The organism is Ruegeria sp. CDSC079, from assembly GCF_059610505.1.
The window spans coordinates 335,678-390,832 of the sequence record NZ_JBXWNT010000004.1; the positions used below are offsets into that span (position 1 = coordinate 335,678).

57 protein-coding genes (2 of these 57 only partly in view) are annotated in these 55,155 nt (G+C 57.5%); 29 read left to right on the forward strand and 28 right to left on the reverse strand.

The window, feature by feature from the left end; translation table 11 throughout:
- The 3 genes in view from AC2FIC_RS09770 to lptG are tightly spaced (each overlapping or abutting the next) and all read right to left on the reverse strand, a layout consistent with a single transcriptional unit that may run on beyond the window.
- Positions 1-546, reverse strand: the 5' portion of a protein-coding gene (locus tag AC2FIC_RS09770; protein WP_281971985.1) for a peptidylprolyl isomerase. The gene continues 708 nt to the left of window position 1, outside the view; the window shows 546 of its 1,254 coding nt (coding positions 1-546); its start codon is at positions 544-546; its stop codon lies off the left edge, out of view.
- Positions 537-2,699: an LPS-assembly protein LptD gene (locus AC2FIC_RS09775; protein ID WP_496691124.1), complete on the reverse strand. Its 2,163-nt coding sequence runs from the start codon at positions 2,697-2,699 to the stop codon at positions 537-539. Before AC2FIC_RS09775 ends, AC2FIC_RS09770 begins: the two co-directional genes overlap by 10 nt.
- On the reverse strand, positions 2,699-3,799 hold the full coding sequence (gene lptG, locus AC2FIC_RS09780) for an LPS export ABC transporter permease LptG (protein ID WP_496691125.1): 1,101 nt from the start codon (positions 3,797-3,799) through the stop codon (positions 2,699-2,701). The genes AC2FIC_RS09775 and lptG overlap by 1 nt, the downstream gene beginning before the upstream one ends.
- A 246-nt stretch (positions 3,800-4,045) precedes the next feature.
- Between lptG and AC2FIC_RS09785 the strand changes: the two genes are divergently transcribed.
- Genes AC2FIC_RS09785 through AC2FIC_RS09795 form a run of 3 tightly spaced genes read left to right on the forward strand, consistent with a single transcriptional unit; the run spans position 4,046 to position 7,051 of the window.
- The gene (locus AC2FIC_RS09785) at positions 4,046-5,512 is read left to right on the forward strand and encodes a leucyl aminopeptidase (protein WP_496691126.1); all 1,467 of its coding nucleotides are present in this window, start codon (positions 4,046-4,048) and stop codon (positions 5,510-5,512) included.
- Positions 5,513-5,516: 4 nt separating this feature from the next.
- Positions 5,517-5,975 (forward strand): DNA polymerase III subunit chi, encoded by a 459-nt coding sequence (locus AC2FIC_RS09790; RefSeq protein ID WP_496691127.1) that lies wholly within the window; start codon positions 5,517-5,519, stop codon positions 5,973-5,975.
- Between the two features lie 29 nt (positions 5,976-6,004).
- Positions 6,005-7,051, forward strand: coding sequence for an aldo/keto reductase (locus AC2FIC_RS09795; RefSeq protein WP_496691128.1), 1,047 nt, complete (start codon positions 6,005-6,007; stop codon positions 7,049-7,051).
- Between the two features lie 69 nt (positions 7,052-7,120).
- Here the strand turns inward: AC2FIC_RS09795 and AC2FIC_RS09800 are convergent, their stop codons facing one another.
- Positions 7,121-8,107 (reverse strand): GlxA family transcriptional regulator, encoded by a 987-nt coding sequence (locus tag AC2FIC_RS09800; RefSeq protein ID WP_496691129.1) that lies wholly within the window; start codon positions 8,105-8,107, stop codon positions 7,121-7,123.
- A gap of 131 nt (positions 8,108-8,238) precedes the next feature.
- Here AC2FIC_RS09800 and bcoG point away from each other — a divergent pair, with 131 nt between their 5' ends.
- The 4 genes from bcoG to AC2FIC_RS09820 are packed head-to-tail and all read left to right on the forward strand — an operon-like array spanning position 8,239 to position 11,936.
- Entirely contained in the window at positions 8,239-9,153 is a 915-nt protein-coding gene (gene bcoG / locus AC2FIC_RS09805) for a 3-dehydrocarnitine:acetyl-CoA trimethylamine transferase BcoG (RefSeq protein ID WP_496691130.1), read from the forward strand.
- A gap of 7 nt (positions 9,154-9,160) precedes the next feature.
- Positions 9,161-9,715, forward strand: coding sequence for a lipocalin/fatty acid-binding family protein (locus AC2FIC_RS09810; protein WP_281994519.1), 555 nt, complete (start codon positions 9,161-9,163; stop codon positions 9,713-9,715).
- Complete coding sequence (locus tag AC2FIC_RS09815; RefSeq protein ID WP_496691131.1) at positions 9,715-11,181, forward strand: carnitine 3-dehydrogenase; 1,467 nt, start codon at positions 9,715-9,717, stop codon at positions 11,179-11,181. The genes AC2FIC_RS09810 and AC2FIC_RS09815 overlap by 1 nt, the downstream gene beginning before the upstream one ends.
- A complete protein-coding gene (locus AC2FIC_RS09820; RefSeq protein WP_496691132.1) occupies positions 11,178-11,936 on the forward strand; it encodes an SDR family oxidoreductase in 759 nt (252 codons plus the stop codon). The genes AC2FIC_RS09815 and AC2FIC_RS09820 overlap by 4 nt, the downstream gene beginning before the upstream one ends.
- Position 11,937: 1 nt before the next feature.
- Here the strand turns inward: AC2FIC_RS09820 and AC2FIC_RS09825 are convergent, their stop codons facing one another.
- Both AC2FIC_RS09825 and AC2FIC_RS09830 read right to left on the reverse strand, forming a co-directional pair.
- Positions 11,938-12,120, reverse strand: a complete 183-nt coding sequence (locus tag AC2FIC_RS09825; protein WP_142633436.1) for a hypothetical protein — start codon at positions 12,118-12,120, stop codon at positions 11,938-11,940.
- A gap of 79 nt (positions 12,121-12,199) precedes the next feature.
- Positions 12,200-13,069 (reverse strand): helix-turn-helix domain-containing protein, encoded by an 870-nt coding sequence (locus tag AC2FIC_RS09830; protein ID WP_496691133.1) that lies wholly within the window; start codon positions 13,067-13,069, stop codon positions 12,200-12,202.
- Between the two features lie 107 nt (positions 13,070-13,176).
- On the opposite strand from AC2FIC_RS09830, the gene AC2FIC_RS09835 reads away from it, so the two are divergent.
- The 3 genes from AC2FIC_RS09835 to AC2FIC_RS09845 are packed head-to-tail and all read left to right on the forward strand — an operon-like array spanning position 13,177 to position 15,181.
- Positions 13,177-13,380 (forward strand): DUF2061 domain-containing protein, encoded by a 204-nt coding sequence (locus AC2FIC_RS09835; protein ID WP_142635106.1) that lies wholly within the window; start codon positions 13,177-13,179, stop codon positions 13,378-13,380.
- Positions 13,373-14,257 (forward strand): fatty acid desaturase, encoded by an 885-nt coding sequence (locus AC2FIC_RS09840; RefSeq protein ID WP_496691134.1) that lies wholly within the window; start codon positions 13,373-13,375, stop codon positions 14,255-14,257. Before AC2FIC_RS09835 ends, AC2FIC_RS09840 begins: the two co-directional genes overlap by 8 nt.
- Before the next feature lie 21 nt (positions 14,258-14,278).
- On the forward strand, positions 14,279-15,181 hold the full coding sequence (locus AC2FIC_RS09845; protein WP_142633442.1) for an EamA family transporter: 903 nt from the start codon (positions 14,279-14,281) through the stop codon (positions 15,179-15,181).
- On the opposite strand, the gene AC2FIC_RS09850 is transcribed toward AC2FIC_RS09845, so the two are convergent.
- The 3 genes from AC2FIC_RS09850 to AC2FIC_RS09860 all read right to left on the reverse strand — a co-directional run bounded on the left by AC2FIC_RS09850 (position 15,178) and on the right by AC2FIC_RS09860 (position 19,303).
- Entirely contained in the window at positions 15,178-16,551 is a 1,374-nt protein-coding gene (locus tag AC2FIC_RS09850; protein WP_496691135.1) for a DEAD/DEAH box helicase, read from the reverse strand. The two genes, AC2FIC_RS09845 and AC2FIC_RS09850, sit on opposite strands and share 4 nt — an antisense overlap.
- Positions 16,552-16,735: 184 nt before the next feature.
- Positions 16,736-17,677, reverse strand: a complete 942-nt coding sequence (locus tag AC2FIC_RS09855) for a glycosyltransferase family 2 protein (RefSeq protein ID WP_496691136.1) — start codon at positions 17,675-17,677, stop codon at positions 16,736-16,738.
- Between the two features lie 18 nt (positions 17,678-17,695).
- Positions 17,696-19,303 carry a peptide chain release factor 3 gene (locus AC2FIC_RS09860; protein ID WP_281994525.1) on the reverse strand — a complete coding sequence of 536 codons (1,608 nt, stop codon included), beginning with the start codon at positions 19,301-19,303 and terminating at the stop codon, positions 17,696-17,698.
- A 109-nt stretch (positions 19,304-19,412) separates the two neighbouring features.
- Here AC2FIC_RS09860 and AC2FIC_RS09865 point away from each other — a divergent pair, with 109 nt between their 5' ends.
- The 8 genes from AC2FIC_RS09865 (at position 19,413) to AC2FIC_RS09900 (ending at position 26,813) form a co-directional block, all read left to right on the forward strand.
- Positions 19,413-19,775 (forward strand): nuclear transport factor 2 family protein, encoded by a 363-nt coding sequence (locus AC2FIC_RS09865; protein ID WP_142633450.1) that lies wholly within the window; start codon positions 19,413-19,415, stop codon positions 19,773-19,775.
- 74 nt (positions 19,776-19,849) lie between these two features.
- Positions 19,850-20,629 carry an SDR family oxidoreductase gene (locus AC2FIC_RS09870; RefSeq protein WP_496691343.1) on the forward strand — a complete coding sequence of 260 codons (780 nt, stop codon included), beginning with the start codon at positions 19,850-19,852 and terminating at the stop codon, positions 20,627-20,629.
- A 2-nt stretch (positions 20,630-20,631) separates the two neighbouring features.
- Positions 20,632-21,744 carry a YhaZ family DNA alkylation repair protein gene (locus tag AC2FIC_RS09875; protein ID WP_496691137.1) on the forward strand — a complete coding sequence of 371 codons (1,113 nt, stop codon included), beginning with the start codon at positions 20,632-20,634 and terminating at the stop codon, positions 21,742-21,744.
- A gap of 90 nt (positions 21,745-21,834) precedes the next feature.
- Positions 21,835-22,881 (forward strand): methyltransferase domain-containing protein, encoded by a 1,047-nt coding sequence (locus tag AC2FIC_RS09880; RefSeq protein ID WP_496691138.1) that lies wholly within the window; start codon positions 21,835-21,837, stop codon positions 22,879-22,881.
- A gap of 62 nt (positions 22,882-22,943) precedes the next feature.
- Positions 22,944-24,047: an ABC transporter ATP-binding protein gene (locus tag AC2FIC_RS09885; RefSeq protein ID WP_496691139.1), complete on the forward strand. Its 1,104-nt coding sequence runs from the start codon at positions 22,944-22,946 to the stop codon at positions 24,045-24,047.
- Between the two features lie 121 nt (positions 24,048-24,168).
- Positions 24,169-24,951, forward strand: coding sequence for a 5'/3'-nucleotidase SurE (surE, locus tag AC2FIC_RS09890; RefSeq protein WP_271947395.1), 783 nt, complete (start codon positions 24,169-24,171; stop codon positions 24,949-24,951).
- On the forward strand, positions 24,948-25,598 hold the full coding sequence (locus tag AC2FIC_RS09895; protein ID WP_142633458.1) for a protein-L-isoaspartate(D-aspartate) O-methyltransferase: 651 nt from the start codon (positions 24,948-24,950) through the stop codon (positions 25,596-25,598). Before surE ends, AC2FIC_RS09895 begins: the two co-directional genes overlap by 4 nt.
- 63 nt (positions 25,599-25,661) lie before the next feature.
- Complete coding sequence (locus tag AC2FIC_RS09900) at positions 25,662-26,813, forward strand: peptidoglycan DD-metalloendopeptidase family protein (protein ID WP_496691140.1); 1,152 nt, start codon at positions 25,662-25,664, stop codon at positions 26,811-26,813.
- A 63-nt stretch (positions 26,814-26,876) separates the two neighbouring features.
- Here the strand turns inward: AC2FIC_RS09900 and AC2FIC_RS09905 are convergent, their stop codons facing one another.
- Positions 26,877-27,548: a helix-turn-helix transcriptional regulator gene (locus AC2FIC_RS09905; protein WP_496870156.1), complete on the reverse strand. Its 672-nt coding sequence runs from the start codon at positions 27,546-27,548 to the stop codon at positions 26,877-26,879.
- A gap of 21 nt (positions 27,549-27,569) precedes the next feature.
- Positions 27,570-27,875 (reverse strand): hypothetical protein, encoded by a 306-nt coding sequence (locus tag AC2FIC_RS09910; protein ID WP_142633465.1) that lies wholly within the window; start codon positions 27,873-27,875, stop codon positions 27,570-27,572.
- 219 nt (positions 27,876-28,094) lie between these two features.
- On the opposite strand from AC2FIC_RS09910, the gene AC2FIC_RS09915 reads away from it, so the two are divergent.
- The 4 genes from AC2FIC_RS09915 to AC2FIC_RS09930 all read left to right on the forward strand — a co-directional run bounded on the left by AC2FIC_RS09915 (position 28,095) and on the right by AC2FIC_RS09930 (position 30,649).
- Positions 28,095-28,310, forward strand: coding sequence for a twin-arginine translocase TatA/TatE family subunit (locus AC2FIC_RS09915; protein WP_142633467.1), 216 nt, complete (start codon positions 28,095-28,097; stop codon positions 28,308-28,310).
- A gap of 6 nt (positions 28,311-28,316) precedes the next feature.
- The gene (tatB, locus tag AC2FIC_RS09920) at positions 28,317-28,775 is read left to right on the forward strand and encodes a Sec-independent protein translocase protein TatB (RefSeq protein WP_496691142.1); all 459 of its coding nucleotides are present in this window, start codon (positions 28,317-28,319) and stop codon (positions 28,773-28,775) included.
- Positions 28,772-29,689, forward strand: a complete 918-nt coding sequence (tatC, locus tag AC2FIC_RS09925) for a twin-arginine translocase subunit TatC (RefSeq protein WP_281971999.1) — start codon at positions 28,772-28,774, stop codon at positions 29,687-29,689. Before tatB ends, tatC begins: the two co-directional genes overlap by 4 nt.
- A 117-nt stretch (positions 29,690-29,806) precedes the next feature.
- Complete coding sequence (locus tag AC2FIC_RS09930; protein WP_281972000.1) at positions 29,807-30,649, forward strand: ATP-binding protein; 843 nt, start codon at positions 29,807-29,809, stop codon at positions 30,647-30,649.
- Positions 30,650-30,709: 60 nt separating this feature from the next.
- On the opposite strand, the gene AC2FIC_RS09935 is transcribed toward AC2FIC_RS09930, so the two are convergent.
- The 7 genes from AC2FIC_RS09935 to AC2FIC_RS09965 all read right to left on the reverse strand — a co-directional run bounded on the left by AC2FIC_RS09935 (position 30,710) and on the right by AC2FIC_RS09965 (position 37,530).
- Positions 30,710-31,354: an SDR family NAD(P)-dependent oxidoreductase gene (locus AC2FIC_RS09935; RefSeq protein ID WP_496688285.1), complete on the reverse strand. Its 645-nt coding sequence runs from the start codon at positions 31,352-31,354 to the stop codon at positions 30,710-30,712.
- Between the two features lie 42 nt (positions 31,355-31,396).
- Positions 31,397-31,645 (reverse strand): hypothetical protein, encoded by a 249-nt coding sequence (locus AC2FIC_RS09940; protein WP_496691143.1) that lies wholly within the window; start codon positions 31,643-31,645, stop codon positions 31,397-31,399.
- A gap of 252 nt (positions 31,646-31,897) precedes the next feature.
- Entirely contained in the window at positions 31,898-33,421 is a 1,524-nt protein-coding gene (gene purF / locus AC2FIC_RS09945; protein WP_496691144.1) for an amidophosphoribosyltransferase, read from the reverse strand.
- A gap of 616 nt (positions 33,422-34,037) precedes the next feature.
- On the reverse strand, positions 34,038-34,625 hold the full coding sequence (locus AC2FIC_RS09950) for a CvpA family protein (RefSeq protein ID WP_496691145.1): 588 nt from the start codon (positions 34,623-34,625) through the stop codon (positions 34,038-34,040).
- A gap of 41 nt (positions 34,626-34,666) precedes the next feature.
- On the reverse strand, positions 34,667-36,028 hold the full coding sequence (gene radA, locus AC2FIC_RS09955) for a DNA repair protein RadA (protein WP_142633484.1): 1,362 nt from the start codon (positions 36,026-36,028) through the stop codon (positions 34,667-34,669).
- Positions 36,029-36,149: 121 nt separating this feature from the next.
- The gene (locus tag AC2FIC_RS09960) at positions 36,150-36,929 is read right to left on the reverse strand and encodes a DNA repair protein (protein ID WP_142633486.1); all 780 of its coding nucleotides are present in this window, start codon (positions 36,927-36,929) and stop codon (positions 36,150-36,152) included.
- Between the two features lie 148 nt (positions 36,930-37,077).
- Positions 37,078-37,530, reverse strand: coding sequence for a paraquat-inducible protein A (locus AC2FIC_RS09965; RefSeq protein WP_271947376.1), 453 nt, complete (start codon positions 37,528-37,530; stop codon positions 37,078-37,080).
- A gap of 118 nt (positions 37,531-37,648) precedes the next feature.
- On the opposite strand from AC2FIC_RS09965, the gene AC2FIC_RS09970 reads away from it, so the two are divergent.
- Positions 37,649-38,059 (forward strand): hypothetical protein, encoded by a 411-nt coding sequence (locus tag AC2FIC_RS09970; RefSeq protein ID WP_281994537.1) that lies wholly within the window; start codon positions 37,649-37,651, stop codon positions 38,057-38,059.
- Here the strand turns inward: AC2FIC_RS09970 and AC2FIC_RS09975 are convergent.
- From AC2FIC_RS09975 to alr, 3 genes are read right to left on the reverse strand one after another with little or no spacing between them, the layout of a single operon-like run.
- Entirely contained in the window at positions 38,056-38,802 is a 747-nt protein-coding gene (locus AC2FIC_RS09975) for an ABC transporter ATP-binding protein (protein ID WP_496691146.1), read from the reverse strand. The two genes, AC2FIC_RS09970 and AC2FIC_RS09975, sit on opposite strands and share 4 nt — an antisense overlap.
- Entirely contained in the window at positions 38,799-39,581 is a 783-nt protein-coding gene (locus AC2FIC_RS09980; RefSeq protein ID WP_496691147.1) for an MlaE family ABC transporter permease, read from the reverse strand. Before AC2FIC_RS09980 ends, AC2FIC_RS09975 begins: the two co-directional genes overlap by 4 nt.
- A complete protein-coding gene (alr, locus tag AC2FIC_RS09985) occupies positions 39,578-40,612 on the reverse strand; it encodes an alanine racemase (protein ID WP_496691148.1) in 1,035 nt (344 codons plus the stop codon). The genes AC2FIC_RS09980 and alr overlap by 4 nt, the downstream gene beginning before the upstream one ends.
- Positions 40,613-40,844: 232 nt before the next feature.
- On the opposite strand from alr, the gene AC2FIC_RS09990 reads away from it, so the two are divergent.
- Complete coding sequence (locus AC2FIC_RS09990; RefSeq protein ID WP_496691149.1) at positions 40,845-41,387, forward strand: GNAT family N-acetyltransferase; 543 nt, start codon at positions 40,845-40,847, stop codon at positions 41,385-41,387.
- A 3-nt stretch (positions 41,388-41,390) separates the two neighbouring features.
- Here AC2FIC_RS09990 and AC2FIC_RS09995 read toward each other — a convergent pair whose 3' ends face one another.
- The 6 genes from AC2FIC_RS09995 to AC2FIC_RS10020 form a co-directional block, all read right to left on the reverse strand.
- On the reverse strand, positions 41,391-42,881 hold the full coding sequence (locus AC2FIC_RS09995) for a replicative DNA helicase (RefSeq protein ID WP_142633499.1): 1,491 nt from the start codon (positions 42,879-42,881) through the stop codon (positions 41,391-41,393).
- Positions 42,882-43,106: 225 nt separating this feature from the next.
- Entirely contained in the window at positions 43,107-43,787 is a 681-nt protein-coding gene (locus AC2FIC_RS10000; protein WP_142633501.1) for an orotate phosphoribosyltransferase, read from the reverse strand.
- A 127-nt stretch (positions 43,788-43,914) separates the two neighbouring features.
- Positions 43,915-45,096 (reverse strand): ammonium transporter, encoded by a 1,182-nt coding sequence (locus AC2FIC_RS10005; protein WP_496870157.1) that lies wholly within the window; start codon positions 45,094-45,096, stop codon positions 43,915-43,917.
- A 148-nt stretch (positions 45,097-45,244) separates the two neighbouring features.
- Positions 45,245-45,724: a CinA family protein gene (locus tag AC2FIC_RS10010; RefSeq protein WP_282021914.1), complete on the reverse strand. Its 480-nt coding sequence runs from the start codon at positions 45,722-45,724 to the stop codon at positions 45,245-45,247.
- Entirely contained in the window at positions 45,721-46,218 is a 498-nt protein-coding gene (locus AC2FIC_RS10015; protein ID WP_496691151.1) for a phosphatidylglycerophosphatase A family protein, read from the reverse strand. Before AC2FIC_RS10015 ends, AC2FIC_RS10010 begins: the two co-directional genes overlap by 4 nt.
- Positions 46,215-47,345, reverse strand: a complete 1,131-nt coding sequence (locus tag AC2FIC_RS10020; RefSeq protein WP_496691152.1) for a bifunctional 2-C-methyl-D-erythritol 4-phosphate cytidylyltransferase/2-C-methyl-D-erythritol 2,4-cyclodiphosphate synthase — start codon at positions 47,343-47,345, stop codon at positions 46,215-46,217. The genes AC2FIC_RS10015 and AC2FIC_RS10020 overlap by 4 nt, the downstream gene beginning before the upstream one ends.
- 184 nt (positions 47,346-47,529) lie before the next feature.
- Here AC2FIC_RS10020 and dusB point away from each other — a divergent pair, with 184 nt between their 5' ends.
- From dusB to ntrX, 5 genes are all read left to right on the forward strand, one after another.
- Positions 47,530-48,513: a tRNA dihydrouridine synthase DusB gene (dusB, locus tag AC2FIC_RS10025; RefSeq protein WP_282021917.1), complete on the forward strand. Its 984-nt coding sequence runs from the start codon at positions 47,530-47,532 to the stop codon at positions 48,511-48,513.
- Positions 48,510-49,577, forward strand: a complete 1,068-nt coding sequence (locus AC2FIC_RS10030) for a two-component system sensor histidine kinase NtrB (RefSeq protein ID WP_496691153.1) — start codon at positions 48,510-48,512, stop codon at positions 49,575-49,577. Before dusB ends, AC2FIC_RS10030 begins: the two co-directional genes overlap by 4 nt.
- A 42-nt stretch (positions 49,578-49,619) precedes the next feature.
- Complete coding sequence (locus tag AC2FIC_RS10035) at positions 49,620-50,987, forward strand: response regulator (RefSeq protein WP_496691154.1); 1,368 nt, start codon at positions 49,620-49,622, stop codon at positions 50,985-50,987.
- Between the two features lie 99 nt (positions 50,988-51,086).
- Positions 51,087-53,375 (forward strand): sensor histidine kinase NtrY-like, encoded by a 2,289-nt coding sequence (locus AC2FIC_RS10040; protein WP_496691155.1) that lies wholly within the window; start codon positions 51,087-51,089, stop codon positions 53,373-53,375.
- Complete coding sequence (ntrX, locus tag AC2FIC_RS10045; protein WP_142633520.1) at positions 53,372-54,781, forward strand: nitrogen assimilation response regulator NtrX; 1,410 nt, start codon at positions 53,372-53,374, stop codon at positions 54,779-54,781. Before AC2FIC_RS10040 ends, ntrX begins: the two co-directional genes overlap by 4 nt.
- Positions 54,782-54,791: 10 nt before the next feature.
- On the opposite strand, the gene AC2FIC_RS10050 is transcribed toward ntrX, so the two are convergent.
- Positions 54,792-55,155, reverse strand: the 3' portion of a protein-coding gene (locus AC2FIC_RS10050; RefSeq protein WP_496691156.1) for a hypothetical protein. It continues 116 nt past the right edge of the window; only the last 364 of its 480 coding nucleotides appear in the window; its start codon lies beyond the right edge, outside the window; it ends in the stop codon at positions 54,792-54,794.

Here is a 55,155-nt window from a genome sequence, read left to right on the forward strand (position 1 = left end):
TTCCGAAAGAAGGACTTGCAGGCCGCCACTTCCAGATTGTCCAAGTGCGCGATTGATCTCGTCTTCCGATGGTCTCGCCTGCGACAGAAAACGCGCGCTGACGAATTCACGCCAGGAAATCTGATCCTTGATGAAATCCCGAACCGTCTCACGGTCAACACCGGCATCCGCCAGAAGCTGCAGGAATTCGTCGCTCGAAAGCTGACCGCGGGCTGCAAATTGGTCAATTCCAACCTGAACGTCTTCGGGGGCGACCACGATTCCAGCGTCGCGCATCGCCTGTTTGCGCAGGCGGTCGTCTATCAGAGCTTTGCGCACGTCTTCCTCGGTTGCGCCGGGAACACCCAGAATCGAGAGGAATTGCAGGCGCTGTTCCAGCTCATACCAGGTCACGATGTCTTGATTGACCTTTATGGCAGGCGAGAACAGGTTCTGTGCCACTGCCTTTACAGGTGCTATGGCAATCGAAACTGCAACCAGTGCCGGAGCAACCAGCCCGATATGGCTGGAACGAAAGAAACGTGAAAAACCTGTTATCAACTGCATCTTCTCTTGTACTGTTTGCCGCCACCTTCGACAGAATATCCTGTCAGAGCTACGGTAAAGCCGAATTCGGTCGAAGGCTCAATACTTGATGACGAGGTATAGCGCCTGCTGACCGACATGTTAACCTGAACACACTCGTTCCGGTACGTGATACCCAACCCATATCTGATCGGTTCAGATTCGCTCAGGTCATACCGCGCCTGAGCACGGGTTTGCCAGTTCTGATCGATGTCGTACCGCCCGCGCAACCAGATCTCAGAAATCTCATCGTCGACATTTTCTGCGGGATCTGGTTCTTGCCAGACATAGCTTCCGCTGAGAGCCGTTGTTTCCTTTTGCCATGCTGCACGCAGCTCGGCCTTGGCAAAGCTGAAATCTCCGTTCACCAAACCTCGCCCGGCCAGAGACCACCCATTGGGCGTTTCAAGTTGTCCGGCGATCAACACATCGGACGATGTGCCCTGAAGGCCCGAAGTAAGGTTAAAGTCGGGATCAGCATCCGCACGAAAGACCTGACCGATCGTGGCACGCGCTTGCCAGCCCCTGGAGCCATAACGCGCCCAATTCACCCCAACAACGCCGCTGACCCCATCTTCGCGCCTGTCCTCGGCAGGGAATCGGGACAGGGATAACAGGTTACCCTGGTCAAACTCCTGAAACGTACTTTCGTCGATAGGAACATCATTGTCGGAGACATGCGTCCACCCGATCTGCGCGATGGGTTCCAGCAACTGGGTTGCGCCCGACGCCTCGCGGCGGGTCATTGGCAGGCGCAGCGTCAGTGCGGCGCGCGGGGTCGTGCGGGTCACCTGATCGGGATAGGCGCTGTCGTGGCGGATATTGAACGTATCGATTGACGCGCCTACTTGGGCATCTGCACGCAGCCCCCAGCCCAGTATCCAGCTGCGCAGCCATTCGGTATCGAAGGTCGCTCGGGCAACATCGCGCCCGATAACGTCCTCATTGCTCGTTCTTTCATGGGCATGGCCGATGAAAGCCATCCGCACCTCTCCTCCGACAGCTGCCGGGAAGAAGCGTTTGCGATAGTTCAGGTCGAAGATGCGAGAAGGAATCTGATCCTGATCCTCGCTATCTCGCAAGGTTTTATAGTGGTTTAGGCTGGTCCGGAAAGCGGTATCGCGCTTGATCCTTTCCAGGGCAATTTCGCTGCGCAGACGGTCAAAGTCGGGCAGGCCGTAATCAGCCAGATAGGAATCGTCGGACGTGGTTCGAATGTTGAAGGTCAGGCGATAGTCGTCCGGCAGATCAAACCAGCCGTTGGTAAAGAAATATCCGCGCGCCTCATCCCGTTGAAGGTCATCGCGAGTATGCGCGCCTTCGATTTTGATCCGTCCGTTCTTAAAGGCCTGACGATAGCGATAGCCCAGAGTTCTGGTCTTACCGGAAAGGTAAGGTGTCAGCGTGAGGTCCTTGTGATCTCCAAGCTTGAAGAAATAGGGAACCTTTATGCCTGTGCCCAACTGCGAGGTGGTGCGGACCGATGGGACCAGAAAACCAGTCGCCCGGTCCAGCGTTGGGTCAGGGAGACGCAGGTAAGGGAAATAGAAGACCGGCACATCCAGCACCCGGAATTGCGCACCTTCGAAATAGAGCTGTCGTTCCAACTGATCATGGGTCACCTTGCGGGCACGGATTTGCCAGAGCGGTGGCCGCCCATCCGTGCAGACATGGCAAGACGTCGCCGAGACTTTGCTGAACTGGGTGTATCTGCCACCAGCACGTGTCGCCTGCACCGAGGCAATTTGCACCTGTTGGTCGAACACCATTCGGGCGCCGATCAAAAGGCCGTTGAGCAAACCCCGGTCAAGTTCTGCGGAATCCGCCAGAACTGTCGTTCGATTGCCCTGATCAATCCGGATCGGTCCTTCCAGTGTAAGCTCACCGCTTTCGCGGTCGTACAAAATCCGGCTGGCCGTCATTTTGACGTCACCCTGAAACGCTTCGACATTGCCTTCTGCGATCAGCACACGCTCTGGGGTAATGAAAATCTTGTCGGCGACAAGCAGGGCTGGTGGCTCTTGCTGGGACGCGTTCGTCGTTTGATCCTGTTCCGGCAAAGTCTGGGCCATGACATCCGAAGGCAAAGACAATGCAACCGCACCCGAGAGCAATAGCAGAGCAAATTTGCGCATCAGCCATCCTCCGCATGCAACAGCAGGCCAAGAGAAAGAAGGATGGCCGCAAATGGCGGGGCCCAGGCTGCAACGAAGATAGGCAACTGACCGTTTTCTCCCAATATTTGCGCGAAATTACGGACGAAATAGATGGCGAAGCCCAGCAACACGGCCGTCAGCACCGCTATTCCGGTGCCGCCGAACCGGACATGTCGCATGGTAAAGGCCGCGCCAATCAAGACCATTGCGACCAGAAACAGAGGCCTCGCCAACTGGACCTGAAACCAGACCTCGTACTGCTTTGTCGAAAATCCGGCTTCGCGCAGGTCTCGGATCAACTGGGGCAAATCGTAGACAGACATCGAATCCTGTTTGCCCAACCTGTCCAGAATGCGCTGACGCGTCAGGGTGGTCGGAATCTCCAGACGATCATGCTCTTTCGAGCCAGCTTCGGGATTGATGCCGTTCATAAGCGGCCAGATCTTGGCATCCTGTAAAACCCAATAACCGTCTTCCAACTCGGCCTGTTTGGCAGAGATTTGGCGTGTCGGCTGACCAATCGCGTCGAATGTTATTATGGTGACGTCCTTCAACAGCAAGGTGTCGCCGTTTGACGTTCTGCGCGCGTGGACAACCGATTGACCCTCTTCTGTAGCTTGCCGTAACCACAAACCCTCACTGCTGATCGAAAGAGCTGAGCTGGTGCGGTTACGGTAGGAATCGGAAAGCCGTTGGAATTCTTCGGAAGTTGCGGCAGCAAACGGATTAAGCACCGCAACTGCCAAGGCTCCGATCAACAGGGCCAGAGTTACAGGTGCAAGCAGGACGCGAATTCCAGACCGCCCGATCGAGCGCGTCACCACCAATTCCGAGCTGCGCGCCAATCCGATGAACAACGCAATCGTGGACAGGATGATCAGCAGGGGCAGCATTTCACCGATGGCGGCGGGCGTATTCAATAGGGTCAGATACAAAAGCCGGCCAAATGACAGATCGACCTCATCAAAGCGCCGTACCTGTTCAATCAGATCGATCAGAATCATCAGCGTCAAAAAGATACAGCCAATGACCAGAAAGCTCTGGGTGAACCGGCGGGCAAAATATCGATCCAGGATCACCGATGCGCCCTCGGCATCACTGCGTTGCCTGCAGCGGGGGCCTTGAAGTCAAGAGAATCAGCGGTACATGCGCCAGCGCGCAACGGCCTATGCCTGCCCCGATTTGCCAATTCGCCCTCCCGCTCTCCGACCCTGCCGGAACTTTTTCCGCGACTGTAATGCAAATGCCCGGCGGGGAAAACTGCTATCTGGTCAATGCGGTCGCCGCGGGCTAGGTCTTGGGAAACAGATTTTCAGGAGTTCCCAATGAGCAGTCTTGTTCCAATTCAGTTTAAGGCTTTTGACGTGGACGTGATGGCGCAGACCAAAGGGCGCGTCGTGATTATTGTCTCGGATGAAGGCAAGATGAACCCAGCCGCACGCCGCGCCAACCGTCTGACCCGGGGCGCAGTCGCGCGACTTGTCGAAAGCGACCGGTTCGAAAAGGTGAAATCCGGCGATGTAGTCTCTCTTGCCTGGCCAGGCGGAATGGCCGCTGAAGCGCTTGATATACTCGTGCTGTCGCGCCGTGCCGATGCTGCAGAGGCACGCAAGGCCGGGGCGAAGCTGGCCAAATTGTCTGATCACCAGCCCTTGTTGGTCATGGCCGGAAATCAAGCCCGGACCGAAGAACTGGCATTGGGAATCGTTTTGCGCAGCTATGATTTCGATGCCCATAAAACCCGAGATTCGGATGAAGCCGGATCAGTAACAATCAGTCATCAGAAACATGATGAGGTCGAAGCCGCATTCGCACCGCTGTATGCAATTGCCGATGGCGTTCGGATGACACGGGACCTGACCAATGAACCCGCCAATGTGCTGACAACGACCGAATTCGCGGATCGTTTGTCCGAAATGAAGGCGCTTGGCCTGGACGTCGAAGTGCTCGACGAAGACAAGCTGGCCGAATTGGGTATGCGCACCTTGTTAAGCGTCGGGCAGGGTTCGGTCAGCCCGTCCAAGGTTGTGGTGATGCAGTGGAATGGAGGCGACAAGGATGATGCGCCGCTGGCGCTGGTGGGTAAGGGCGTCGTGTTTGACACCGGCGGCATTTCCTTGAAACCCGCTGCAGGCATGGAAGACATGACTATGGACATGGGTGGGGCAGGTGTGGTCGCCGGCACCATGCGGGCGCTGGCCAAGCGCAAGGCCAAAGCCAATGTCGTGGGCCTTGTCGGGCTAGTGGAAAACATGCCTTCGGGCAATGCCACGCGCCCCGGCGATGTCGTCAAGTCGATGAAGGGCGACACGGTCGAGGTCATCAATACCGACGCCGAGGGCCGTTTGGTCCTGTGTGATGTGATGTGGTACGCGCAAGAGCGGTTTGCCCCCGTGGGCATGATCGACCTGGCAACATTGACCGGCGCGATCATCATTGGGCTTGGGCATGAGAATGCCGGTGTCTTTTCGAACAATGACACGTTCTGCAACGCCTTCCTAAAGGCTGCCGGGGCCGAGGATGAGGGCGCATGGCGGATGCCGCTGGGCAAAGCCTATGACGAGCAGCTGAAATCGCGCATCGCCGATATGAAGAATGTCGGTGGACGACCTGCCGGGTCCATCACTGCTGCGCAGTTCCTGCAGCGGTTCGTGAAGGACGAAACCCCCTGGATCCATCTGGACATTGCTGGGGTGGCTTCGATTGCAACCGAGACATCCTATGCGCCCAAAGGGGCCACCGGTTGGGGTGTCCGCACACTGAGCCGGTTCGTGCAGGACAATTTCGAATAATCCAATGGGCGCCGTTTATTTCTATCACCTGACCCGCCAACCGCTGGAAAACACCTTGCCCGTGTTGCTGGACAAGGCGCGGCAGGCCGGGTGGAAGATAGCTGTGCGGGGAACTGATCCCGCACGGATGGATTGGTTGGACGAAAAGCTGTGGCAGGGCTCCGAGGAAGGGTTCCTGCCACATGGCCGCACCGGGGGGGCGCATGACAGGGACCAGCCCATATTGCTGACGACAGGGGCCGAGGCCACAAATGATCCGGCTTGCGTGATGGCTGTTGATGGTGCCTCGGTTGAACCCGAGGAAGTGAACGCGCTGGAACGCGTGTGCATCCTGTTCGATGGGAATGATGATCAGGCTCTCCAACATGCCCGCGGGCAATGGAAAACACTGACCGGGGCGGGCTGTTCGGCGCAATATTGGTCCGAGGAATCGGGCCGGTGGGAAAAAAAGGCCGAGGCATAGGGCCTCCGCAGATTTCAGGAGAATGAGCGATGGAAACGAAGCCCCTGGGCCGGACTGGAATCATGGTGACAGACCTGTGTCTGGGTACGATGACATTTGGTACGCAGACATCCGAGACCGACGCGCATACTCAGATGGACATGGCACTTGATGGGGGCATTAATTTCGTCGATGCCGCCGAGATGTATCCGGTGAATCCCATCTCGAAAGAGACGGTGGGCCGGACCGAAGAAATTCTGGGCAACTGGAACGCCGCCAACCCGTCACGGCGTGGTGATTATGTTCTGGCAACCAAGCATTCTGGGGCAGGGTTCGCACATGCGCGCGATGGCGCACCGATTTCACCGCAGACAATCCCCGAGGCGGTCGAAGGTTCCTTGCGCCGCCTGCAAACGGATTGCATCGACCTTTATCAGTTTCACTGGCCGAACCGCGGCAGCTATATGTTCCGGCAAAACTGGACCTATGCGCCTTCAGGGCACAATACCGATGAGGTTCTGGACAATATGCACGAGTGCCTTGTTGCCCTGAAGGAACAGGTCAACAAAGGAAATATCCGAGCGTTTGGCCTTTCGAACGAAAGCGCTTGGGGCACCGCTCAGTGGTTGCAGATCGCCGAAGCCACCGGCACGCCCCGCGTGGCATCGGTTCAGAATGAGTATTCTTTGATGTGCCGGCATTTCGACACCGATATGGCCGAGCTGAGCGCGCATGAGGATGTGGGGCTGATGGCCTTTTCACCGCTTGCCGCCGGATTTTTGACCGGGAAATACCAAAACGGCATGGTGCCCGAGGGTTCGCGGATGTCATTGGTGCCTGAGGTGGGAGGACGTCATCGCAGACGGGCATTTGAGGCGGTTGCGGCCTATCTAGAGATCGCTGACCGCCACGATCTGGACCCGGTCCATATGGCGCTGGCCTGGTGCCGGACGCGGCCCTTCATGATGTCGGCCATTTTCGGCGCGACAACGGTGGCGCAGCTTGGGCATATTCTCGACGGTAAGGAACTTCGCCTTTCTGGGGAAATTCTGACTGAAATCACCGAAGCGCATCGCGCGCATCCTATGCCGTTTTAGGGGCGCTGCCCTCGTCTCCGCAGGCGGAGCCTCCACCGAGGTATTTTCAGCCAGATGAAGCGGATCCGATTAGTGATGTGTGGGTTGTGTCCTGTCTTGCCTCATGTCCCGGGCCGAAAGGCCGTGCGCTGTGCGAAAGGCGCGGGCAAAGCTGGATTGCGAGGCGAAACCCGTCGCCAGAGCCACATCCATCAGTGACATATCGGTGTCCGTCACCAATCTGCGCGCCTCGGCCAGTCGTAGCTGCAGGTAATGGTCCTGTGGCGTGGTGTTCAGGCGCAGGCGGAATTGCTGTTGCAGGGTGCGTGAACTGGTGCCCAGGGTTTCGGCGATATCTGCCAATGGCATAGGGTCGTCCAGTGCGGATTGCATCAGCGTATTGGCTTTGGCGGTCAAAGCTGTGTGGCGGTGCGGCGCACCGGTGCGGCTTTGTGGTTTTGTGGGATCAGGCGCACCGTCATAGAGGAACAGACCCGAGACGCGGGCGGCAAATCCGGCGCCATGGCGGGCGGCGATGATATGCAGCATCATCTCGACTGCTGGGATTGCCCCGCCCGAGGTCAGGCGGCCTTCAGAAACGGTAAACCGGTCAGGGCGCACGTCCACTTCGGGGAAGCGGGCAGAGAAATTCTCCAAATCTTCCCAATGGGTGGTGGCGGCGTGGCCGTTCAGCAGGCCTGCCTCGGCCAGCAGCCAGGGACCGCCATCAATACCTGCCATTGTGGCGCCGGTCTTGGCGATGCGGCGTAGGCCGGCCAGCAGGCTGGGTGTGGCATGGCGGGCCAGTTGGAACCCGGCAACGACAATCATCAGATCGCAGGATTGCAGCCGGGCCAAAGGTACACCCGGAACCGAAAGCGCACTGGTCAGCATGGCCGGTTCAGCGGTGGCTGTCACATAATCCCAGTCAAAGGCCGGACGATCCGCCAACCGGTTGGCGGCGCGCATTGGATCAACGGCCGACGCAAAGCTGAGCGTGTTGCATTCGTCCAGCACCAGCACAGCCGTTTTCAGGGCACGATGTTCGGGCTGCAATATGTTTTTTGCGGATTTCATCAAGTTCGATTCGCATTCTGACAAGTGTTTGACCAAAGCTGCGCCAAACTCAGGGGCGAAAGCAAATCGGAATCCGTGGAGAAGCCTGGGGAAAACTCAGGGTTAACCGGGTATAAGCTGGGGAGAACGCCATGCCTTTGGCAATGAACCGCGAAGTCTTCATTACGTGCGCCGTCACAGGATCGGGTGGGACGCAGGATCGCAGCCCGCATGTGCCGCGTTCGCCAAAGCAGATCGCCGACAGCGCGATAGCTGCAGCCAAGGCAGGGGCGGCGGTAGTGCATTGCCATGTGCGCGACCCTGAGACCGGAGCGCCTTCGCGTGATCTGGCACTGTATCGTGAGGTCACAGATCGCATTCGCGATGCCGAGGTCGACGCCGTGCTGAACCTGACTGCTGGCATGGGTGGCGACATGGTGTTTGGCGGTATCGAAAACCCGCTGCCGCTGGCCGAGGCGGGAACTGATTTGGTTGGCGCGACCGAGCGTGTGGCCCATGTGGCCGAATGCCTGCCGGAAATCTGCACCCTCGACTGCGGCACCATGAATTTTGCCGAGGCCGATTATGTGATGACCAACACGCCGGGTGCGTTGCGCGCGATGGGCCAGATGATGACCGATCTGGGGGTAAAGCCCGAGATTGAGGCCTTTGATACCGGTCATCTGTGGTTCGCCAAGCAGTTGGTGAAAGAGGGCGTTCTGGAACCGAACGCTCTGGTTCAGCTGTGCATGGGCGTTCCATGGGGTGCGCCGGATGATCTGAACACCTTCATGGCGATGGTGAACAACGTGCCGGATGACTGGACCTTCAGCGCGTTCTCATTGGGCCGGAATGAGATGGCCTATGTGGCCGCTGCGGTTCTGGCGGGCGGCAACGTGCGCGTCGGGCTGGAGGACAACCTGTGGCTGGACAAAGGCGTGCTGGCCGAGAATTGGCAACTGGTAGAACGCGCGGGTAGCATCATCGAGAATATGGGTGCACGGGTGATCGGGCCGCAGGAGGTCCGCGAGAAGCTTGGGTTGGTGAAGCGGGCGCCGAAAAGCTAGGCGGGCCATGTTCCGCCGAGTTATTTCATGGGTAGTCGGATGTTTGCTCGTTGGATTGGTTCCAGCGTGTGGCTTGGTCGGAAATGAAGGCTTTCGAGCGCGTCAATTTGCTATTCAACCTGTCGAAGCGGTGAATTGGTCGATCTTTGACGAGCCGTATTTCGAAGTGGCTGCGTTCAGACGCAAAAGCAAGAACACGCAACGGCTTTTTGTGAGGCTTGAGGGACAGCCATACCCTAGCTATCAATTGCGTGACCCGGACCGGACTGAATGTTTTGGGTACATCGCAGGAGCAAGTGATTGCTTTGAAAACCACCTGAGCGTGCCTACCCGGCGATCCGAGTCTGCACTTGAATATGACATCACTGCCGCAAGCCCCACAAAGTTTCACATCATCTACGTGGGTGACGGGGAGCAGATGGTTGTATTGGCCCGCCCAGATAGGTCGTTTGCAGTTGTACTGAGCAGAGATTTAACGATCACACAAAATCAACTGACGATTGCGCGTGACGTACTGAGCGAAAATGGGTTTGACCCTCAAGAGTTGAAAGTAGTGAAGTGATGACAAAAACAGCAGCAATCATTGGCGGCGGAGTTATCGGCGGCGGATGGGCCGCGCGGTTCCTGCTGAACGGTTGGAACGTTCGGGTATTCGACCCGGACCCGGAAGCCGAGCGTAAGATCGGAGAAGTTTTGGACAATGCGCGCCGCTCGCTACCGGGGCTGAGCGACGTCCCGTTGCCGCCTGAAGGTGCGTTGTCATTCCATGATGATATAGTCGATGTGGTACAGGGTGCCGAGTGGATTCAGGAAAGTGTGCCGGAACGGCTGGACCTGAAGCTGAAAGTTTACAAGGGCTTGCAAGAGGCTTGTGATCCGGGTGCGATCATCGGCTCCTCGACTAGTGGGTTCAAGCCGTCTGAATTGCAGGACGGCGCGCTGCGCCCCGAACAGATCGTGGTGACGCATCCGTTCAACCCGGTATACCTTCTGCCGCTGATCGAATTGGTGCCAACTGGCGCGAATCCGCCCGAGATGATCGAACGGGCGCAAGACCTCCTGAAATCGGTCGGATTCTTCCCGCTGCACGTGAAGAAAGAGATCGACGCGCATATCGCCGATCGGTTCCTTGAGGCCGTCTGGCGCGAGGCGCTGTGGCTGGTCAAGGACGGCGTCGCCACGACCGAGGAAATCGACGAGGCGATCCGTATGGGGTTTGGCATCCGCTGGGGGCAGATGGGTCTGTTCGAAACCTATCGTGTCGCCGGCGGCGAGGCTGGGATGCGGCATTTTATGGCGCAGTTCGGCCCGGCACTGAAATGGCCCTGGACCAAGCTGATGGATGTGCCCGAATTCACTGACGAGCTTGTGGATCTGATTGCGGATCAGTCGGATGCGCAATCAGGCATGCATTCGATCCGCGAGCTGGAGCGTATCCGCGACAACAACCTCGTGGGGATGATGCGCGCGCTCAAGGCGCAGAACTGGGGCGCGGGGGCGGTGCTGAACCAGCATGATGCTCTGCTGAAACCGGGTGCGCTGCCATCATTGGAGCAAGCGGATCTGAGCCAACCGATCCTGACTCTGTCCCGTGCCGTGCCTTTGGATTGGACCGATTACAACGGTCATATGAACGAAGCTAAATACCTTGAGGCCTTCGCCGCCGCCACCGACCGGTTCATGGAGATCATCGGCTGCGATATGGAATATATCTCGTCCGGGGGCAGCTATTTCACCGCGGAAAACCACATTCGTTACATGAATGAGGTCCATGCGGGCGCAAAGATCGAGGTGCGCACCCAGATGCTGTTGGGGCAGGGCAAGAAACTGCACGTGTTCCACAGCATGTATAGCGATGAGACGCTGCTGGCGACCGGGGAGAGCTTTTTGCTGCATGTCAGCCTGGAAACACGCCGCCCCAGCCCGCCATCGCCCAGCATTGAGGCCGCTATGGCCCGCATCGCCGAAGCGCAGGCCGGATTGCCTTATCCCGAAGGGGCCGGGGTTGCGATCAGGAAACCCTCATGACCTGCCGGGTGTTGGTGACGGCTGGCGCTTCGGGTGTTGGTCGGGCTATGGCAGAGGCGTTTGATGCGGCCGGGTATGATGTCTGGATCACAGATATTGATCGGGCGGCGCTAGATGGCGTGCCGGGTCATTGGACAGCCCACCATGCTGACGTGGCGGACGAGGGCGATATGCGCGCCGTCTTCGCCGCGATTTCAGATGTGGGTGGTCTGGATTCGCTCTGCGCCAATGCGGGGATTGCCGGGCCGACCAGCGCAATCGAGGATATTGACCTCAAGGACTGGCGGGGGTGCGTTGCGGTCAATCTGGAGGGGGCGTTTCTGGCGGCCAAATACGCCGCGCCGCTGATGAAATCCGCCCGGGCGGGCAGCATCATCCTGACCTCATCCACTGCGGGGCAATATGGCTATCCCTTTCGTGCACCCTATGCCGCGGCCAAATGGGCGGTGATCGGATTGATGAAAACACTGGCGATGGAGCTTGGCCCTCACGGCGTCCGCGCCAATGCGATTTGTCCCGGCGCGGTGGAGGGCCCAAGGATGGAAGGCGTTCTGGCACGCGAGGCGGCGACCAAGGGCATGAGCCGGGACGAGGTCTATCAGGGCTATGCCTCGGGCACGTCCATGGGTCGTTTCGTCGAAGCGCAGGACATCGCCAATATGGCTGTTTTTCTGGCCTCTGGCGCGGCGCGGTTGGTGTCGGGTCAGGTGATCGCGGTGGATGGTCACACGGTCAATCCCGACCCGAAACTGTAACCTAGCCCTGGTTGGGGCCTCGGATCTGGCGGATGGTCTGACGAACGGCTTGCCAATCGCGGGCTTGCTGAGCGTTTCCGGCAGCCTCGCATTCGCGCATTTTCATTGCGGCTTCTGCCTCGGCCTGGTCACCGTGCGCCGTGTATAAAGCCCGTGCATATTGGGCTGTTTTTAGTGCGTCCATTCCTGTGGTCCTCCGTCTGTGGTCGGAATGCCCGAAAGTTCGCGCCCGGCGACGATACCACAGGTTGTACGGGGATGCATCATATGTCGCGGGAAATCGCTGCTCTGAGCTGTTGCAGGTGCTCTGGAAAGTCCCGCGCGGTCACGACCGCCTCGCGAACCAGAGTGTCGAAATGGCGGCTGAAAATTTCAATCCGGTCGCGATCGCGAAAGGCCATGTAATGGCTTCCTGCGTAAAACACGCAAAGAAGGGGACCGAAAATCGTTACGGGAGCCGAATACAGCCGTTTGGCATCGAACAGGTAGATACGCAGCCGTGGGTAGAGCTGTTCACACAACTCCAAAAGGTGGTCAATCTGATCCAGCCGCTTGCGAAGGCTAAGGCCTTGATAATAGCCGGTTGCATGCGCAAAGCTGTCGATTTCGTACATCGGCATTGCGATCTCATAATCGGACTGGGCGCTGCGCATCCAGGTCAGTCGATCTTCGGACGCACCTATGGCCTGATCTGCCGTGCGCCCCAGATGCGGTGCGTATTCCCATTCCAGAACGGTGCGGGTCTTGAGCATGTCGGGCAAGGTCGCAGGAACATATCTGATTTTGTAACCCGCTGCCTCTTGGTGCCACTCGAATATGCGCTCATCTACCAGGGCGCGGGGGGCCTCAGTCATGCTCAGCGACAAAGCCAGCAACTCGGCCGCGCTTTCCGGCCGGTCAGACAGGCTCAGCAACCAGTCCGCCGAAACACCCAATGCCGTCGCGCAGCTTCCGACAACATGGGCATTCGGCAACCGTGCCCCGTGATCGGTCAACAGTTGCGATACGGTTGAGCGGTCAACACCGATCTGGCGCGCGAAGGCGCTTCGGCTGATTTGGCGTTCTTCCATTGCGCGGGCCAGGCGCAAACGGAATTGAGCGGCGCGGTCGCGTTTGTCGATTTTATCCTGCATGTGGTGATAAATATCACGTTTGATGAGTTTTGTTAATCATATTCAGAATGTTCAACCTAAGCGGCGGGCCGTATTTCTTAAGCCATAACAATATTATGGGTGACGGAATGGAAACACGACGCAGATCGGTCGTGAAGGCGGTTTTGTGGAACGTGATGGGCCTGATCATCATGTCGGTGGTTGGGCTGGTTGCGACAGGGTCCGCCGCGATTGGCGGAACTCTGGCCGTAGTAAACACGGCGATCGGGCTGACACTCTATGTGGTTTATGAGAGGGTCTGGGCGGGCATTTCGTGGGGGCGCAATGTCTGAGCGCCCGGGTCCGGAATGGGGCACTTTCACGCTGATGCTGGCCTGTTATGCTGCCTGGTTGGCCGTGATCTTCTTCCTGCCCATCTGGTTAGCGGTTCCAGTGATGGGCGCGGTGGCCGCGTTACATTCATCATTGACGCATGAAGCACTGCACGGGCATCCTTTTCGCGCCAGATGGCTGAACGAGGCGCTGATGGCGCTGCCCTTGACCTTATTCATCCCATATCAGCGGTTCCGAGACCTACATCTGGCCCATCATCGGGATGCAACGCTGACCGATCCCTATGATGATCCTGAATCAAACTATCTGGACCCAAAAGTTTGGTCGGGGCTAGGCCATTGGCACAGGCGGTTGTTATCGGTGAACAATACTCTGCTGGGGCGGATCGTTTTGGGCCCTGCAATCGGACAGGTTGCCTTTGTCAGGGACGAGTTGCGAGGGGCCGCGCGTGGCGAATGGGACATATTGCGCGCATGGGCTTTGCATATGGCGGGCGTGGTTGCGGTTATCTGGATCGTGACCTTGTCGCCCATGCCGGTCGGGGTCTATGTCCTGTCCGCGTATTTGGGGCTTGGCCTTGTCAAAATACGCACTTTTCTGGAACACCGTGCGCATGAAGATGTGGGGGCAAGAACCGTTATCATCGAAGATCGCGGGATACTGTCTTTTCTGTTTTTGAACAACAATTTACATGTAGTTCATCATCTGAACCCGCGTACCCCCTGGTATCAACTTCCGAAGATCTACCAGCAGGGTAAAGAGGGCTATCTGGCCACGAATAAGGCCTATGTATACCCTTCATATGCCGATGTTTTCCGGGCGTATTTCTGGAAGGTAAAAGACCCGGTGGCGCATCCGCTCTGGCCAAAGGGTTGATTTGCGGCCACAAAAGGCGGCATGAGCCTCTGGATACCTGTCACTATCGCCGCCGCAACGTTTCAGACGGTGCGGTTCATGCTGCAAAAATCGCTGAGCAGTGTAAAGCTGACGGCCGCCGGGGCGACATTTGCCCGGTTTGCCTATTCAATCCCGCTGGTTCTAATCGCTCTGATCGCGGCGCTGCAGTTGACGGGGTATTCCTTGCCGCCGCTGACCGCCCGGTTCTGGGTGTTTGCCACCATTGGAGGAACGGCTCAGATCCTTGCCACGATCTGTGTCGTCGCCTTGTTCAAACAGCGCAATTTTGCTGTCGGCATAACTTTTAAGAAAACCGAAGTAATCCAGACCGCCATCGTTGGTTTTCTGGTCCTGGGCGATCAGGTCTCGTTCTGGGCGCTTGGTGCGATCTTTCTGGGGCTGACGGCTGTGTTGCTGCTGTCGAAAAGTCCCGGAGGAGACGGGGCGTGGTGGCGACATCTGACGAACCGGGCCTCGCGGCTTGGCCTGGGATCAGGTGTGCTGTTTGCGTTTTCCTCGGTCAGTTATCGGGGTGCCTCGCTTGAATTGGGCGAAATTGATGCGTGGTTTCGGGCACTTGTGACGCTGGCAGTCGTTGTCTCGCTCCAGTTCGTCAGCATGGGCCTGTGGCTGTTGTGGCGAGACAGGGCCGAGCTGCGCGCCGTGTGGCAGACACGCCGAACGGGCGTATTTGTCGGACTGACCAGCCTGTGCGGATCGTTCTGCTGGTTCTTGGCATTCACCTTGCAAAACGCCGCCTACGTCAAGGCTCTGGGGCAGGTCGAGCTGATCCTCAGCTTGTTCGCGTCGATCTTGTTTTTCCGCGAAACCATCACCCGGCGCGAGATCGCCGGGATGACGTTATTGGGCGCATCAATTCTGGCGCTGGTTTTGTCTATTTAACCCGTGCGGCGTTCGTCGAAGCTGAGCGCGATAAAGCTGGGCAGGTGATCGCCCATTCCCACGACTGAAGGACCGTTGTCAGCGCGCCGTCCACGGCCTCTGACTTCTTTATCCTTCTTGCGATCTTCTCTTTTATCGTCGCGTTTGGGGGCCTCTGTTGGTCGGACCTCAGTTGGCCGGGCCTTTTTCTCGGGTTTTGGCCTCTCGGGTTTCGGCTCTTCCTTTACCGGATTGTCCAAGCGAGGAATTTCTTTTTGAATCAGCTTCTCGATCGCGGCCAGCGCTTTTTCATCGCGACCCGAACAGATAGTGATCGCTTTGCCTTCGCGTCCGGCGCGACCTGTACGACCGATCCGGTGCACATAATCCTCGGGGTGGCCGGGGACGTCGAAATTGATTACATGACTGACCGAGGGCACATCCAATCCGCGCGCGGCAACGTCCGAGGCGACAAGCAGACGTAGTGTTCCGTCACGGAAACCGTCCAGTGTTTTCGTCCGTTGTGACTGATCGAGATCGCCATGGATCGCGGCAGCATCATAGCCGTATTTCTTCAGCGATTTCGCACAGATATCCACATCGGTCTTACGATTGCAGAAGATGATCGCGTTGGTGCATTTTTCGCCCTCGGAGTCGATCAGCGAACGCAGGACCTGGCGCTTGGCGCTGGCCTCGCGGTCACGGCGACCACCTTTGAACATAACCACACTTTGCTCGATGGTTTCCGAGGCCGTCGCCTGACGGGCAACTTCGATCCGGGTTGGGGCCGACAGGAATGTATCGGTGATCCGCTCAATCTCGGGCGCCATGGTGGCTGAGAAGAACAGCGTTTGGCGTGTGAACGGCGTCAGCGAAAAAATGCGTTCGATATCGGGGATAAAGCCCATATCCAGCATTCGGTCGGCCTCATCCACCACCATGATCTGGACGCCGGTCAACAACAGTTTGCCGCGTTCGAAATGATCCAGCAGGCGACCTGGTGTGGCGATCAGAACGTCGACGCCACGGTCGATCAGCGCATCTTGTTCCTTAAAGCTGACGCCGCCGATCAACAGCGCTTTGGTCAGCTTTACATTTTTGGCATAGGTGTCGAAATTCTCGGCCACCTGCGCGGCCAGTTCCCGTGTCGGGCACAGCACCAGCGACCGCGGCATGCGCGCACGTGCGCGGCCACGGGCCAGCAACGTGATCATCGGTAGCGTGAAGCTGGCGGTTTTGCCTGTACCGGTCTGGGCGATACCCAGAACGTCCTTGCCCTCAAGCGCGGGTGGGATTGCGCCTTCCTGGATCGGTGTTGGCGTTTCGTATCCGGCTTCCTCAATGGCTTTGAGGACCTTCGGGTTCAGGTTCAGTTCGTTAAACTTTGTCATGTATGTCCGGTTGTTGCGGACACTAAAACCTGGCCCGCGCGTAAAGAATGTGCCGGGCCCGGATGGCCATGCGATGTTTTGTGCATTTCGGCTTGGCGGGACATAACAAAATCACGGGGCAGGGTCAAATGAAGTCACTTTTATGCTGCGACACCGGCTGACCATGCGGATTTATCGCAACAATTCAGGTACTTCCGGGGAAATGTTTCGCGACTTTTCCATCCAAATCCAGCGGACGGTGCTTAATCAGCCCAAACTTTTCTAGGCGGGTGCGAACTTCTTGGTCGGCGCCACTGATTTCATCATAGAAAGCCCGCAGGCCTTGAGCCCCATCTTCTTCTTCGATCCAGCTCAGCAATTCATTCATGTTCATCCCGCCTTGTTCGCGCGGAACATTGGGTGACATGCCTGGCTGATACGAGCCCTTTTCGAACCGGAACCGATAATGGGCTAGCCAATGATCCCAGTCAGGTGCATGACGGTGGCATAGATCAACCTGGGGCAGCTCGACCTTGGTCGGGAGGATTTCGCCATCCTGAAACAGATTGTGAATCCGGAAATTGATCTTAGGTAAGCCTTTGCGAACAAACAGTTTACCCTGAACATGGCTGAGGAATCCAGCAAGAACAAATCCGCCAAAATTCGGATATAGTGCCTGAACGATCCCATCACGGCCCTGACCAGCGGGGATATAGGCTTTGTACAGGTCTTCGGTTCCGCCTACGGGCTCGATCGGACGAACGCGCACCGCTGGGATATGTTGCGGAATCTCCGCTAATATCGCGCCAAGGTCGGATTGCGGCCAGAGGAACTCGTCCAGATCAATATGGGCGAGCCAGTCGACCTCAGCCTTTCTGTAAGTAAAGCTGGCATTTGCGGTTTGCCGGACCTGATGTTTGTCGGGCCTCTCGCGCTTTCGGTTCGACCAGTACCCCTCGTCGCAGTTGCGTATTTCGATCTGTGGGTGGCGGTTCAAGGCGTTGAACGCAGCCGGGCAGGGCTCGTCCAGATACAGATACATCCGGTCGGCCCCGAGATCGAGGTGATAGGCCGCAAACCGAAGTATGTCCGGGGCCGAGCCCCGGATCGTTGATACAATGCCCCAGCTTGGGACATTATCCGGCATATGAAGCTCGTGACCCTGTCACGCCATCATCTCTTTGGTGGCGGTCAGGTTCAGGTCGGGATAGTCCCGCACGACCCGGTCGATGTCCCACTGCAGGCGAGTCAAATAGACGATGTCGCCGTCATGATCATGAGCGATGTGCTGCTTGTTGGCATTGACGAATTTCTCGACCTCAACCTTTTCACCACTGACCCAGCGGGCGGAGGTGAACTGAGACGCCTCGAACCGTACCGGCAGGCCGTATTCCATCTCAATCCGGCTGGCCAGAACCTCGAATTGCAGCGCGCCAACGACGCCAACGATAAAGCCCGATCCGATCGACGGTTTGAACACCTTGGCCGCGCCTTCCTCGGCGAATTGCATCAGGGCTTTTTCCAGATGCTTGGCTTTCATTGGATCGCCTGGTCTCACGGTCTGCAGCAGTTCCGGCGCAAAGGAAGGGATGCCGGTTACCCGGATCGCTTCGCCCTCGGTCAGCGTATCGCCGATGCGCAGCTGGCCGTGGTTTGGGATGCCGATGATGTCTCCGGCCCAGGCCTCTTCGGCCAGTTCCCGGTCGGATGCAAGAAACAGCACAGGGTTCGAGATTGCCATCGGCTTTTTCGATCGAACATGGGTCAGCTTCATGCCGCGTTTGAAATGGCCCGAGGCCATGCGCACAAATGCCACCCGGTCGCGGTGCTTGGGGTCCATGTTTGCCTGAACCTTGAAGACAAATCCGGACACTTTCTTTTCTTCCGGTGCGATCTGGCGGGGTTCCGCGGACTGTACCTGTGGCTGTGGACCATAGGCGCCGATGCCTTCCATCAGTTCCTTGACGCCGAACGAGTTGATCGCCGAGCCGAACCAGATCGGGGTCATGTGGCCTTCCAATACCGCTTGGGGGTCAAGCGCGGGCAGCAATTCGCGTGCCATCTCAACCTCTTCCAGCAGCTTCTCAAGCAGGTGCTCGGGCACATGTTCAGCCAGCTTGGGGTCGTCCAACCCGTTGATCTGGATGCTTTCGGCCACTTTGTTACGGTCAGCGCGGTCCATCAGCTCCAGCCGGTCGCGAAGCATGTCGTAACAGCCGATAAAGTCGCGGCCGACTCCAATCGGCCAGGCAGCGGGCGTGACGTCGATGGCCAGCATTTCCTGAATTTCGTCGATGATCTCGAACGTATCGCGGCTTTCGCGGTCCATCTTGTTACAGAAGGTCAGGATCGGCAGGTCGCGCAGGCGGCAGACCTCAAACAGTTTCTGGGTCTGGCTTTCCACACCTTTCGCGCCGTCGATCACCATCACGGCCGCGTCCACTGCGGTCAGAGTGCGATAAGTATCTTCCGAGAAATCGCTGTGGCCGGGCGTGTCCACCAGATTGAACCGGAAGTTTCCATAGTCGAAGGACATGGCCGAGGCCGAGACCGAGATCCCGCGATCCTTCTCCATCTGCATGAAATCCGAACGTGTCCGCCGTGCCTCACCCTTGGCGCGTACCTGACCGGCCATCTGGATGGCGCCGCCATACAGCAGGAACTTTTCCGTCAGGGTCGTCTTGCCCGCATCCGGGTGCGAGATGATGGCAAATGTCCGGCGCCGGGCGATCTCGGGCGGCAAGGTGGGTTGGTTCGTGGCGGTATCAAGCATAGTCGCGCGTATAGGCGGGGAATTCTGCCGAAGCAAGACAAAGAGGCTGGTTCGAATCGTCTGCTTGTGGCAATAAGAACATATAGTGAACAAATAATGGAGAGGATCAATGAATTTGAAAGAAATCGCCGATGAGCTGGTGGCGGGATGCCGGGAAAACCGGGCCAAGGCCAATCTGGATAAGCTGTATGCGGCAGATGCCGTTTCGGTTGAGGCCGTCGATGCATCCGGTATGGGACGCGAGGCGCATGGGCGCGACGCGATCCGTGGCAAGCACGATTGGTGGGAGAGTTCGACCGAAGTGACGGGCGGAAACGTCAGTGACCCGATGGTGCATGGCGAAGACCGTTTTGCCGTGATTTTTGAGGTGCAGGGCAAGTTCAAGGAAAGCGGTGAGAGCTTCGATATGCGCGAAGTTGCGCTGTATCACGTCGCGGATGGCAAGATCGTCCGGGAAGAGTTCTTCTACTAACCCCTTGTCATCAATCTGTCTTCCCTGTCTGCTGGGTGAAAGACATGCGGATAATCACAGATGGGGAGGAACAGATGGATCTGGGAATAGGTGGAAAGCGCGCGCTGGTCTGTGCCAGCAGTAAAGGTTTGGGTCTGGGCTGCGCCGAGGCTCTGGCGGCGGCTGGTGTGAATCTGGTGATGAACGCGCGAGGGGCCGACGCGTTAGAGGCTGAAGCCGCGCGTTTGCGCTCGGAATTTGGTGTCGATGTGCAGAGTGTTGCGTGTGATGTGACCTCGGAGGAGGGGCAGGCGCAAGTGATTGCTGCCGCGCAGGGCGTTGATATTCTTGTGACAAATGCTGGCGGTCCGCCTCCGGGCCTGTGGTCAGATTGGCAGCGCGAGGACTTCATCAAGGCGTTGGATGCCAACATGCTGACCCCGATTTCCTTCATGAAGGCCCTGTTGCCCGGCATGATGGATAAGGGCTGGGGCCGGGTGGTTAACATCACCTCGCAATCCGTACGGGCGCCGATTGCCGTTCTTGGCCTGTCTAATGCGGCACGGACCGGGCTAACCGGATATGTGGCCGGAACGTCCAGGCAGGTCGCGCCGCATGGTGTGACAATCAATAACCTGTTGCCGGGGATACATGCGACGGATCGAGCGGATTCTCTGGACGGTGGTGTGGCTGCGCAGCAAGGCATTTCCGTTGACGAGGCACGCGCGCAGCGTGAGGCAACCATCCCCACGCGCCGCTATGGCTCGCGGCAGGAGTTCGGGGCAACCTGCGCGTTTCTGTGTTCGCAGCATGCGGGCTTTATCGTCGGCCAGAACATCCTGTTGGATGGTGGCGCGACCAATCTGACGATGTGACCATGGCTCAAGGGTTTTCACTTAAGGATCAGTTGTTTAATGCGGAAAAGACCGGCTTTCTGGCTGGGCTTTTTGCCGAGGCTGATCCGGGGTTCGATGCGCAGGCGTTTCAAACGCAGGTGATGTCGCGCCTTTTGGAGCTTGAGTTGAAAGAGCGGATGGCCTGGATCGCCGAATGCCTGCAACATCAGGTTCCGGGAGAGCTGCCGACTATCGCTCCGACCCTGCTGCGGGCCTTGCCGCCCCCGCTGGACCGGAACAAAACTGATGATGATTTCGGTGATTTCATCTTTGCGCCTCTGGGGGACTGGGTCGTCAATGTCGGCCTTGATCACCCCGACCTCGCGCTGGATGTTCTGGCTGAACTGACGCAGAGGTTTTCGATGGAATGGGCCATTCGCCCGTTTCTCAATTGCCACGCTGATCTTGTGATGGCGCGGCTGGAGGATTGGTGCGGGCATGACAGCTATCATGTGCGGCGTCTGGTGTCCGAAGGAACCCGCCCGCGTTTGCCTTGGGGGCAGGCGGTGGGGTTGGAATTAACCGACCCGCTGCCTTTGCTGGATCGGCTGCATGAGGATCAAACGCGCTATGTGACGCGGTCGGTGGCCAACCATCTGAACGACATCTCCAAAAAAGACCCGGATATGGTGCTGGACCGCCTGCAGGGCTGGTCTCGTTCACAGCGTCAAGACGCTGACGAGATGCGGTGGATGACCTCTCATACCCTGCGCGGTCTGGTTAAGGCCGGGCACCCACGCGCGATGAAGATGCTGGGATATAACCCTGATGCCGATATACAGGTCTCGGTCACGGTAAATGGGCCCGCAAAGATTGGCGGCGCGCTTGAGTTTGATGTTTCATTGGCTGGTGAGGTGAACCAACCCGTTTTGATTGATTATATCATCCATTTTCAAAGACCTGGCGGCAAAAAATCGGCCAAAGTTCACAAGCTGAAACAGGCCGCGCTAAGGAATGGAAACCTGACCTTGAGCAAAAAGCACAAGCTCAAAGGCGATGCGACCACGTTCAGGCTTGTTCCCGGCGCACATCTTCTGGAGATTCAGGTGAATGGCCGGGTGCGCGCGGATCTGGATTTTGAGCTGCTGGGCTAGCTCAACCTTTCGTCAGATTGCTCGGCTTTTTATTGCACGGTGCGCGGTGCTGGGTTAGCTCAACATCAGTCAGATCAGGGGATGACAGCGATGAAGCATGAATCGGTGCAGAACTACTATGGCGAGGTCCTGCAAAGTAGCGCGGACCTGCAGACCAATGCGTGCTGTACGCCCGACGATATGCCGGATCATCTGAAAAAGATCCTCGCCAAGGTCCATGATGACGTGCTGACCCGCTATTACGGCTGCGGGCTGATCGCGCCGCTGGATCTGGAAGGGATGAGCATCCTTGATCTGGGCTGTGGTGCCGGTCGGGATGTATACGCCCTGTCTGCCATGGTGGGCGAGAAAGGGCGCGTGGTCGGCGTGGATATGACGCCCGAGCAGCTGGATGTCGCTCGTGCGCATCAGGAATATCACGCCGAAACCTTTGGATATGCCCAAAGCAACGTGGAATTTCATCACGGCTACATCGAAAAGCTGGATGAACTGGACTTAAAGGCGGGGTCTTTCGATATCATCGTTTCGAACTGCGTGATCAACCTGGCCACCGATAAGGAGGCCGTTCTGCGCGGCGCGCATCGCCTGCTTAAGGACGGCGGAGAGATGTATTTCTCGGACGTTTATGCGGATCGTCGCGTACCGCAGGCAATGGCCGAGGATGAGGTTCTGTATGGCGAGTGTCTGTCCGGTGCGCTGTACTGGAATGACTTTCTGTCGATGTCTCGCAAAGCCGGTTTCGGCGACCCGCGTCGAGTCACGCACCGCCCCTTGACCATCGAAAACCCGGTTCTTGAGGACCGCGTGGCACCGCTCAAATTCCTGTCAGCCACCTATCGTCTGTTCAAGTTACCTGCGTTGGAACCCGCCTGTGAAGATTATGGTCAGGCCGTGATCTATAAGGGCACTGTCCCCATTGCGGCGCACATGTTTGAGCTGGATGACCACCACGCAATCGCCGCGGGTAAAGTATTTCCGGTGTGCGGCAACACATGGATGATGCTCAAAGACACCCGGTTTGCACGGCATTTCGAGTTCATCGGTGATTTCTCAACCCATTACGGCATCTTCGAAGGCTGCGGTGGTGAAAGCCCATTTGAGGCGACCGGGCAGGCCGAAACGGGCGGCTGCTGCTGATCCCTTGCACCCAAAGGGAGGGGTTGCTATCCCCGCCCAAGCCCGATTGATTTGATCGGGTAATGCTACGGGGTCCATCGGTGACAGTAAACGCAACTCCTCCGCGTCTGGAAATTCGCAATCTGGTCGCCCGGTACGAAGGTCGGGTGGTGGTTGATGACGTCTCGCTGACCGTGCAAGCGGGGCAGGTGACATGCCTGTTGGGGCCGTCAGGGTGCGGCAAGTCGACGACGCTGCGGATGATTGCCGGTGTCGAGATGCAAGAGACAGGCCAGATCTATGTCGATGGCAAGCTGATCTGCGATACGGTGTTCCGTGTCCCGCCTGAGCGGCGCGAGATTGGCCTGATGTTTCAGGACTTTGCCCTGTTCCCGCATCTTAGCGTAGCTGACAATGTTGCCTTTGGCCTGAAGGGTAGCAAAGATGAAAAACGCGCACGCGTGGATGAGTTGCTGGCCAAAGTCGACCTGATGCGTTTCGCAGACAGCTTTCCACATCACTTGTCGGGCGGTGAGCAACAGCGGGTGGCTCTGGCGCGCGCATTGGCCCCACGCCCCCGGATCATGTTGATGGATGAGCCGTTTTCGGGGCTCGATAACCGGTTACGCGATGGAATTCGGGACGAAACTCTGGCGATCCTCAAGGAAGAGGACGCCGCAGTCCTGTTGGTTACCCATGAACCCGAAGAGGCAATGCGTATGGCCGATGAGATCGCCCTGATGCGCCGTGGCAGAATCGTTCAACAGGGTGCGCCTTACAACGTCTACACCCGTCCTGCGGACAAAGCTGCAGTTGCATTCTTTAGCGATATAAATGTGTTAGGCGCGCAAGTTAACGGAGCTTTGGCCGATACGCCATTTGGTCAGTTTCTTGCTCCGGGTGTGCCGGATGGAACGAATGTTGAGATTGTATTTCGGCCTCAGCACGTCCGTTTGGATTTTGATCGCAATGGCAAAGGTCCACTGCCGACACCGACGGACGGGGTAGCCGCGCGTGGTGTGGTCGAACGGGCGCGTTTTCTGGGCAACGAAAGTTTGATTGAATTCCGTATGGACTATGATGATTCAATCTTGAAAGCGACCGTTCCCAACGTGTTTGTCCCGCAAGCGGGGCGGGTCATGTGGCTGACCATTCGCCGCGATCGGTGCTTTGTATTCCCCAAATAGGGTCTAAAACTGCAGTTTAGGCGCAAGTGGTGCGTGAAAGCCTCAGATTGCGCCTGCGGGTTGCTTGCCGCAGTGCGGGGCTGGGTCTATCAAGGAAAAAACGCTGCGGTGGATGGGGCATATGCGTATTCTTCTAACCAATGATGACGGGATCAATGCGCCGGGGCTTATCGCACTCGAGGCGATTGCTGCCGATCTGGCCGGACCGGATGGTGAAGTCTGGGTCGTTGCGCCCGCTTTCGAGCAATCCGGCGTGGGGCATTGCATCAGCTACACGCACCCGATGATGGTTGCCAAGCTGGGAGAACGCCGTTTTGCTGCGGAAGGATCACCAGCTGATTGTGTCTTGGCCGGTTTGCACGATGTGATGAAGGACGCGCCACCCGACCTGGTATTATCTGGTGTGAACCGTGGGAACAACTCGGCCGAGAATACACTGTATTCTGGCACAGTCGGGGGCGCGATGGAGGCGGCCCTGCAGGGGGTTCCGGCTATTGCCCTGTCTCAATATTTCGGTCCGCGCAATTTGGGGCTGGATGACCCGTTCGAATCCGCGACCCGATTTGGTGCCGAGCTGGTTCGTAAGATACTGGGGGCGACGCCGGCAGAACAAGGCGATTACCGTTTGTTTTACAACGTCAATTTCCCCCCAGTGCCTGCGGATGAAGTACTGGGCACCCGGATCGCCCCTCAGGGTTATCGGCGTGACACACATTTCTCGGTCGAGCCGCACAGCTCACCTTCGGGGCGGCGGTTTCTGTGGATCAAGGGCGGGTATCAACACAACCCGACTGCACCTGGGACGGATGCTGCCGTCAATCTGGCAGGCTATATCTCGGTCACACCAATGCGTGCGGATCTGACGGCGCATGACGCGCTGGAAGCGTTAAAGTCGATCGAATGAGCGGACTGGACCCTGAAACAACCATGCAGTTCCTGTTTGCCCTGCGCTCGCGCGGAGTGACGGATGCTCGCGTGCTGGCAGCAATGGAGCAGATAGATCGCGGCAGATTTGTCAAAGGCCTGTTTGCAGAACGCGCCTATGAGGATACGCCGCTGCCGATTGCGTGCGGCCAGACGATCAGCCAACCGTCTGTCGTTGGGCTGATGACGCAGGCGCTGGAAGTACGTCCGCGTGATACCGTGCTCGAGATCGGGACCGGATCGGGCTATCAGGCCGCGATCCTGTCGAAACTGGCACGCCGGGTATACACGGTCGAGCGTCATAAGCGACTTGTGCGCGAAACCGGCCAGTTGTTCCGTGATTTGGGGCTGACAAATGTGACGGCAATGTTGTCGGATGGTTCGTTTGGTCTGCCCGAGCAAGCCCCGTTTGATCGTATCATCGTGACTGCAGCTGCCGAGGACCCGCCCGGGCCGCTCTTGGCGCAGCTCAAAATCGGCGGTATCATGGTTTTGCCGGTGGGGCAGTCGGATACGGTCCAGACTTTGATCAGGGTCCGACGCACCGAATCCGGTTTGGACTATGACGAATTGTTGCCTGTCCGTTTTGTGCCCTTGTTAGAAGGGCTTGGGAAGGATGGAGCTTAAAGGAATATTCTGCAAAATGCGCCGGAACCCCGATGAACAGGGGCAGGTGTCGAGGACAATAAAATGAGAGCAGTTTCCAAATCAGCAATGCGCCGCTGTGCGTTAGGAGTGGCTAGCCTTGCAATCCTGGCTGGGTGCGAAGGGCCGCTGGACTATGATCTTCGCGGACAGGTAGGCGGTTTTTCCACCGCCGAAGCAGCACAGTCGGCGACGACCAACCGACCCGCACCGGATGCCAGGGGTGTCATCACATATCCGACCTATCAAGTGGCGATTGCTCGCCGCGGTGACACTGTCAGAGACTTGGCCGCAAGGGTTGGTTTGCCTGAAGGAGAGCTTGCGCGTTTCAATGGTCTAATGCCTACCGATTCCCTGCGCGAGGGCGAAGTTGTGGCACTGCCCCAGACGGTCGGTTCCGCAAGCTCTGTCGATATTGCGACGATAGCTGGTACGGCAATCGACGAAGTCCCCGCAAATGGCTCGGTCCGTACATCAACGCTTAAACCCGCAAAACCTGCGGCGGCACCGGCACCAACCGGTCCCGAACCGATCCGCCACAAGGTGAAACGTGGTGAAACGGCATTTACAATTTCACGCCTCTATGACGTTCCCGTTGAGGCGCTGTCAGACTGGAATGGATTGGATTCCGATTTTACCGTCCGCGAAGGCCAGTTCCTTCTGATCCCGGTGAAAAGCCAATCCGCACCGCGCAAAGCTGCTGTGCCTGCAACGAATGTGACACAGCCCGGCCAGGGGTCTCCGACACCGACGCCGCCCAGTGCTACGCAGCCCTTGCCTGACGAAACCATTTCCCCGGCCACTCCGGCGCCTGATGTGACCGCCGAGGCACCAACAAACCAAAGCAATTCGGCGCTTGGGCTTCCTGTGAACGGTACGATTATCCGCACCTATCAAAAGGGAAAAAACGAGGGGATCGACATCGCAGCGGCCGCAGGATCGCCTGTAATGGCGGCAGAGGCGGGAACTGTTGCGGCGATCACTGCTGATGCAGATCAGGTTCCGATCATCGTTGTTAAACACAACAGTGATCTGCTGACCGTCTATGCCAATGTGGCAGATATCACGGTCAAGAAAGGGGATCGCGTGCGACGAGGGCAGAAGATTGCCTCGCTGCGGAGCGGGGACAACGCCTATGTCCATTTCGAAGTGCGCAAAGGCTTCGAATCTGTAGATCCAGAGCCCTATCTGAAATGATAAGAATGGCCCCGTCAGGGCCATGCCGCTGGCAGGGATAATCCCAACCCGATGACGGCAGGGTTAAGCGTATGGGTCGTAATCGCTCAGACGCTTTCCCGGCTCGTCTGCAAAAATCTCGGGCAGGGGAAGGACGGTTTCGATCAGGTCAATTCGGAAGACCCGGAAACCATCGCGGAGTTCACACCAGGAAGTCAGCGTCCAGACTCGTCCCCAATACTCCATATGCAATGGCCGAATGGTGCGCTCGGTCAGCACGCCGTCGATCCTGCGGTAACTCAGACGTAATTTTTGTCGTGATTTGATGGCGGCGCGGATCGGGGCCATATGCGCCAGCCCGCGTGCGGCATCGGCAAAGGGGTATACCGCAAATTTCCAGCTGTCAGCCTCGGAAATCACCTGTGTCGGCAGCACGGCGTCGATCTTTTCAGCCAAAGACTCGGCGGCGGTTTTCAAGTCGGGGTCGGCGGCCTCGGCCACGATTGCCATGCCAAGGTTCAGCGCTTCCAGTTCGGCCGGGGTCAGATTCAGCGGGGGCAGGGTGATCTGCTCACGCACCATATAGCCCACGCCGCGCTCACCTTCGACCGGAACGCCCGAGGCGGCCAGCGTATCCATGTCGCGATAGATCGTGCGGACCGACACCTCAAGCCGGTCCGCAATGTCCTGCGCGCGATGCAGTTTACCGTCGCGCAGGATCTGGATGATATCGAACAGCCGGTCACTGCGGCGCATGACACGCCGCTCTGACCGGGGTTATGCGGTCATGTTCCATAGCACGTTCTCGTGGCGCATCTGCATGCCTTCGGGGTTGATCGCTGCGATCAGTGCGGGCGCAAAACCCTGCTGCGGGAACTGCGCAGCTGCGTCCTGTGCGGCCTTCATATCGGTCCAGATCACGTAGTCAGTCCAGCGCCCGTCTTCGCCTTGACTGAGTTGACGATGGGCAAACCCCGGAGCTGCGCGTACAAAGGCTTCGGACGCTTGGCTGAGTTTTACAAACTCTTCCGGGGTTGTCCCGTTGGCGAGGGTGAAGGTGACGATTTCTGCAACATGGGTCATGTGAATCTCCGTTGACCAGGTTTCGATACCGCCTACCTAGCCCCTATCAACTGACACAAACCTGTCAGTTGATCAATCCGAGGCCGTAAAAAACATCGGATCGGATCAAATTTGAACGCAGATTTGAACCAACTCACTTTTGCAGGCGGGCCAGCGGGCGTAGACACGGACCCAGATCACATTTCCGGCGTACGGCGCCGATGTTATAGGAGAAGAGAGATGCTCAACAATATTGGCCTTCCCGGCATTCTGCTGATCGCAGTTGTGGTTCTGGTGCTATTCGGCCGTGGCAAAATCAGCTCGTTGATGGGCGAAGTGGGCAAAGGCATTACGTCATTCAAGAAGGGCGTCAAAGAAGGCGCAGAGGAACTGGATCAGGATGCATCCGAGCTGGCCAAGGACGTCACGCCCGAGACCGACAAAGACAAGGTCTGATCCGGTATGTTTGATCTGGGCATGACCGAGCTTCTGGTCATCGGCGTTGTCGCCCTGATCGTTGTGGGGCCAAAAGACCTGCCGGTGCTGTTTCGCAATGTTGGCCGCTGGGTCGGCAAGGCCCGTGGCATGGCGCGCGAATTCAGTAGTGCCATGAACGAGGCGGCGGATCAGGCCGGTGTGAATGACATCAAAAAAGGTCTCAACGCGGCCACCAACCCTGTAGGCAGCGCCATGGATGGTGTGAAAGAAGCCGCGCAGGACCTGGCCAAAAGTATCGACCCCACCAAGTTTGACCCCGATAGCGAGACCGGTAAGCTGGCCGCCGAACGGGCCGAACAGGCCAAGAAAATCCAGGCCTCGACCGCACGCGCTGCGGCCGAGCGGAAGGCGAAAGAAGCCGCCGACGCGCTGGCCAAGGCTGAAGAGGCCGAAGCCGCGCTGAAAACCGAAGGCAAATCATGACCGACACAGACGAGATCGAAGACAGCTCGGCCCCATTGATCGAGCATCTGGCGGAACTGCGCACGCGGTTGATCCGCGCGGTCATTGCCTTTGTAATTGGCATTGTCCTGGCCTTTACGGTCGCGGAACCTATCCTGCAATTCCTGGTCCAACCAATCGAGGCAACGCTGCGCGATCTGGGCGATCCGTCTCCGACTTTGCAATATACCTCGCCACAGGAATATCTGTTTACGCTGTTCCGAATTTCGATGGTCTTTGGCTTCGCGCTGGCCTTCCCGGTGATTTCCTATCAGCTGTGGCGCTTTGTGGCACCTGGTCTGTACCGGTCTGAGAAGGGCGCTTTCCTGCCATTCCTGGTCGCCTCACCGTTCATGTTCCTGCTGGGGGCATCTTTTGCACAATTCGTGGTAACGCCGCTGGCCATGCAGTTCTTTTTGGGCTTTGCGGATGTCAGTTCGATTTTTGCCAATCTGTTGTCGGCGACTACCGGAGATGTTCCGGAAGAGATCGTGGTTGTGCCCGAAACCACCGAGGGCGTGAAGATCACGTTCTTCGGCAAGGTGAATGAATCGCTGGATATCACGCTGAAATTCATCCTTGCCTTTGGTCTGTGTTTCCAACTGCCTGTGCTGCTGACCTTGATGGGTAAGGCCGGACTTGTCAGCGCCGAGGGTTTGGGCAGTGTCCGAAAATACGCCATGGTAGGTATTCTGGTGCTTGCTGCCCTTGTGACACCGCCAGACGTGATCACTCAGATCATCCTGTTTGTCGTGGTCTATGGCCTCTATGAGGTGTCGATCTTCCTTGTCGCCCGAGTTGAGAGAAAGCGCGAGGCCGAGTTGCGCGCAGAAGGATACTATGACGGCGAAGAAGAGGCGGATGCCGATATCATCCACGAAGAAGACGGCAAATAAAGCTGCGATCAAGCAATGAACAGGCGCGCCCAGCCCGGCGCGCCTTTTTCATGCGCCGCTCTTGTCGCGCCGGGCGGAACATGGTTTGAGACCCTGCAGACACGACCGGAGGCCCCAATGGATGACCAAGCTCTGAACCGTATTGCCGACGCGCTGGATCGCATGGCCCCGGCGCCTCTGGCCGCGCCCGATTTTGCCGCAGCTCCGGCTTTTGTCTGGCATGTCGAACCCGACCGCCTGGAACCGGTTAAGCAGGTCAATCGGGTCGATTTGGATCTCTTGGTGGGTATCAACCGGTCTCGCGATACACTATTGGACAATACACGCCGCTTTGCCGCTGGATTTAAGGCCAACAATGCGCTGCTCTGGGGCGCGCGTGGTATGGGCAAATCCAGCCTTGTCAAAGCGGTCCACGGCACCTTGCAGAACGAACATCCTGATCTGAAACTGGTTGAGCTGCAGCGCGAGGATATGGGCTCGGTCGCGCGGCTGCTGAACCATCTACGTGCAGCGCCGCATCGGTTCATCCTGTACTGTGATGACCTGTCCTTCAGCCACGATGATCAGCACTACAAATCGCTCAAGGCAGTGCTGGACGGTGGCATCGAAGGTCGCCCGGAAAATGTGGTGTTCTACGCCACCTCAAACCGCCGCCACCTGATGCCGCGGGATATGATCGAAAATGAACGTTCCAGCGCCATCAACCCGTCTGAGGCCGTAGAAGAGAAGGTCTCACTGTCGGACCGGTTCGGGCTATGGCTGGGTTTCCATCCTTGCGATCAGGACGAATACCTTGCCATGATCGACCGCTATTGTGCTTCTTACGGCGTATCGGTCGACGCAAACACCCTGCGCGCCGAAGCGATCGAATGGCAGGCCACACGTGGCGCGCGCTCGGGACGTGTGGCATGGCAATTCTTCGTCGATCTGGCCGGAAGAAACGGTGTTCACATCGCGTAATTCGCCGGCTTCATCTGGCTAAAAATACCTCCGCCGGAGGCATAGCCCTATGGGCCATTCCTATAACAGAGCCAGAATACGCGCCGCTTCATCTGCGGTGCTGGTCAATGCCTCCCGATCCTCACCGGGATGAAACCGGGCACGCACGGCAGTTGGCATGGCAGCCGGTTCCACGATGCTCACACGCGGCCCGGTGCGCTCAGTTTCCAGCGCCCAGCTACGGGCCAGAGCCATCTGCGCCGCCTTGGTGGCACCGTAGATGCCATAGAATTTCTCACCCGCCTTCGGATCATCGAAAAACACCGCATGGCCGGCCTCACCCAGCAAAGGCGCAACATAGGGGATCAGGACCGACGTGGCGGTTGCGTTGGTGTTAATGGCTTTGGTCCATTCCTTGGGGTCAATGAAATGGGTCGGCGTCAGGGCCGAAGTGTGAACCGCAGTATGCAGCCACAGGTCCACCTTGCCCCAGCGATCATGGATGCCACGACACAGAGTGGCCATCGCATTCGGGTCGGCAATGTCCATAGGGGCCAGGGTGGCTGAACCGCCCTTTGCTTTGATGCGGTCGTCCAGTTCTTCCAACCCGCCGGTGGTGCGGGCGACAGCGACGATGTGGTACTCTGGTGCCAGCGCCTCGGCCAGGGCAGCGCCCAGCCCGCGAGAGGCCCCGGTGATGAGGGCGATTTTAGTCTGATCGGTCATGACTGCGGTTTGAACCCAAGCGCGCAGCGCGTCAAGACAGGATTAGCTGCCCGGGATCGCTATGCGCGTCGTCTGACCGCTTTGTCGCAGCATGATGCCCTCGGCATCAATGGCCACAATAGTACCCGAAGACACACGGCTGCCCAGCTTGACCTCTTTGACCCGGCCAGAAGACATCCGCATCAGCGCGCGCATATCGGCTTTTGGCCCAAACACCCCAAGCAGGGTGACAGAGTTCTTGCTAAGCGCGCCCTGTTGCGTGGCCGCGATTGTAACGGTTTTGTTTGACATAGAGTGCGGTTGCGGCACGCGGCCCCAACCCCTTTTGATGAGTGGTTGGAGCCGGACTATCAAACGCAACAAGGGAACAAAAGGTCCGGTGAATTGTCCGTTCCGTCACTTTCAAAAGGTAGTCGGTGAACCCATTGCGATTGCATTTCCTTCGCCAAAAAGTTGTGCGCGGAAACTAAGCGAATTTACACCGATGCAGGTCGGAAACCGCCCGGCTTGAACCGGGCAGAGAGCTACCGATTCGCCGGGAACTTATCCCGAAGCCAGCTTGGCCGCGTTCCAGGATCCGCCGGGCACCTGCATGTCTTCACGTTTCTTACTAACGCGTGAACTGCTCTCGAGCGTATCCAGATAGTCTTTGCTGACGCTTCCGGTGATGTATTTTCCGTCAAAACACGAACAGTCGAACGCTTCGATTTCTGGATTTCCTTCCTTGGCGGCCCAGATCAGATCGTCCAGATGCTGATAGATCAGGGCGTCTGCACCCAGCTCCTGCCGGATTTCCTCGACCTCTTTGCCATGGGCAATCAGCTCATGTTTGGTGGGCATGTCGATGCCATAGACATTCGGGTATTTCACCGGCGGTGAGGCGCTGGCAATGTAGACCTTCGTGGCTCCAGCCTCGCGGCACATTTGCACAATCTTCTTGATCGTGTTCCCGCGGACGATGGAATCGTCGATCAACAGAACATTGTGGCCGTCAAACTCTAGCGGAACCGCATTCAGTTTGCGGCGCACGGATTTCTGACGTTCGGCCTGACCGGGCATGATGAACGTTCGTCCGACATAGCGGTTCTTTACCAGTCCTTCGCGATAGGGGATGCCGGTGATCTTGGCCGCCTCAAGCGCGACGGGGCGGGCGCTGTCTGGGACCGGGATGATCCGATCAATCTCAAGCCCTGATTCCTGGATCTGTTTGGCCAGCGTCTGCCCCATACGCATCTGCGTTTTATAGACAGAGACGCCGTCCAAGAGAGAATCCGGACGCGCGAGATAGACATATTCAAAGATACAGGGTGTCAGCTTGCCTTCGACCGCCTGGAATTCGTGCATGTTGCCGTCCAGGTCGATCAGGATCGCTTCACCAGGGCGCAGGTCGCGCATCTTGTTGAAGCCGTTGATGCCAAAGGCCACATCTTCCGAGGCAAACGCAAAGTCGTCGCCACCGCTTTCGGTTTCGCGGATGGCCACCGAGAGCGGGCGAATTCCGTGCGGGTCGCGGAAGGCCAGCATTCCGACACCTGCAATCAGGCAGATCACCGAATAGGCGCCCTGTACCCGTTCCATCGTCATCTTCACACCGGCAAAGATATTGCGAATGGGCTCGGCGTTGCCATTGACCTTGATTGCGTCAGCGACCTTGTCCGCCAGAACGTTCAACAGAATTTCCGAATCTGACGTTGTGCGCAGGTGGCGGCTGTATTTTCCAGTGACCTTCTCACGCTGTGCGGCAGTGTTGGTGATATTGCCGTTATGAACCAGGTAGATGCCATACGGGGCATTCACGAAGAACGGCTGCGCCTCGGCCGCGCTGAGCGACCCGGCGGTCGGATAGCGCACATGGCCAATGCCGACCTTTCCAAGCAGGGTATCGGCGTCCTGAGCGTTAAACACGTCCTTGACCAGCCCGTTGGCCTTCTTTTCGCGGAAGAACTCTCCGGTATACGTGACGATACCCGATGCATCCTGACCCCGGTGCTGTAGCATCAGAAGCCCGTCATAGATTTCCGCAAACACATCATGTGTTCTGCTTGCGATCCCCAAAATCCCACACATGTACGGGCTCCAAATTACTATGACGATTTAAGTTGTGGCGGTGTTCGGAACATCAGCATGGCGGTGTCTTTGCCTGATACTTCCCATAGATCTTGGGATGCAGACGCGCCCTGGCCGCAAGCGGCAGGCGCGAAAGAAAACAGATACAGCAAGATCGGCAGCTCCGATTCCATGTCAGTTCGGACTTCACATAAAGCCTTACGGAGGCTGTGTCATCAAAGGATCACATTTGCGATTTGACGCAGGTGGAATTTGCCACAATGGCCGAACAAAAGGTGACAGATTTCGCAGCTTGTGCTGTCATAGAGGAAACAATCCGAAACAATAGTTTCTTCAAGCCAAGCGGATTTCAGACATGTGGCAAAACAATCAAGGTCAGAAAAAGCAAGAACCGGTAAAACGCCGGTGCCACCGATGCCGTGGAATGGGGCGCGCACCCTGTCAGATTTGCGGAGGCGCAGGTGAAGTGATCAAAAGTCGGGACATTTTTGGCAAGCCCGTCATGTCCCGTTGCGAAGGGTGCTTTGGTCTGAAAAACATCAGATGCACTGTTTGCGCCGGAGAAGGGTTTGTCTAAGCCGAATTGAAAAAGCCCGGCTTTGACCGGGCTTTTGCTTTATTCCGTTGCAGGTGCGTCGGATGGATCGGCGCTTTCACCACAGCTGGCTACCAGTTCTTCATATTGGGATGTTACCCACCCCAGCGCGGCTTCGGGGTTTTGCTCTTCGATTTTGTCGCTGAATTGTTCAAACACTTTGGCTGACCGGCTTTCGTCGACGATGGTGTAGGATTGGCCCGTCATGACTGTGTCATAGACGAAGAAGGCAATCGCCACCAAAAGGATGCCGCGCGCGATTCCAAAGAAAAACCCAAGTGCCTGATCCAAGCCGCCCAGCGCAGACCGTTGCACAAGAGATGAGAACAGTGGGGTAAATATACTAACCACGATCAGGGCAATGGCAAACACGCCAGCGAACCCGGTGATAACCGACAATTCACAACTGTCGCGCAGGAAATCTCCGACAACGGGGATTTCTTTGACCAGTGGAACGGCCTGTGGTGCGAAAATGAATGCCAAAACTGCCGCCGCAACCCATCCCGCGATCGCGAGAATTTCCCGCAACAGGCCACGGGAATAGGCCAGCAGACCCGATATAACGATGATCAGGGCAACTACCCCGTCAATTATTGTAAAACCTTCCATGGCCCTCGCCCGTAATTTTTTCTGCCCCTCAAGGCGTTACCTTAACCTGCTCCGAAGGTTTCGCCAACAAACCCTACCAAATCAGAGGGCCGGGTGAGTGTCAGACCTGCCACAGTACCGGTTTTCCCGCCTGCCGGAGCTATGGCGGATGTGAAACCAAGTTTTTGGGCTTCTTTCAACCTGTTTTCTGTCTGAGGGGCCGGTCTAAGTGCCCCGGACAACGAGATTTCTCCGAAAACGACGGTGTCCGTTGGCAGGGCTGTGTCCTCGCGCGCGCTGAGTAGCGCGGCAGCAACGGCAAGGTCCGCGGCTGGCTCCGTGATTTTAAGCCCGCCTGCGACGTTGAGATAGACATCAAGCCCGGCAAAGGGGATGCCGCAGCGGGCTTCGAGCACGGCAAGGATCATTGCCAGCCGTCCGCTGTCCCAGCCGACGACGGTTCGGCGAGGCTGAGAGTGGGGGGATGGGGCAACCAGCGCCTGAAGCTCGACCAGAACCGGCCGTGTCCCTTCGATACCAGCAAATACGGCCGATCCGGGGCTGGGCTTGCCGCGTTCAGATAGAAACAGGGCCGACGGGTTTGTGACTTGTGCCAGACCCTTGCCTGTCATCTCGAACACGCCAATCTCATCGGCTGGACCAAACCGGTTCTTGACCGCGCGCAGAATGCGGAACTGATGCCCGCGTTCGCCTTCGAAATAAAGAACGGTATCAACCATGTGTTCAACCACGCGGGGGCCAGCGATCTGACCATCTTTAGTGACATGGCCAACCATGATGATTGAAACTCCGTGTCGTTTCGCAAACGTGGTCAATTCATGTGCTGCGGCGCGGACTTGTGACACTGAACCCGGTGCGCTGTCGACGTTGTCGGCCCACATGGTTTGAATTGAGTCGATGATTGCGAGACCGGGTTTCTCGGCTTCCAGCGTGGTGAGGATGTTACGCAGGTTGGTTTCGGCGGCCAGTTGCACGGGCGCATCTTCAAGCCCTAACCGGCGCGCGCGCATCCTAACCTGCGCGCTGGCTTCCTCGCCCGAGACGTAAATGGTTTTCACACCTGCACGCGAGAACCGGGCCGCGGCCTGCAGCAAAAGGGTGGATTTGCCGATGCCCGGATCCCCACCTACCAGCAAGGCCGAGGCGGGGACGAGTCCGCCTCCCAGCACGCGATCCAGCTCCTCGACCCCGCAGAGTGTGCGGGGTGGGGGCGTTTCCTCGGTCGACAGGTCCGTGAGTGTGATAGACTGGCCGCGCTTACCACCGAGGGATTTTTTGGCCGGGCCAGCCGAAAGGGGTACGTCTTGCGTGATGGAATTCCATTCACCGCAACCGTCACAGCGCCCGGACCACCGTGAATGAGTGGCACCGCAGGCCGAGCATGAAAAAGTTGTCTTTGCCATGGCGCCCTTGGTGCCCGAGGAATGGCGGTTCTTCAAGCCCTCGTGGGCCTTCATCTCCACCGGTAGCGCGCCATATCCTCAGGCCCGTTTGGGCCATCGTCCATGGCGGGCGCTGTCGCGCCTATTCGGCCGCGCGAGGTGGCGACATAGCTATGACGCTCGACGGCTTCGATGCACCGTCCTTGGGCTGCTGCAGTTGCGCTGACAATTCCGGCAACAGTTCGAAAAGTTCGTCGCGCAGGCGGGTTAGCTGAGAACGAGCGATGGATTCTTCGATTTCAACATCATGGGTCCACTGGCGCAGCTCGTGCTGAATGGTTTGCGCCTCTTCCAGCCGTTGCTGAAACAGTTCGATCTCTTCCTGGCGTTGCTGCAGGAATGTGCGGGCACGGGCGATGCGGGTATCCCCGTAAGTTTCGGCCAGTTCTTGGCTGATCTGGCTCATCTGCGCGGCCAGCTCCAGAATCTCTGGTTCGAGCGATTGTAGGTTGGGATGTTGGCGCAGGAAGGCCATCCGCTCTTTGACCGCATCAAATTCGGACGACAGGATAAATGCCCCGCTGCGGTCCTGCGCATGGGCCAGCTGATAGGCATGGGCGATGTCGTGCATGTTCAGCGCAAATTTACGGTGCGCGTTTTCCAGGGCCATCATCCGGGCATTCGCAGGAAGGTAGAAGGCCAGCATCAGGATCAGAGCGGTCAGGCCAATCTGAACATAGATCCCGGCGTCGATGATGGTACCGCCTGCCAGTCCGGCTTGCATGGAAAGCCATGGCAGCACGCCCAGGGCGGATAGCATAGTGGTTGCGACGGCCAGAAAAGCCGCGGAACAAATCAGAAAAAATGTCAGTCGTAAAAATGCGTTTTGAAACTGTAATGTTAACGTGTGGAGTGCGGTCATGTTCGACGATCTCCTTCTCAAACCGATACATATCGGGCCGAAGCGGACAAAGGTTGAACATAATTTTTGATCCGCTACGGACCGATCACTACAAGAAACTGGCTGCTCGAAATATTAAGATGATACTCAGATAAGTGTTTTCAATCAATTAGGTCTGATGATTTCGTGATCTGGATGTCATCTCGGTAATAATACCTAGGGCGATTGAGGCCAGAATACAGGCCGTAAACAGGTAAAGCCCCCATGCGGTTTCGATGGTCGCGTAAGAGATGCCTTTGGCCAGAGTGATATAGAGCGCGATCAGGAAAATGTCGGCCATCGCCAGCTTGCCGAGGATGTTCAGCGCCGGCTGAACGCGCGCATCCAGCAGGTCCCATTGGATCAGGGCGGTGCCGATGGTTTTCAGATAGGGGGCAAAAAGGGCAAAGACGGTGACGATCAGCGCGAGGAAGATATCGGACTTCCAAAGGGACTGGAGCCCGGTGATGACGCTGATTTCGCTGAGGCCGAAGATGGGCAGAAATCCCGCGCGCATCAGCGGAGCGAACCACGCGATGGGGTAGAGGATCAGCAGAGAGAGGGTGACGAGGCGGAGGGTCATTATAGATACTCTTCGGAACTTTTCGATGAGGTGAATATTTAACCTCAGTCTGTATTGTGCCTATACCGATATCCGAAACGCTATTGATACACATCACTTTGTTTACGAAAAAATTTATATGGCTGAACCTGTTATAAAAATTGTCGAAGGCCCGTCCCCAACCCAGAAGGGGGTTAGCGAGGCTATAACTGTTGGCCTCGCGGGGGTTCTTTCAGCGGGAAGTGTCGCTGCAGACATTATGCCATTTGATCGCGAACAGTTGTTTGGCGTAATGCATTTTCGCCTCCAGGAAGCGCTGCAGGCGCAACGCAGGGCGCGTTGGTTCGGTGGAAAAATTTACAATCGATTTTCAGGGCAAGATCCCAATTACGTTCTGTTTTCGGGAACTCATCTGGGTCAAACATTGGCGCTTGCCCGGATTCAGACGCCAGATTTTGTGGTCCCGCGTGGGAAATATTTGCTGCGGCTAGATTATGTAAAAGAAGCCTACGAGAACTTGAAACAAGAAAGGAAAGGTGCGCCTGTCTAACGCACCGCCTCTATCGGCCCCTCAGCACTCCCGCTGATGAACTGTTCCACATAGGGGTCGCCCGAGGCGTCCATCTGCTCGACGGGGCCGGTCCATTGGATCACGCCTCCGTGCAGCATGGCGACGTTATCGGCAATCGCGCGGACCGAGCTCATGTCGTGGGTGATGGTCATCGCGGTGGCGCCCATTTCGGTAACGATCTCGCGGATCAGGTCGTTGATGACACCGGACATGATGGGATCAAGGCCGGTGGTGGGCTCATCGAAGAAAATGATCTCGGGCTCGGCGGCGATCGCGCGGGCCAGGCCTACGCGTTTTTGCATACCGCCCGACAGTTCGGCCGGGAAACGATCGGCCACATCCGCTTTCAGACCCACGCGGCGCAGTTTCTCGATGGCGATCTCGCGCGCCTCGTCCACGGGACGTTTGAGCGAGCCGCGCAGCAGGCGGAAGGCGACGTTTTGCCAGACGGGCAGCGAGTCGAACAGCGCACCGCCCTGAAACAGCATTCCGAACCGGGCCAGAAAGGCATCGCGGTCGCCTTTGGTGGCGTCTTTACCGTCTACATAGACCGTGCCGCTATCGGGTTTGATCAGGCCAAGAACGCATTTCAGTGCCACCGATTTGCCGGTGCCCGATCCGCCGATGATGACCATCGAGGTGCCCTTGGGGATCTCGATATTGACGCCTTTGAGGACCTGATTGGACCCAAAGGCTTTATGTACATTCTCCATCCGGATCATATCGAGAAGAACACCCCTGTCAGAACGAAGTTTGCAGCCAGAATCATGATTGCGGCAGCCTCGACCGAAGATTTGGTCGCAGCGCCAACGCCCTGCGCGCCCCGGCCCGAATTCATGCCGTAGTAGCAGCCCATGGTCGCAGTGATCAGGCCAAAGGCCGCGCCCTTGGTAAGCGAGGAGACGATGTCATGAAATTCGAGGAAATTCATGGTGTTTTGCAGGTAGGCCGCGGCGTTGAAGCCCAGGCTTTGGGTCGCCACGATATATCCGCCCGCAATGCCGATCACATCGCCAACCGCAACTAGAATCGGCACTGTGATGACGGCGGCCAGCACCCGCGGCGCGGTGAGGTATTTCATCGGATGGGTGGACAAAGTTACCAGCGCGTCGATCTGCTCGGTCACTTTCATGGTCGCGATTTCGGCGGCGATGGAGGATGTGACCCGCGCCGCAATCATAAGACCGCCCAGAACAGGCCCAAGCTCGCGCACCATGCCAATCGCTACGATTTGTGGCACCACAGCTTCGGCATTGAAACGCGCACCACCTGCATAGATCTGAAGCGCCAATGCACCGCCGGTAAATATCGCCGTCAGGCCAACCACCGGCAGGGACATCCAACCGATATTCATCAGAGCGACCGCAAATTCGCGCGGATAATAGGGGGGGCGGAAAATATGTGAAATCGCGTCTGCAAAGAACAGAGCGACCTTGCCGAAATTTGCAAGCAAAGACAGGGCTGTACGTCCCAACCCGCCCAGCATTGAAAGAGGGTTCATTCGATATAGCCCCGAGAGTAGCGTGCGCCTAGCGATGTCAAAATTTCATACCCGATGGTGCCTGCGGCCTCGGCCAGATCATCCACTGTCTGATGCCCGTTCAGAATGCGCAGGCGTTCCGGATCCTCGGGCAGATCCGTTACGTCGATGGTGATCAGATCCATCGAGATCCGGCCAACAACGGGGCAGGGCTGGCCTCCTACAAAGGCGTCGATGCCACCGCCAATTGCACGATGCAGCCCGTCCGCATACCCGGCCGCAACCGTGGCAATACGGGATTTGCGCCGCGCGACCCAGCTGTTGCCGTACCCCACACTTTCGCCGGGATCGACCTCGCGCACCTGAATGACCGGAAGGTCGACGGTGACGACGGGTTTCGCATCGGCAAAGGGTTGTCCGCCATACATCCCGATGCCGGGACGGCAAAGGTCGAAGTGATAGTCGCTGCCCAGAAGGATACCGCCGGTGGCCGCAAGCGATCTGGGGGCCGCACTTCCATCGGTCAATTCGTGGAACACGCGCAGTTGGTGGCGATTCATCGGGTTGTCAGGCTCATCCGCACAGGCGAGATGCGACATCACCAGCGACGGATTAAGCGGCTCAATCTCGGTGCGCAACGCGGCCCAGTCCGCAGGCTCAATCCCCAAGCGATTCATGCCGGTATCCAACTGGATTCCAAAGGCGTGTTCAGGCAAGGCCTGACGATGGCGGCGGAACTGTTCGGACGAATTCAGCAATGGCGTCAAATTGTGTTGGAGCAGTAGGTCGCTGTCGCCTTCCATATGCCCGGAAAAAACACTTATCGTTGCGTCGGGCCCGACAGCCTCGCGCACGGCAGCGCCTTCTTCGGCAGCCGCGACAAAGAAATTTCTGACACCTTCTTCAGCAAGTGCGGCAGAGACAGGACCAGCGCCCAGGCCATAGGCGTCGGCCTTGACCACGGCACCCGTTTCACAGGACGTCTTTGCATCAAGCGCCTGCCAGTTGCTGGCCAGCGTATAAAGATTGATCGTTAAGCGTGCAGTACTCATGCGTCTGTTCATGACATTGGATCGCGTCAGGTCAAGGGGGGTCGCAGCGATAATTGACCTGTACGTTGCGCATAACGGCACCTTGAGGCCGGGAAGCGGGTTGAAACAGCGTAAATCTGCGTATTGAACATCTGAGGGCGCCAAATCACTATTGTGCGCACATCGTGGTCAACCATGATCGGGTCAAGGTGATCGTTCACTAATGCCCAAAGGGGCCTGTTGGGATGAAAACATGATTGAACTCTCGTTTGGGTACAAAAACCAGAGCAGTAGGTTGCCTGATTTCTTTTATGATGTGTTCTCTGCCTCTGAGGGGGGCGAGGAAGGACAGGCCATTCAATCTTTGATCAGGGAATTGCTGAAAACCGAGCCCGATCAGGATCTGCAGGGATGTGTTGCGACTGATGGGGGCGATCTTCTGGGATGTATCATATTCTCGCGCCTGACCTTTGATCAGGATCCGCGACGGGTGTTTCTGATGTCGCCCGTGGCCGTGCGGACGGATCGGCAACGGGGTGGGGTCGGGCAGAAGCTGATCACCTTTGGTCTGGACCAACTGCGGGCCCAAGGCGTCGATTTTGCAATAACCTACGGAGACCCGTCGTATTACGGCAAAACCGGTTTCCTGCCCATTTCTGAGGCATTCGCGCAGCCGCCAATGCCGCTTAGCCAGCCGATCGGATGGCTAGGGCAATCTCTGTCTGGTTCACATGCTGATCCGATAGTGGGGCCGTCACGCTGTGTCAGCGCGTTTGACCGACCTGACCTTTGGTGACGGTCAGTAGCCTTCGATCTGACCGTCCTGCTGCCAGGGTTTGACGAGGTTCCCAAAGCGGGTGAACTGTGCTTCGAAGGACAGCTCGACCGTACCGATGGGGCCGTGGCGCTGTTTGCCAACGATTACTTCGGCCTTGGCGTGCAGGCGTTCCATGGCCTGCTTCCACTCTTCCATCTTCTCCAACTCATGATCGCCGGGCTTTTCACGTTCTTTGTAGTATTCCTCGCGGAACACGAACATCACCACGTCGGCATCCTGTTCGATCGAGCCTGATTCCCGCAGGTCGGACAGTTGAGGGCGCTTGTCGTCTCGGTTTTCAACCTGTCGGGATAGCTGAGACAATGCGATGACCGGGATGTTCAGTTCCTTGGCAATGGCTTTCATGCCCATCGAAATCTCAGCGATTTCGTTGACGCGGTTTTCGGCCATGCCGCGACACAGCTGCAGATAGTCGATCACCAGCAGGTCCAGACCGTGGGTCCGTTTCAACCGCCGCGCACGGGCGGCAAGCTGCGAGATCGGCAGGGCCGGGGTGTCGTCAATGAACAGCGGGCAGGCTTCCAACTCCTTGGCTGCATCAACAAAGCGGCGAAACTCACCCTCGGTCATGTCACCCTGGCGGATCTTGTGGCTCGAGATTTCCGAGGCTTCGGCCAGAACCCGGCCCGCCAACTGCTCGGCGCTCATTTCCAATGAGAAGAACCCGACAACGCCGCCGTCAATCGCGCCTTCGGTGCCGTCGGGTTTCAGCCCGCGCTTGTACGCTTTGGCCACGTTGAACGCCACGTTTGTCGCCAATGAGGTTTTCCCCATCGACGGACGCCCGGCCAGAATGATCAGGTCGGACGGGTGCAAGCCACCCAACTGTTTATCCAAATCGGTCAGACCGGTGGAAATCCCGGCCATTCCACCACCGCGCTGATAGGCCTCGTTGGTGACGTTGACAGCCTCGGTGACCGCCTTGAGGAAGGATTGAAACCCTTGTTCGGTCTGGCCTTGTTCAGACAGCTGATACAACTGCTGTTCAGCCTCGACGATCTGTTCCTTGGGCTCGCTCGCCACATCGACCCGCGCCGCCTTGTCCGAGATATCGCGGCCAAGCCGGATCAACTCGCGCCGGATGGCAAGATCATAGATCATCTGGGCATAGTCATGCACCGCAAAGGCGCTGATCGAGGCCCCGGCCAGCTTGACCAGATAGGCCGGACCGCCCAGTTCCTTCAGGCCTTCATCCTCGGCCATGAAAGATTTCAGCGTGACGGGCGAGGCCAGCGCGTTCTTGGCGATACGGGTCGCGGCGACCTCGTAAATACGCGCATGGACCGGATCATAGAAATGCTCGGCCCCGATGATCGAGGCGACCCGATCATACAGATCATTATTGGTCAGGATCGCACCCAGAAGCTGTTGTTCAGCCTCAATAGAATGCGGCATGGTATCGGCGTTTTGGATCTGTGCCGCTGCCTGCTCGATGCTGCTTATCTCGTTCATTTTGTCCCCGCTGCCCGTCCCGAGGTTCTATACGCGAAACGCCATTGCAAGCTATCTGGAAATACCTGTGGCTAACTGGGGGTAAGGCCTAGGGATAACTTTCCAGACAGTTTGGACGATGTGGTGTGCTTGGCCTATTATGTAGGAAAGCGGGGAAAAGTCACCAGATATCGTATATGCTCAGCCGATTCTTTGGCGCTTATCCCCAATCCATCCACAACAGGTTTAGGAAGGTTTATTGGCCTCTTGCCAGCCGCGCGGGTCGTTCAGGAAGGCTTCGACACCGTCAAGTGTTTCCGTATCAAAGGCTTTCTGTGCTTTGGCCTCGGCCAGAACATCCCACCAGGTGCACAGCGAATGCAGTTTCACCCCATGATCGCCCAGAGTTTTCTCGGTTTCCGGAAAGATGCCATAATAGAAGATCACCGCCGTATGCCCGCAGGTCGCGCCGGTTTCGCGGATCGCATCAACGAAGGACAGTTTGGATCCGCCATCGGTGGTCAGATCCTCAACCAGCAACACACGCTCACCCTCGTTCATCGCGCCTTCGATCCGGGCGTTGCGGCCATAGCCTTTGGGCTTTTTACGCACATATGTCATCGGCAGGGCCATGCGTTCAGCGACCATCGCGGCAAAGGGAATGCCCGCAGTTTCGCCGCCAGCGATATTGTCGAACGCTTCAAAACCCGCATCCCGCATCACTGTAACGGTCAGGAAATCCATCAGAGTAGACCGGATGCGCGGGTAAGAGATCAGCTTGCGACAGTCGATATAGGTCGGGCTGGGCAGGCCGCTGGCCAATGTGAACGGCTCGCGCGAATTGAAGTGAACGGCCTTGATCTCCAGTAGCATCCGCGCGGTCAGACGGGCGATTTCGGTGCTGTCGGGAAAGGAACTGGGGATCATGGCGGGACCTCTGAGCTGAAAAACCTTCGGGGCTGATAGCCTGCTGCCGCCGTCAGAGTCGAGAGGGCAGGCAAAAGAAAAGCGGGCCCGAATGGGGCCCGCTGTCAGCTTGCACAAAGTGATGCGCTTAGCTGCTCATGTCATAGGCGCGTTCGCCGTGGACCGACAGGTCAAGGCCGTTGGTCTCGGTCTCGGCATCCACACGCAGCGGCGTGATGGCTGAGACCAGCTTGATCAACACAAAGGTCACCACCGCGGTAAAGGTACCCACGATTGCCAGACCGCCCAGCTGTGCGGTCCAGGTACCCATGCCGAACAGGGCGATCATGATTGTGCCAAAGATGCCGCCAACGCCATGCACCGCAAACACGTCCAGCGTGTCGTCGATGTTCAGCTTGTTGCGGATGATAAAGACCGCTTCCTGACACAGGATGCCCGCCACGCCGCCAATGATCAGCGCCTGAACCGGGCCGACAAAGCCCGACGCCGGGGTGATCGAGGCCAGACCAGCGATGGTCCCGGTCACAAGACCCACCATCGAGGCTTTGCCAAAGCGAATTTTCTCCCACAAGGCCCAGGTTAGGGATGCAGTGGCCGCCGAAAGATGCGTCACGGTCATCGCCATCGCCGCACCACCATCTGCCGCCAGTTGCGAGCCGCCGTTGAACCCAAACCAGCCGACCCACAGCATTGCGGCGCCGATCATGACATAGCCCGGATTATGCGGAGGCGTCGTGCGATTACGGCGCGGGCCGAGTGCAACGGCAATGATCAAAGCGGCCAGACCTGCCGTTTCATGCACCACGATGCCACCGGCGAAATCTCGCACACCAGTCTCGCCAAAAATGCCGCCATCGCTCAGCATTCCGCCGCCCCATATCCAATGGACCACGGGCGCATAACACAGCAGCATCCACAGGGCAGAGAAGGTCAGAACAAAGCCAAAGCCGACCCGTTCGACATAAGCACCGACGATCAGGGCGGGGGTGATAATGGCAAAGGTCATCTGGAAGGCAAAGAACAGAATTTCGGGCAGGGTGCCGGCCAGGCCGTCGGCATCAACACCATTCAGAAAGGCCTTGTCCAACCCGCCCCAAATCCCGCTTTCACCGGGGCCGAAGGCGATGGAATATCCTGCGACCAGCCAGAGAATGCTCATCAAGCAGGCGATGCTAAAGCAGTGCATGAACACGCTCAGCACGTTGCGGGCGCGTACAAGGCCGCCATAGAAGAGGGCCAGGCCCGGAAGTGTCATGAACAGGACCAGTGCGGTTGCTACTATGATCCAGGCGGTATCGGCTCCATTCATCAGCCACTCTCCTTTTCAGAATGCGTGGCGGGGCTTGAAGCGGATTGCGACTGGGGAAAAAAGAGGCAGAGCCCAAAAAAGCAGCCTATTTCAGGGGCCTTTTTTGAAGAGTTGATTAATTGGGCGTCAAATTGTCGAGCATGCCCGATTATTGGGCAGTGCTGAAAAGTGCCTTTGACAGCAGTGCCAGCGCGTGATCCCGCGCAGCGCGGCGCACCCGATCGCGGCCCAATGCGCCGAATTCGACGGTTTCTGTCATGGGTGGTATGCCGTCACCGGCCACACCAAAACATACCCTGCCTTCGGGTTTAAACTCGGATCCGCCCGGGCCTGCAATGCCGGTAACCGACACTGCCAGTTGCGCCTGTGAATTCCGCAAGGCACCCTCGGCCATTTCGCGCGCGACCTGTTCAGAAACCGCGCCATGGGCATCCAATGATTCCTTGCGGACACCCAACATTTGCTGTTTGGCAGTATTTGTGTAGGTCACAAAACCGCGCTCAACGACCGCAGAGCTGCCGGGGATGTCGGTCAGAGCCGCAGCGACCATCCCGCCAGTGCAGCTTTCGGCGGTGGTGATCATCACCCCTTTCGCTTTGGCGCTTTCTAGCAGGTCGGAAACGGTCATAACCCCAGAACTCCGTGGCTGAACCCGGCGGCCAACATGATGCCTATGGCCGCGAATACCCCGGCAATCACATCGTCCAGCATAACGCCCATCGGACCGCCGCGCCGGTCGGCCCAACCCACGGGGCCGGGTTTCAGGATGTCGAACAGGCGGAACAGTACAAACCCAGTTACCCAACCTGGCCACAGCGCCGTAATGTCGATCCCGTGCGCCCAACTGGGATAGGATATCGCCCAAAGCGCGAGGAACTGACCTGCGACCTCGTCAATCACAATCTCGGAAGGATCGTGGTCTTCTTGCCCGGCGGTCATCACCCGCGTGGCCCACAGACCGCCGAAAAACACTGCGACTGTCGCGACCACCAGTAAGGGGAAACCGCCCAGAGTATGCAGAACCCATACCAAGGGCAGGGCAACCAAAGACCCCCAGGTGCCGGGGGCGGGTCGCAGATATCCGACGCCACAAACAGTGCCAATCAGTTGTGCAACGGTCATGATTTCACCAAACAAGCTGTTGCAATAGAAGCAATTCCTTCACCACGCCCGGTAAAGCCCAAACGCTCGGAGGTTGTGGCCTTGACCGAAATCTGATCCTGGCGCAATTCCATGATCTTCGCCATCTCTGCCCGCATGGCCGCGGCGTGAGGCCCGACCTTGGGGTATTCGCAGACCAGCGTGCAGTCGACATTCGAGATACGATATCCCATCTGTCCGGCCAACTCGACCGCGTGGCGCAGGAAAATTTCGCTTGCCGCGCCTTTCCATTGGGGATCTGAGGGCGGAAAGTGCTGTCCGATATCCCCTTGTGCCAATGCTCCGTAAATCGCATCGGTGACTGCGTGCATACCGACATCCGCATCAGAATGGCCCTGAAGCGATCGGTTATGCGGAACTTTGATACCGCACAGGATGACGTGATCCCCGTCACCAAAACGATGCACGTCGTAGCCGTTCCCCAGCCTTACATCCATATCCGTTCCCAATATGCGTTCCGCCCTGGCAAAATCCTCGGGTCGGGTGATTTTCAGGTTGTCCGTATCGCCCGGCACGATGCAGACGTCCAGCCCGGCGGCGCGCGCGACTTCCACGTCATCCGCGGAACCTCCGGGATGCGCGGTGTGAGCAGCGACGATTGCGTCATAGTGAAAGCCTTGCGGGGTTTGCGCTGCATGCAACCCGGATCGATCCTGAGTGCCTGTGACCATAGTGTCGCTTGCTGTCCACAAGGCGTCCGTCACCGCAAGGCCAGGTGCTGCACCGGGGAAATTGTCCAGAGCGGCCAGAACGGCATCAATGATCTCGGTGCTGACACAAGGACGTGCGACATCGTGGATCAAGACGCGGGTCACATTCATCCCGTTCAACGCCGACAACCCGCTGCGCACTGATCCTGCTCTGTCTGACCCGCCTTCAGCGAGGATCAGACCGGCGCTTTCAAATTCTTCCCAGGCGGGGGCATCCTCCTTCGACAGCACAAGGACGATGTGATCGACTTGCCCGCGGAAACGGTCGATGGTCCAGTCGGCAACCCGACGACCTGCCAGATGGCGCCACTGTTTTGGTGTGCCGCCTCCGGCGCGTTGACCGCGTCCTGCGGCGACAATGATAGCTGCGGTCGTCATGTGTCGTGCTCTCCGGCGAGTTAAGGGCAATGTTTAGGGTGCGGTGAAAGCAGAGGCAATCACTCGGTTTCATCTGCTTAAAAAATAGGCAAACGATGATTTTGCATGCTTGTTCATGGCGGTTTTGTTGTTCATATGCACTCAATTCGATATCAAAGCTGCAACTGCTCAAGGATTAAGCACGTTGACTCTGCGACTTGCCGACAAAGATTTGAACCCGCCCGTACTACTGGCGCCCATGGCCGGAATCACTGATCGTCCGTTTCGCGATCTGGTGACGCGCTTTGGTGCCGGTATGGTGGTCAGCGAAATGGTGGCTAGCCAGGAAATGGTGCAGGCCAAACCCGGTGTGCGCGAACGGGCCGAGCTGTCTGCGGATGTGGAAAACACTGCTGTCCAGCTTGCCGGACGCGAGGCGTATTGGATGGCCGAGGCGGCCCGCCAGGTCGCTGATCGGGGTGCGCGCGTGATTGATATCAATATGGGCTGCCCGGCTAAGAAGGTGACAAATGGATATTCGGGCTCGGCCCTACTGAAGACGCCTGACCACGCGCTGACATTGATCGACGCCGTTGTCAGCGCCGTGGACGTGCCCGTGACGCTGAAAACCCGGCTGGGATGGGATGACAAATTGCTGAACGCGCCCGATGTGGCAAGGCGGGCGCAGGATGCGGGAATACAAATGGTAACGATCCACGGTCGCACACGTTGCCAGTTCTACAAAGGGCATGCCGATTGGAGCGCAATCCGGGCGGTCAAAGAAGCGGTCTCGATTCCGGTGATTGCGAATGGTGACATTGTTGATTCTGGCGCTGCACGCATAGCGCTGGATCAGTCCGCCGCCGATGGGGTCATGGTTGGGCGTGGGGCGCAGGGTAAACCGTGGCTCCTGGCGCAGATGGGGCATGAGTTATACGGGGCAGAGGCGCCAGTCATTCCCGCTGGTAGTGATCTGATCGACATGGTTCGTGCCCATTATCAGGCCATGCTGGGGTTTTATGGTTTGGATCTGGGCCTGCGCGTCGCTCGCAAGCATCTCGGCTGGTATATGGATGAGGCTGGAACACCGGCCCCGTTGCGCCGGGCGGTGCTGACATCGCGCAACACGGATGAGGTGATGCACCTGCTGAGTGTTGCACTTGGCAGTGATGCAGAGGAGGCGGCATGACCTCGGATCACAGCATCTGGACCTCGCTGCCCGTTCCTGCCTTTGTCATAGATGCAGATGACCGGATCGCAGACATAAACTCCGCCGGTGAAGGGTTCCTGAATGCCTCGCGCAAATCCGTGATCGGGCATCCCGTCTGGGATCAGATTGCCGTGGACGCTCCATTAGAAGAAGCGTTTCTGAGAGCGCGTCATCAAGGTACGCCACTATTTGTGAACGATGTGGATGTAGGGTCAGGCAACCGCGCGCCGTTGCAATGTGCGCTTCAGATCGCGCCGCTTGTCGGGCATCCGGGGTCAATGATCATGATCATCACACCGCGTGAACTTGCTGGGCGTATGACCCGTGGAAACACGGTGAAATCTGCTGCGCAATCGGCGATCGGCATGGCCGAGATGCTTGCGCATGAAATTAAGAACCCTTTGGCAGGAATTACCGGCGCGGCGCAGCTTCTCAGCATGAATATCTCGCAGCAAGACCTTGAATTAACAGATCTTATTGTCGAAGAGAGTCGCCGTATCGTAAAACTGTTGGAGCAGGTTGAACAATTCGGAAATCTCTCTGAGCCCGATTTCAAACCGGTCAACATACATGACGTGCTGGATCGGGCACGGCGGTCGGCCCTGTTGGGTTTCGGTGCCCATATAACGATCATCGAGGATTACGACCCGTCGTTGCCACTTGCTTATGGCGACCCGGATCAGTTTCTGCAGGTCATCTTGAATTTGTTAAAGAATGCTTCGGAAGCCGCTGACCCTAAAGGGGGAACCATACGTTTAAGGACGTATTTTGAACATTCTTTCCGCCTGCGACGCAGCGACGGGTCAGGTCATTCTCTGCCACTGCAAATCGAAGTGACCGATGACGGCCCCGGTCTGCCGGAGAAGATTCGGGGCGAGATATTCGACCCGTTTGTGTCGGGCAAGGAAAACGGCACCGGCCTGGGGCTGGCGCTGGTCAGCAAGATCATTTCGGACCACGACGGCTGGATTTCGGCCGAGTCGGTTCCGGGACGAACGGAATTTCGCATCTCTCTGAGGCGCGCGCCGCGTGACGCGAAATAGTCAATAAATCGCCGGAAAGAGCAAGAATAAGGAAAGCACCTGATGGATGGAACAGTACTGGTTGCAGATGACGACCGCACAATTCGGACCGTTCTGACACAGGCCCTGACACGCGCTGGGTGTAAGGTGCATGCAACCTCGTCGTTGACCACTTTGATGCGTTGGGTGGCCGAGGGCAAAGGTGACGTGGTCATATCCGATGTAGTTATGCCGGATGGCAATGGGCTCGAGATGTTGCCAAAAATCGCTCAGGACCGACCGGGATTACCGGTTATCGTGATATCGGCGCAAAACACGATCATGACGGCCATCCAGGCAGCCGAGGCGGAAGCTTATGACTATCTGCCGAAACCCTTCGACCTGCCGGATTTGATGAAGCGTACCGCGCGCGCGCTGGAACAGAAACAGCGCACGCCGTCAGATGCCGGTAACACGTCCCAAGAGCGTCCGGAAGAGCTGCCTCTGGTGGGGCGGACACCAGTGATGCAGGCGCTGTATCGCTTGGTGGCGCGGGTGATGAACACCGATCTGTCGGTCATGATTTCGGGCGAGAGTGGAACGGGCAAGTCGTTGATCGCCAAAGCGATACATGATTTTTCCGATCGCAGGACGCTGCCATTTGTAACGGCCACTGCCGCCGACCTGCGGGATCTTGAAGGCCCGGCGCGCGTCATGGCACGGGTGCGGGGCGGTACGCTGCTTATCGACGAGATCGCGGATATTGATGACGAATTACAGGCGCGTCTCGTTCGGATGATGGACACTCCAGGCGATCATGTTCCTCGGTTCATGGCTACGAGCCAATCGGACCTGACCGAAGCCATGGAGAACGGGCGCGTCCGGCAAGACCTGTATTATCGCCTCTGCGGTGCGACAGTGCATGTTCCGGCCCTTCGCGAAAGGGTCGATGATATCACCTTGCTTGCCGATCATTTTCTGGCGCGTGAAGAACGCGAACATGGCGCGATACGCTGGTTCAGTCCGGATGCGGTCGAGCTGGTACGGCGCTATTCCTGGCCCGGAAATGTACGGCAGCTTGAAAATGCGGTCCGTCGTTTGAGCCTGACCAGCCGCGCCGATGAAATCTCCAAAACCGAGGTCGAGTCGGTGCTGGGCAGCCAACCCGAAGCCGAGCCGGTGCTGGGCAATGGAGAACGCGAAAAGCTCTCGGCTTCGGTCGAACGCCACCTGCGCCGCTATTTCGATCTACATGGAAATATGTTGCCACCTCCGGGTCTGTATCAGCGTATTTTGCGTGAGGTTGAGGCGCCTTTGATTGAACTGGCCTTGGATGCGACCGGGGGAAATCAGGCAAAATGTGCTGATCTTCTAGGGATTAACCGGAATACGCTGCGCAAAAAGATAACAGAGCTCGATATTCAGGTGACACGGCGGCGCAAACTGATGTAATATCGCCACACAAAGCGTGGCATCCGGGTTTCGACCGGGCAACGACCACGACATATGGCGGTAAGTCGTGCAAGCGGCACATCAGGATGAGGGCAGACGGTGGCAACCCGAGCACAGAGCGGGCTGATTTTATCAGTCAATCGGTGGCGAAAATCCCGAAGGCTGCGCAATTTTGGAACTTTGGGTCTGGTTTTGCTGGGCCCGGTGCTGGCTTTGACCACTTATCTGGTCATTGGTCCATTCGATCTGGGGGCAACCGCGCCCTCATTGCGCCTGATCCTGCTTGCGGATCTGGTCTATGTTCTCGTGGTTGCGGCGCTGGTTCTGGGTCAGGTAGGCAACCTGATCGCAGCACGCCGGGCCAAATCCGCGGGGTCCCGTTTGCACCTGCGACTGATCGGAGCCTTCACACTGTTGGCTCTGGTGCCGACTGTCACGGTTGCAATCTTTGCCGGTCTGACGGTGAATATTGGTCTTGAGGGCTGGTTTTCCGACCGCGTAAGGCAGGTTGTCGGATCCTCGCTTACTGCTGCGGAAGCTTATGAACAGGAACACCGAGAGGGCCTGACGCAGGACGCCGTCGTATTAGCGCTTTTTCTGGACAATGCCCGGACGCGTGATTTCTATATTTCCGATGCTGAACTGCGAGAGGTTCTGGCGCAAGGGCAGGCGCAAATCCAGCGCGGTCTGCGTGAGGCCTATGTCATTGATGGAAATGGTGAAATCCGATCCCGGGGGGATCGCTCTTATCTGTTCAACTTCGAAACGCCGACCTCTGAACAGATGGCCCAAGCGACTGAGAATGAATTGCTGATCATTGCCGATTGGCAAAACAGTGAATTTCGGGCGCTTGTGCCTTTGAAGGCTTATCTTGATCGGTATCTCTATGTCAGCCGGGAAGTGGACGGGCAGTTGCTGACGCTGCTGGACGATACCAAGGAAACAGTTCAGTTCTATCAACAGCTTGAAAGTGAACGCGGACGGGTATTGTTTGAATTCGGCCTGCTTTATCTGGGCTTTGCCGTGATCCTGATCCTGGCTGCAGTGTCGCTGGGAATGTGGTTCGCCGAGCGTCTCTCGCGCCCGGTTGGACGCCTGACCACCGCTGCGCAGCGTGTCGGGGCAGGCGATCTGGGCGTTCAGGTTATCGAAGAAGCCACCGATGACGAAATTGCGATGCTGGGCCGTTATTTCAATCAGATGACCCGACAGTTGAAAGGGCAGCGCGATACTCTTTTGGAGAACACACGGCAGATCGAACGCCGGCGTCGGCTGTTCGACTCGGTTCTGACCTCGGTCACATCCGGTGTTGTTGGTGTCGACCCCGATGGTTGCGTGACGTTTGTGAATCGATCCGCCGAACGCCTGTTGGATTGGTCCCGTGGAGAGGAACATCTTGCCATTGGCATTGCGGTGCCCGAATTCATGCCTTTGTTCGAAAGCCTCAAGGACAGCGGGCAAGAGGCTGTGCAGGGTGAAATCAAAGTCACGCGAAAAGGCCATTTGGAAAACCTGTTGGTCCGCATGGCGATCCGCCGCGGCGAAGATGGCGGGCTTGAAGGATATGTGGTTGCCTTTGACGACGTGACCGATCTGGTCAGTGCACAGCGAATGGCAGCCTGGGGTGATGTGGCGCGCCGCATCGCACATGAGATCAAGAACCCCTTGACCCCGATCCAGCTGAGCGCCGAGCGGATCAAACGAAAGTTTTCGTCCAAACTGGATGAGGATGATTGCGATATCCTTGTATCCATGACTGATGTGATCGTTCGCCAGACGAATGACCTGCGGCGGATCGTGGATGAATTTTCAAAGTTTGCGCGCATGCCGGAACCGGATCGGCACGAAGAGAATCTGGTGGGGTTGGTGCGCGAGGCTGTTCTTTTGCAGCAAGCCGGTCAGCCGGATGTCGAAATCGAAGCGATGCTTCCAGATCAGCCGATTTCAGGTGATGTAGACGCAACAATGCTGAATCAGGCGCTGACCAACCTGATCAAGAATGCAGGCGAAGCGATTGAAACGCTGAAACAAAAAGGGGCACCTGAGAACCTCAAGCCTCAGATCAAGGTTACTGTGATCGGCGACGATGCGGGCACAGTAATTACCATTGCCGACAACGGTATCGGCTTGCCGGAAGATCGTGCTCGGCTGTTTGAGCCTTACGTGACCACACGCGACGAGGGCACCGGGTTGGGGCTGCCGATCGTCAAAAAGATTATCGAAGAACATGGCGGGGTGCTGACACTTGAGGACGCCCCCGTATTTGACGGACAGGACCATTTTGGCGCAATGGCCGTGATCCGTTTGCCCGGGAGCAATATTTCCTCAAATTCAGCGCCGAAAAAGCAGGCAATTGATACAAACAAACTGAAAGCAGGCCAAAGATGAGCGACATTCTGATTGTAGATGACGAGCGTGATATTCGCGAGCTTGTGTCCGATATTCTCGAGGACGAAGGCTATTCTACCCGGCTGGCTGGCAACTCGGACGAGTGTATGGCAGCCATCAATTCCGAACCCCCGGGGCTTTTGATCCTGGATATCTGGCTGAAAGACAGCCGGATGGACGGGATTGATATTCTGAAGACTGTAAAGCGCGACAACCCAGACATTCCGGTGGTGATCATTTCGGGCCACGGGAATATCGAAATCGCTGTCGCTGCGATCAAGCAGGGGGCGTATGACTTTATTGAAAAGCCCTTTAACATCGACCAGCTGATGGTTGTGATCCGCCGCGCGATGGAAACCTCGCGCCTGCGCCGCGAAAACGCCTCGCTAAAGCGGAAAGAGGTCACAAGCTCGGATATGATCGGCAAATCGGCCTCGTTCCGGGCAATGCAGAGCCAACTGGACAAGGTAACCAAGTCCAACGGGCGTGTGATGCTGACAGGCCCTGCCGGTTCAGGCAAGGAAATCGCCGCGCGCTATATCCACGCAGAATCGAACCGGGCAAATGCGCCCTTCGTGACCGTGAACTGTGCCGGGATCGAGCCGGAGCGCGTTGAAGAGGTTCTGTTCGGCCGTGAAACCACCGAACGCGGGGTTGAGGCAGGCCTGTTGGAAGAGGCCCATGGTGGCGTCGTCTACTTTGATGAAGTGGCAGATATGCCCATGGGAACCCAGTCAAAAATCCTGCGGGTTCTGGTTGATCAACAGTTTCAACGGGTTGGAGGTACCGACAAGGTCCGGGTCGACCTGCGGGTGATCTCTTCGACCAATCGTGACCTTGATGCAGAAATCGCCGCTGATCGTTTTCGGGAAGAACTCTATCATCGTCTGAATGTTGTGCCTATTTCGGTGCCTTCGCTAGAAGATCGGCGCGAGGATATTCCGGTTCTTGCCGAGTTTTTTATTGAAATGTGCAATGAATCCCAGGGCCTGCCGGTGCGCGAGATTTCAGACGAAGCTGTCGCGTTGCTGCAGACCATGACCTGGCCGGGCAATGTGCGTCAGCTTAAGAACCTGATCGAACGGGTGCTCATTCTGGGTGACGGTACGGGCCCGATCGAAGCGCGTGAGCTGCCAAACGAAGAAGAAAAAGCCGATGAATCAGGTCGCGTCGTGCTGTCCGGGGCATTGGCGACCTTGCCGTTGCGCGAAGCTCGCGAGGCGTTCGAGCGTGAATATCTGCTGACCCAGATCAACCGGTTCGGGGGCAATATCAGCCGCACTGCCAGCTTTGTCGGCATGGAACGCAGCGCGCTTCATCGTAAGCTGAAATCTCTGGGCGTTGTGACCTCGAACAAATCGGGGGCGCGAGTTGCACAACTGGACGAGGCTGAACCGGCGGAGTGATCCGCCGGCCTTACCCTGCCTGACCTGGGGTAATGATCTGAAACGTTCCGTTGTCGAATTTGACGAAACATGAATCTGTGCTGAGCGATGGCAGCTGTGTTGTTGGGACCGCAGCAACACGCGACTTTACGCCCTGCTTGCAAGGCGGAAGGCTGACCGGGCGATAGCCTTTCTGCGCCATGCATTGTGCTTCCAGCTTGTTGCGCAGCCCTTTGTTCACATCGACCGTATAGATCTGACCGGGCTGCCACCAGCCTCCGGTGCGATGACACCTTCCCCGACCATCGCAGTAGGTGCGACCTGGCCAATAGGTTGGTGCCCCTTGTCGCACCTGATTGGCAACGGGGGCGTCTTTGAGGGACTGAACCTGACAT

What these genes read in the sequence shown, in the direction of transcription:
- AC2FIC_RS09970 (WP_281994537.1), top strand. Translation starts at nt 37,649, where the DNA reads ATGGCTGAACCTGTTATAAAAATTGTCGAAGGCCCGTCCCCAACCCAG.
- AC2FIC_RS09880 (WP_496691138.1), top strand. Translation starts at nt 21,835, where the DNA reads ATGAAGCATGAATCGGTGCAGAACTACTATGGCGAGGTCCTGCAAAGT.
- AC2FIC_RS09980 (WP_496691147.1), bottom strand. Translation starts at nt 39,581, where the DNA reads ATGAACCCTCTTTCAATGCTGGGCGGGTTGGGACGTACAGCCCTGTCT.
- AC2FIC_RS09850 (WP_496691135.1), bottom strand. Translation starts at nt 16,551, where the DNA reads ATGACAAAGTTTAACGAACTGAACCTGAACCCGAAGGTCCTCAAAGCC.
- AC2FIC_RS09865 (WP_142633450.1), top strand. Translation starts at nt 19,413, where the DNA reads ATGAATTTGAAAGAAATCGCCGATGAGCTGGTGGCGGGATGCCGGGAA.
- tatB (WP_496691142.1), top strand. Translation starts at nt 28,317, where the DNA reads ATGTTTGATCTGGGCATGACCGAGCTTCTGGTCATCGGCGTTGTCGCC.
- AC2FIC_RS09795 (WP_496691128.1), top strand. Translation starts at nt 6,005, where the DNA reads ATGGAAACGAAGCCCCTGGGCCGGACTGGAATCATGGTGACAGACCTG.
- AC2FIC_RS10000 (WP_142633501.1), bottom strand. Translation starts at nt 43,787, where the DNA reads ATGATCCCCAGTTCCTTTCCCGACAGCACCGAAATCGCCCGTCTGACC.
- AC2FIC_RS09835 (WP_142635106.1), top strand. Translation starts at nt 13,177, where the DNA reads ATGGAAACACGACGCAGATCGGTCGTGAAGGCGGTTTTGTGGAACGTG.
- AC2FIC_RS09870 (WP_496691343.1), top strand. Translation starts at nt 19,850, where the DNA reads ATGGATCTGGGAATAGGTGGAAAGCGCGCGCTGGTCTGTGCCAGCAGT.
- AC2FIC_RS09965 (WP_271947376.1), bottom strand. Translation starts at nt 37,530, where the DNA reads ATGACCCTCCGCCTCGTCACCCTCTCTCTGCTGATCCTCTACCCCATC.
- bcoG (WP_496691130.1), top strand. Translation starts at nt 8,239, where the DNA reads ATGCCTTTGGCAATGAACCGCGAAGTCTTCATTACGTGCGCCGTCACA.
- AC2FIC_RS09905 (WP_496870156.1), bottom strand. Translation starts at nt 27,548, where the DNA reads ATGCGCCGCAGTGACCGGCTGTTCGATATCATCCAGATCCTGCGCGAC.
- AC2FIC_RS10015 (WP_496691151.1), bottom strand. Translation starts at nt 46,218, where the DNA reads ATGACCGTTGCACAACTGATTGGCACTGTTTGTGGCGTCGGATATCTG.
- AC2FIC_RS10030 (WP_496691153.1), top strand. Translation starts at nt 48,510, where the DNA reads ATGACCTCGGATCACAGCATCTGGACCTCGCTGCCCGTTCCTGCCTTT.
- AC2FIC_RS09800 (WP_496691129.1), bottom strand. Translation starts at nt 8,107, where the DNA reads ATGAAATCCGCAAAAAACATATTGCAGCCCGAACATCGTGCCCTGAAA.
- AC2FIC_RS09995 (WP_142633499.1), bottom strand. Translation starts at nt 42,881, where the DNA reads ATGAACGAGATAAGCAGCATCGAGCAGGCAGCGGCACAGATCCAAAAC.
- purF (WP_496691144.1), bottom strand. Translation starts at nt 33,421, where the DNA reads ATGTGTGGGATTTTGGGGATCGCAAGCAGAACACATGATGTGTTTGCG.
- AC2FIC_RS09910 (WP_142633465.1), bottom strand. Translation starts at nt 27,875, where the DNA reads ATGACCCATGTTGCAGAAATCGTCACCTTCACCCTCGCCAACGGGACA.
- ntrX (WP_142633520.1), top strand. Translation starts at nt 53,372, where the DNA reads ATGAGCGACATTCTGATTGTAGATGACGAGCGTGATATTCGCGAGCTT.
- AC2FIC_RS09940 (WP_496691143.1), bottom strand. Translation starts at nt 31,645, where the DNA reads ATGTCAAACAAAACCGTTACAATCGCGGCCACGCAACAGGGCGCGCTT.
- surE (WP_271947395.1), top strand. Translation starts at nt 24,169, where the DNA reads ATGCGTATTCTTCTAACCAATGATGACGGGATCAATGCGCCGGGGCTT.
- AC2FIC_RS09915 (WP_142633467.1), top strand. Translation starts at nt 28,095, where the DNA reads ATGCTCAACAATATTGGCCTTCCCGGCATTCTGCTGATCGCAGTTGTG.
- AC2FIC_RS09845 (WP_142633442.1), top strand. Translation starts at nt 14,279, where the DNA reads ATGAGCCTCTGGATACCTGTCACTATCGCCGCCGCAACGTTTCAGACG.
- AC2FIC_RS10035 (WP_496691154.1), top strand. Translation starts at nt 49,620, where the DNA reads ATGGATGGAACAGTACTGGTTGCAGATGACGACCGCACAATTCGGACC.
- radA (WP_142633484.1), bottom strand. Translation starts at nt 36,028, where the DNA reads ATGGCAAAGACAACTTTTTCATGCTCGGCCTGCGGTGCCACTCATTCA.
- AC2FIC_RS09815 (WP_496691131.1), top strand. Translation starts at nt 9,715, where the DNA reads ATGACAAAAACAGCAGCAATCATTGGCGGCGGAGTTATCGGCGGCGGA.
- AC2FIC_RS09785 (WP_496691126.1), top strand. Translation starts at nt 4,046, where the DNA reads ATGAGCAGTCTTGTTCCAATTCAGTTTAAGGCTTTTGACGTGGACGTG.
- AC2FIC_RS10005 (WP_496870157.1), bottom strand. Translation starts at nt 45,096, where the DNA reads ATGAATGGAGCCGATACCGCCTGGATCATAGTAGCAACCGCACTGGTC.
- AC2FIC_RS09830 (WP_496691133.1), bottom strand. Translation starts at nt 13,069, where the DNA reads ATGCAGGATAAAATCGACAAACGCGACCGCGCCGCTCAATTCCGTTTG.
- alr (WP_496691148.1), bottom strand. Translation starts at nt 40,612, where the DNA reads ATGAGTACTGCACGCTTAACGATCAATCTTTATACGCTGGCCAGCAAC.
- AC2FIC_RS09900 (WP_496691140.1), top strand. Translation starts at nt 25,662, where the DNA reads ATGAGAGCAGTTTCCAAATCAGCAATGCGCCGCTGTGCGTTAGGAGTG.
- AC2FIC_RS10010 (WP_282021914.1), bottom strand. Translation starts at nt 45,724, where the DNA reads ATGACCGTTTCCGACCTGCTAGAAAGCGCCAAAGCGAAAGGGGTGATG.
- AC2FIC_RS09855 (WP_496691136.1), bottom strand. Translation starts at nt 17,677, where the DNA reads ATGCCGGATAATGTCCCAAGCTGGGGCATTGTATCAACGATCCGGGGC.
- AC2FIC_RS09975 (WP_496691146.1), bottom strand. Translation starts at nt 38,802, where the DNA reads ATGATCCGGATGGAGAATGTACATAAAGCCTTTGGGTCCAATCAGGTC.
- AC2FIC_RS09840 (WP_496691134.1), top strand. Translation starts at nt 13,373, where the DNA reads ATGTCTGAGCGCCCGGGTCCGGAATGGGGCACTTTCACGCTGATGCTG.
- AC2FIC_RS09790 (WP_496691127.1), top strand. Translation starts at nt 5,517, where the DNA reads ATGGGCGCCGTTTATTTCTATCACCTGACCCGCCAACCGCTGGAAAAC.
- AC2FIC_RS09895 (WP_142633458.1), top strand. Translation starts at nt 24,948, where the DNA reads ATGAGCGGACTGGACCCTGAAACAACCATGCAGTTCCTGTTTGCCCTG.
- AC2FIC_RS09960 (WP_142633486.1), bottom strand. Translation starts at nt 36,929, where the DNA reads ATGACCGCACTCCACACGTTAACATTACAGTTTCAAAACGCATTTTTA.
- AC2FIC_RS09885 (WP_496691139.1), top strand. Translation starts at nt 22,944, where the DNA reads ATGCTACGGGGTCCATCGGTGACAGTAAACGCAACTCCTCCGCGTCTG.
- AC2FIC_RS10020 (WP_496691152.1), bottom strand. Translation starts at nt 47,345, where the DNA reads ATGACGACCGCAGCTATCATTGTCGCCGCAGGACGCGGTCAACGCGCC.
- AC2FIC_RS09820 (WP_496691132.1), top strand. Translation starts at nt 11,178, where the DNA reads ATGACCTGCCGGGTGTTGGTGACGGCTGGCGCTTCGGGTGTTGGTCGG.
- AC2FIC_RS09990 (WP_496691149.1), top strand. Translation starts at nt 40,845, where the DNA reads ATGATTGAACTCTCGTTTGGGTACAAAAACCAGAGCAGTAGGTTGCCT.
- AC2FIC_RS09825 (WP_142633436.1), bottom strand. Translation starts at nt 12,120, where the DNA reads ATGGACGCACTAAAAACAGCCCAATATGCACGGGCTTTATACACGGCG.
- AC2FIC_RS09860 (WP_281994525.1), bottom strand. Translation starts at nt 19,303, where the DNA reads ATGCTTGATACCGCCACGAACCAACCCACCTTGCCGCCCGAGATCGCC.
- AC2FIC_RS09930 (WP_281972000.1), top strand. Translation starts at nt 29,807, where the DNA reads ATGGATGACCAAGCTCTGAACCGTATTGCCGACGCGCTGGATCGCATG.
- tatC (WP_281971999.1), top strand. Translation starts at nt 28,772, where the DNA reads ATGACCGACACAGACGAGATCGAAGACAGCTCGGCCCCATTGATCGAG.
- AC2FIC_RS09950 (WP_496691145.1), bottom strand. Translation starts at nt 34,625, where the DNA reads ATGGAAGGTTTTACAATAATTGACGGGGTAGTTGCCCTGATCATCGTT.
- AC2FIC_RS09875 (WP_496691137.1), top strand. Translation starts at nt 20,632, where the DNA reads ATGGCTCAAGGGTTTTCACTTAAGGATCAGTTGTTTAATGCGGAAAAG.
- AC2FIC_RS09775 (WP_496691124.1), bottom strand. Translation starts at nt 2,699, where the DNA reads ATGCGCAAATTTGCTCTGCTATTGCTCTCGGGTGCGGTTGCATTGTCT.
- AC2FIC_RS09935 (WP_496688285.1), bottom strand. Translation starts at nt 31,354, where the DNA reads ATGACCGATCAGACTAAAATCGCCCTCATCACCGGGGCCTCTCGCGGG.
- AC2FIC_RS09810 (WP_281994519.1), top strand. Translation starts at nt 9,161, where the DNA reads ATGTTCCGCCGAGTTATTTCATGGGTAGTCGGATGTTTGCTCGTTGGA.